Annotated in this window: 51 protein-coding genes, 1 tRNA gene and 1 pseudogene (1 of these 53 cut by a window edge); 23 read left to right on the top strand and 30 right to left on the bottom strand. The window is 65.7% G+C overall.

The features are described from left to right. Window positions 1-921: the 5' portion of a Do family serine endopeptidase gene (locus SB764_RS31290; protein ID WP_065062672.1), read on the bottom strand. 297 nt of this gene lie to the left of the window's left edge; the window shows 921 of its 1,218 coding nt (coding positions 1-921); the start codon lies at window positions 919-921; the stop codon falls past the left edge of the window. 19 nt (window positions 922-940) lie between these two features. On the opposite strand from SB764_RS31290, the gene SB764_RS31285 reads away from it, so the two are divergent. The 7 genes from SB764_RS31285 to SB764_RS31255 all read left to right on the top strand — a co-directional run bounded on the left by SB764_RS31285 (window position 941) and on the right by SB764_RS31255 (window position 6,269). Then, window positions 941-1,687, top strand: coding sequence for a Nif3-like dinuclear metal center hexameric protein (locus SB764_RS31285; protein ID WP_065062670.1), 747 nt, complete (start codon window positions 941-943; stop codon window positions 1,685-1,687). Between the two features lie 269 nt (window positions 1,688-1,956). Continuing rightward, a complete protein-coding gene (gene petA / locus SB764_RS31280; RefSeq protein WP_065062668.1) occupies window positions 1,957-2,577 on the top strand; it encodes a ubiquinol-cytochrome c reductase iron-sulfur subunit in 621 nt (206 codons plus the stop codon). Next, window positions 2,577-3,965 carry a cytochrome b gene (locus tag SB764_RS31275; protein ID WP_065062666.1) on the top strand — a complete coding sequence of 463 codons (1,389 nt, stop codon included), beginning with the start codon at window positions 2,577-2,579 and terminating at the stop codon, window positions 3,963-3,965. The genes petA and SB764_RS31275 overlap by 1 nt, the downstream gene beginning before the upstream one ends. Window positions 3,966-4,091: 126 nt before the next feature. Continuing rightward, window positions 4,092-4,826: a cytochrome c1 gene (locus SB764_RS31270; protein ID WP_074987173.1), complete on the top strand. Its 735-nt coding sequence runs from the start codon at window positions 4,092-4,094 to the stop codon at window positions 4,824-4,826. Window positions 4,827-4,939: 113 nt separating this feature from the next. Further along, complete coding sequence (locus SB764_RS31265; RefSeq protein WP_027797364.1) at window positions 4,940-5,551, top strand: glutathione S-transferase N-terminal domain-containing protein; 612 nt, start codon at window positions 4,940-4,942, stop codon at window positions 5,549-5,551. Between the two features lie 72 nt (window positions 5,552-5,623). Next, the gene (locus SB764_RS31260) at window positions 5,624-6,175 is read left to right on the top strand and encodes a ClpXP protease specificity-enhancing factor (protein WP_110328896.1); all 552 of its coding nucleotides are present in this window, start codon (window positions 5,624-5,626) and stop codon (window positions 6,173-6,175) included. Window positions 6,176-6,193: 18 nt separating this feature from the next. Further along, a tRNA-Thr gene (locus tag SB764_RS31255) sits at window positions 6,194-6,269 on the top strand. Between the two features lie 52 nt (window positions 6,270-6,321). Here SB764_RS31255 and SB764_RS31250 read toward each other — a convergent pair. Continuing rightward, a complete protein-coding gene (locus SB764_RS31250; RefSeq protein WP_410865918.1) occupies window positions 6,322-8,964 on the bottom strand; it encodes an Eco57I restriction-modification methylase domain-containing protein in 2,643 nt (880 codons plus the stop codon). Window positions 8,965-9,229: 265 nt separating this feature from the next. Here SB764_RS31250 and SB764_RS31245 point away from each other — a divergent pair, with 265 nt between their 5' ends. Continuing rightward, window positions 9,230-10,375, top strand: a complete 1,146-nt coding sequence (locus tag SB764_RS31245) for a methyltransferase (RefSeq protein WP_065062662.1) — start codon at window positions 9,230-9,232, stop codon at window positions 10,373-10,375. 250 nt (window positions 10,376-10,625) lie between these two features. On the opposite strand, the gene SB764_RS31240 is transcribed toward SB764_RS31245, so the two are convergent. Continuing rightward, complete coding sequence (locus tag SB764_RS31240) at window positions 10,626-10,946, bottom strand: DNA-binding protein (RefSeq protein WP_065062658.1); 321 nt, start codon at window positions 10,944-10,946, stop codon at window positions 10,626-10,628. Next, window positions 10,943-11,314, bottom strand: coding sequence for a hypothetical protein (locus SB764_RS31235; protein ID WP_322005550.1), 372 nt, complete (start codon window positions 11,312-11,314; stop codon window positions 10,943-10,945). Before SB764_RS31235 ends, SB764_RS31240 begins: the two co-directional genes overlap by 4 nt. Window positions 11,315-11,328: 14 nt before the next feature. Here SB764_RS31235 and SB764_RS31230 point away from each other — a divergent pair, with 14 nt between their 5' ends. After that, window positions 11,329-12,195 (top strand): SAM-dependent methyltransferase, encoded by an 867-nt coding sequence (locus tag SB764_RS31230; RefSeq protein ID WP_321893200.1) that lies wholly within the window; start codon window positions 11,329-11,331, stop codon window positions 12,193-12,195. Window positions 12,196-12,260: 65 nt separating this feature from the next. On the opposite strand, the gene SB764_RS31225 is transcribed toward SB764_RS31230, so the two are convergent. Both SB764_RS31225 and SB764_RS31220 read right to left on the bottom strand, forming a co-directional pair. Continuing rightward, window positions 12,261-12,869, bottom strand: a complete 609-nt coding sequence (locus tag SB764_RS31225) for a DUF1415 domain-containing protein (protein ID WP_110328898.1) — start codon at window positions 12,867-12,869, stop codon at window positions 12,261-12,263. 72 nt (window positions 12,870-12,941) lie between these two features. Then, complete coding sequence (locus SB764_RS31220) at window positions 12,942-13,607, bottom strand: TetR/AcrR family transcriptional regulator (RefSeq protein ID WP_110328899.1); 666 nt, start codon at window positions 13,605-13,607, stop codon at window positions 12,942-12,944. A gap of 153 nt (window positions 13,608-13,760) precedes the next feature. Between SB764_RS31220 and SB764_RS31215 the strand changes: the two genes are divergently transcribed. The 3 genes from SB764_RS31215 (at window position 13,761) to SB764_RS31205 (ending at window position 17,383) form a co-directional block, all read left to right on the top strand. Beyond that, entirely contained in the window at window positions 13,761-15,044 is a 1,284-nt protein-coding gene (locus tag SB764_RS31215) for an MFS transporter (RefSeq protein WP_074987133.1), read from the top strand. 145 nt (window positions 15,045-15,189) lie between these two features. After that, the gene (locus SB764_RS31210; protein ID WP_065062648.1) at window positions 15,190-15,792 is read left to right on the top strand and encodes a nitroreductase family protein; all 603 of its coding nucleotides are present in this window, start codon (window positions 15,190-15,192) and stop codon (window positions 15,790-15,792) included. Between the two features lie 280 nt (window positions 15,793-16,072). Continuing rightward, window positions 16,073-17,383, top strand: a complete 1,311-nt coding sequence (locus SB764_RS31205; protein WP_260183765.1) for an Hsp70 family protein — start codon at window positions 16,073-16,075, stop codon at window positions 17,381-17,383. Between the two features lie 142 nt (window positions 17,384-17,525). Here SB764_RS31205 and SB764_RS31200 read toward each other — a convergent pair whose 3' ends face one another. Further along, complete coding sequence (locus SB764_RS31200) at window positions 17,526-17,729, bottom strand: cold-shock protein (RefSeq protein ID WP_027797379.1); 204 nt, start codon at window positions 17,727-17,729, stop codon at window positions 17,526-17,528. Between the two features lie 433 nt (window positions 17,730-18,162). Between SB764_RS31200 and SB764_RS31195 the strand changes: the two genes are divergently transcribed. Further along, window positions 18,163-19,758, top strand: coding sequence for an APC family permease (locus SB764_RS31195; protein ID WP_065062646.1), 1,596 nt, complete (start codon window positions 18,163-18,165; stop codon window positions 19,756-19,758). A 105-nt stretch (window positions 19,759-19,863) separates the two neighbouring features. Here SB764_RS31195 and SB764_RS31190 read toward each other — a convergent pair whose 3' ends face one another. From SB764_RS31190 to SB764_RS31160, 7 genes and pseudogenes are all read right to left on the bottom strand, one after another. Next, a complete protein-coding gene (locus SB764_RS31190) occupies window positions 19,864-20,661 on the bottom strand; it encodes a DODA-type extradiol aromatic ring-opening family dioxygenase (protein WP_065062645.1) in 798 nt (265 codons plus the stop codon). Between the two features lie 151 nt (window positions 20,662-20,812). Further along, complete coding sequence (locus tag SB764_RS31185; RefSeq protein WP_065062643.1) at window positions 20,813-21,421, bottom strand: UbiX family flavin prenyltransferase; 609 nt, start codon at window positions 21,419-21,421, stop codon at window positions 20,813-20,815. A gap of 135 nt (window positions 21,422-21,556) precedes the next feature. After that, window positions 21,557-21,868, bottom strand: coding sequence for a Grx4 family monothiol glutaredoxin (grxD, locus tag SB764_RS31180; RefSeq protein WP_028214777.1), 312 nt, complete (start codon window positions 21,866-21,868; stop codon window positions 21,557-21,559). 94 nt (window positions 21,869-21,962) lie between these two features. Further along, window positions 21,963-22,817 (bottom strand): peptide chain release factor N(5)-glutamine methyltransferase, encoded by an 855-nt coding sequence (prmC, locus tag SB764_RS31175; protein WP_410865917.1) that lies wholly within the window; start codon window positions 22,815-22,817, stop codon window positions 21,963-21,965. Between the two features lie 43 nt (window positions 22,818-22,860). Next, window positions 22,861-23,943 (bottom strand): peptide chain release factor 1, encoded by a 1,083-nt coding sequence (gene prfA, locus SB764_RS31170; RefSeq protein ID WP_176081463.1) that lies wholly within the window; start codon window positions 23,941-23,943, stop codon window positions 22,861-22,863. A gap of 240 nt (window positions 23,944-24,183) precedes the next feature. Further along, a pseudogene (gene hemA / locus SB764_RS31165) lies at window positions 24,184-25,452 on the bottom strand (glutamyl-tRNA reductase); the annotation flags it as partial. 72 nt (window positions 25,453-25,524) lie between these two features. Next, complete coding sequence (locus SB764_RS31160) at window positions 25,525-26,226, bottom strand: response regulator transcription factor (protein ID WP_065062637.1); 702 nt, start codon at window positions 26,224-26,226, stop codon at window positions 25,525-25,527. 198 nt (window positions 26,227-26,424) lie between these two features. Here SB764_RS31160 and SB764_RS31155 point away from each other — a divergent pair, with 198 nt between their 5' ends. The 3 genes from SB764_RS31155 (at window position 26,425) to SB764_RS31145 (ending at window position 29,335) form a co-directional block, all read left to right on the top strand. Then, a complete protein-coding gene (locus SB764_RS31155; RefSeq protein ID WP_065062636.1) occupies window positions 26,425-26,688 on the top strand; it encodes a hypothetical protein in 264 nt (87 codons plus the stop codon). Window positions 26,689-26,842: 154 nt separating this feature from the next. Beyond that, window positions 26,843-28,657, top strand: a complete 1,815-nt coding sequence (locus tag SB764_RS31150) for an aminopeptidase P family protein (protein ID WP_065062633.1) — start codon at window positions 26,843-26,845, stop codon at window positions 28,655-28,657. A 54-nt stretch (window positions 28,658-28,711) separates the two neighbouring features. Then, the gene (locus tag SB764_RS31145; protein WP_065062631.1) at window positions 28,712-29,335 is read left to right on the top strand and encodes an HAD family hydrolase; all 624 of its coding nucleotides are present in this window, start codon (window positions 28,712-28,714) and stop codon (window positions 29,333-29,335) included. 39 nt (window positions 29,336-29,374) lie between these two features. On the opposite strand, the gene SB764_RS31140 is transcribed toward SB764_RS31145, so the two are convergent. From SB764_RS31140 to ychF, 3 genes are all read right to left on the bottom strand, one after another. Then, complete coding sequence (locus SB764_RS31140) at window positions 29,375-30,565, bottom strand: DUF748 domain-containing protein (RefSeq protein ID WP_183716841.1); 1,191 nt, start codon at window positions 30,563-30,565, stop codon at window positions 29,375-29,377. Window positions 30,566-30,785: 220 nt separating this feature from the next. Next, window positions 30,786-32,450 carry an energy-dependent translational throttle protein EttA gene (gene ettA / locus SB764_RS31135; RefSeq protein ID WP_074987125.1) on the bottom strand — a complete coding sequence of 555 codons (1,665 nt, stop codon included), beginning with the start codon at window positions 32,448-32,450 and terminating at the stop codon, window positions 30,786-30,788. 215 nt (window positions 32,451-32,665) lie between these two features. Next, window positions 32,666-33,760 (bottom strand): redox-regulated ATPase YchF, encoded by a 1,095-nt coding sequence (gene ychF / locus SB764_RS31130; RefSeq protein WP_065062625.1) that lies wholly within the window; start codon window positions 33,758-33,760, stop codon window positions 32,666-32,668. A gap of 340 nt (window positions 33,761-34,100) precedes the next feature. Between ychF and SB764_RS31125 the strand changes: the two genes are divergently transcribed. The 4 genes from SB764_RS31125 (at window position 34,101) to SB764_RS31110 (ending at window position 38,996) form a co-directional block, all read left to right on the top strand. Then, entirely contained in the window at window positions 34,101-35,273 is a 1,173-nt protein-coding gene (locus SB764_RS31125; protein ID WP_065062623.1) for a UbiH/UbiF family hydroxylase, read from the top strand. 257 nt (window positions 35,274-35,530) lie between these two features. Continuing rightward, window positions 35,531-36,262 carry a DsbC family protein gene (locus SB764_RS31120; protein ID WP_065062810.1) on the top strand — a complete coding sequence of 244 codons (732 nt, stop codon included), beginning with the start codon at window positions 35,531-35,533 and terminating at the stop codon, window positions 36,260-36,262. A gap of 125 nt (window positions 36,263-36,387) precedes the next feature. After that, window positions 36,388-38,178, top strand: a complete 1,791-nt coding sequence (locus SB764_RS31115) for a M61 family metallopeptidase (RefSeq protein ID WP_124261828.1) — start codon at window positions 36,388-36,390, stop codon at window positions 38,176-38,178. A 221-nt stretch (window positions 38,179-38,399) separates the two neighbouring features. Further along, window positions 38,400-38,996: an FMN-dependent NADH-azoreductase gene (locus tag SB764_RS31110; protein WP_410865916.1), complete on the top strand. Its 597-nt coding sequence runs from the start codon at window positions 38,400-38,402 to the stop codon at window positions 38,994-38,996. A 142-nt stretch (window positions 38,997-39,138) separates the two neighbouring features. Here the strand turns inward: SB764_RS31110 and SB764_RS31105 are convergent, their stop codons facing one another. The 8 genes from SB764_RS31105 to rpe form a co-directional block, all read right to left on the bottom strand. Further along, the gene (locus tag SB764_RS31105) at window positions 39,139-40,161 is read right to left on the bottom strand and encodes a uracil-DNA glycosylase (protein WP_183716844.1); all 1,023 of its coding nucleotides are present in this window, start codon (window positions 40,159-40,161) and stop codon (window positions 39,139-39,141) included. A 248-nt stretch (window positions 40,162-40,409) separates the two neighbouring features. After that, window positions 40,410-41,045 carry a CYTH domain-containing protein gene (locus SB764_RS31100; RefSeq protein ID WP_176081465.1) on the bottom strand — a complete coding sequence of 212 codons (636 nt, stop codon included), beginning with the start codon at window positions 41,043-41,045 and terminating at the stop codon, window positions 40,410-40,412. Between the two features lie 12 nt (window positions 41,046-41,057). Next, window positions 41,058-41,843 carry an indole-3-glycerol phosphate synthase TrpC gene (gene trpC, locus SB764_RS31095; RefSeq protein ID WP_410865915.1) on the bottom strand — a complete coding sequence of 262 codons (786 nt, stop codon included), beginning with the start codon at window positions 41,841-41,843 and terminating at the stop codon, window positions 41,058-41,060. Window positions 41,844-41,900: 57 nt separating this feature from the next. After that, window positions 41,901-42,935 (bottom strand): anthranilate phosphoribosyltransferase, encoded by a 1,035-nt coding sequence (trpD, locus tag SB764_RS31090; RefSeq protein ID WP_074987707.1) that lies wholly within the window; start codon window positions 42,933-42,935, stop codon window positions 41,901-41,903. Between the two features lie 16 nt (window positions 42,936-42,951). After that, a complete protein-coding gene (locus tag SB764_RS31085; protein WP_321870858.1) occupies window positions 42,952-43,527 on the bottom strand; it encodes an aminodeoxychorismate/anthranilate synthase component II in 576 nt (191 codons plus the stop codon). Window positions 43,528-43,540: 13 nt separating this feature from the next. Next, window positions 43,541-45,034, bottom strand: a complete 1,494-nt coding sequence (gene trpE / locus SB764_RS31080; protein WP_065062607.1) for an anthranilate synthase component I — start codon at window positions 45,032-45,034, stop codon at window positions 43,541-43,543. Window positions 45,035-45,517: 483 nt separating this feature from the next. Next, a complete protein-coding gene (locus SB764_RS31075) occupies window positions 45,518-46,234 on the bottom strand; it encodes a phosphoglycolate phosphatase (protein WP_065062605.1) in 717 nt (238 codons plus the stop codon). Then, window positions 46,231-46,923, bottom strand: a complete 693-nt coding sequence (gene rpe / locus SB764_RS31070; protein ID WP_110328907.1) for a ribulose-phosphate 3-epimerase — start codon at window positions 46,921-46,923, stop codon at window positions 46,231-46,233. Before rpe ends, SB764_RS31075 begins: the two co-directional genes overlap by 4 nt. A 259-nt stretch (window positions 46,924-47,182) precedes the next feature. On the opposite strand from rpe, the gene apaG reads away from it, so the two are divergent. Together apaG and SB764_RS31060 are read left to right on the top strand one after the other, a co-directional pair. Continuing rightward, window positions 47,183-47,557 (top strand): Co2+/Mg2+ efflux protein ApaG, encoded by a 375-nt coding sequence (apaG, locus tag SB764_RS31065; protein WP_065062601.1) that lies wholly within the window; start codon window positions 47,183-47,185, stop codon window positions 47,555-47,557. A 110-nt stretch (window positions 47,558-47,667) separates the two neighbouring features. After that, complete coding sequence (locus SB764_RS31060) at window positions 47,668-48,957, top strand: murein transglycosylase A (RefSeq protein WP_082992117.1); 1,290 nt, start codon at window positions 47,668-47,670, stop codon at window positions 48,955-48,957. A 111-nt stretch (window positions 48,958-49,068) separates the two neighbouring features. Here SB764_RS31060 and paaK read toward each other — a convergent pair whose 3' ends face one another. The 5 genes from paaK to paaN all read right to left on the bottom strand — a co-directional run bounded on the left by paaK (window position 49,069) and on the right by paaN (window position 54,799). Then, window positions 49,069-50,367 (bottom strand): phenylacetate--CoA ligase PaaK, encoded by a 1,299-nt coding sequence (paaK, locus tag SB764_RS31055; RefSeq protein WP_074987703.1) that lies wholly within the window; start codon window positions 50,365-50,367, stop codon window positions 49,069-49,071. Window positions 50,368-50,423: 56 nt separating this feature from the next. After that, the gene (gene paaI / locus SB764_RS31050) at window positions 50,424-50,891 is read right to left on the bottom strand and encodes a hydroxyphenylacetyl-CoA thioesterase PaaI (RefSeq protein ID WP_231957678.1); all 468 of its coding nucleotides are present in this window, start codon (window positions 50,889-50,891) and stop codon (window positions 50,424-50,426) included. 1 nt (window position 50,892) lies between these two features. Continuing rightward, window positions 50,893-51,684: a 2-(1,2-epoxy-1,2-dihydrophenyl)acetyl-CoA isomerase PaaG gene (gene paaG, locus SB764_RS31045; protein ID WP_410865914.1), complete on the bottom strand. Its 792-nt coding sequence runs from the start codon at window positions 51,682-51,684 to the stop codon at window positions 50,893-50,895. A gap of 115 nt (window positions 51,685-51,799) precedes the next feature. Beyond that, the gene (gene pcaF / locus SB764_RS31040) at window positions 51,800-53,002 is read right to left on the bottom strand and encodes a 3-oxoadipyl-CoA thiolase (protein WP_410865913.1); all 1,203 of its coding nucleotides are present in this window, start codon (window positions 53,000-53,002) and stop codon (window positions 51,800-51,802) included. Between the two features lie 96 nt (window positions 53,003-53,098). Next, the gene (paaN, locus tag SB764_RS31035; RefSeq protein ID WP_410865912.1) at window positions 53,099-54,799 is read right to left on the bottom strand and encodes a phenylacetic acid degradation protein PaaN; all 1,701 of its coding nucleotides are present in this window, start codon (window positions 54,797-54,799) and stop codon (window positions 53,099-53,101) included. Between the two features lie 138 nt (window positions 54,800-54,937). Between paaN and SB764_RS31030 the strand changes: the two genes are divergently transcribed. Further along, the gene (locus SB764_RS31030) at window positions 54,938-55,714 is read left to right on the top strand and encodes an enoyl-CoA hydratase (protein WP_065062593.1); all 777 of its coding nucleotides are present in this window, start codon (window positions 54,938-54,940) and stop codon (window positions 55,712-55,714) included. Window positions 55,715-56,005 lie beyond the last annotated feature (291 nt).

The raw sequence follows: 56,005 nt of genomic DNA, 5'->3' as shown, positions 1-56,005 counted from the left end.
TTCGGCGATCTCGGGCGTGAGGTCCTGCGGCTCCACGCCGATCCAGCCGCGCGTGACCGAGCCGGTCGTGATGATGCTCTCCAGCACGCTGCGCGCCGTGGAAACGGGAATCGCGAAGCCGATGCCGAGCGAGCCGCCCGAGCGCGAGTAAATGGCCGTGTTGATGCCGAGCAGATTGCCGCTCACGTCGACGAGCGCGCCGCCCGAGTTGCCGGGATTGATCGGCGCATCGGTCTGAATGAAATTCTCAAACGTGTTGATGCCGAGGTGATTGCGGCCCAACGCGCTGATGATGCCCATCGTGACCGTCTGGCCCACGCCGAACGGATTGCCGATGGCTAGCACGACATCGCCCACGCGGGCCTGATCCATCCGGCCGAGCGTGATCGTGGGCAGGTTCGGCAGATTGATCTTGAGCACGGCCAGATCGGTTTCCGGATCGATGCCGATCACCTTGGCGTTGGTGGTGCGGCCATCGGACAGCGCGATTTCGATCTGATCCGCGCCGTCGATCACGTGCTGGTTCGTTAGAATGTAACCGTCCGGACTGACAATGACGCCCGAACCGAGATTCGCGGCGGGCTGTTCCTGCTGCTTGCGGTTGTGATTGCGATCGCCGAAGAAGTACCGGAATAGCGGGTCGTTCTGGCGCGGATCGGGCGGCAGTGAGCCGTCCTTGCTGGAGAATACGTTGACGACCGCGGGCATGGCCTTCTGGGCGGCGTCCGCGTAGGACCCCTGGGCGCCACCGCCGCCGATGCCCGGCGCCACCTCGCGCAGCGCGACGATGGGTTCGGCCAGCTGTTTTCCGAGTTGCCCCTGGTGCTGAAGCCACTGCGGCTTGAGCGTCGCGATGATGAACATCAACGCCAGCAGGACCGTCACCGCCTGGGCGAAGAACAGCCAAAAGCGTCTAAGCATTTGAAGATTAGAGGATTATATGGATCGGATCGAACTGGAATTGTATCTGAACAATCTTCTGGAAACCGGGCGGTTCAAGGACTACTGCCCGAATGGGCTGCAGGTGGAAGGGCGGCGGCGCGTGCAGAAGATCGCGACCGGCGTGACCGCCTCGCTGGCCTTTCTGGAAGCCGCGCTCGAGTGGGGCGCCGACGCCGTGCTGGTCCATCACGGCTACTTCTGGAAGAACGAGGCGCCGCAGATCACGGGGCGCAAATATCGTCGCCTGAAGACATTGCTCGCGCACGACCTCAACCTGTTTGCCTACCATCTGCCCCTCGACTGCCACCCGGAGTTCGGCAATAACGCGCAGCTCGGCGCCAAGCTCGGCTGGATCGGCGAGCAACGGTTCGGCGAGCAGGATCTCGGCTGGATGGCCACGCTGCCCATGCCGATCACGCTCGCGCACTTCTCCGCGCAGGTCGAGCAGACGCTCGGGCGCACGCCGCTCGTGCTCGGCGATCCCGACTGGCAGTTGCGCCGCGTGGCATGGTGCACGGGCGCGGCGCAGAGCCTCTTCGACGCGGCCATCGACGCGGGCGCCGACGTGTTCCTTACCGGCGAAATCTCCGAGCCCACTTTTCACACGTCGGCGGAGAGCGGCGTGGCGTTTCTCGCGGCCGGCCATCACGCGACCGAGCGCTTCGGCGTGCAGGCAGTCGGCGCGCATCTCGCTGAAACCTTTGATATCGATCATCTCTTTATCGACATCGACAATCCGGTTTGAGTGTTTCTCCGTCTTGCGCGCACCGCGCAAATGGCGCGTTTCACGCGCGCCTGTCCCAGATCGCATGGATTTATTCACCGGGCATTTACAAACCGAAAAGAAATGCATCCCGATTTCTGGGGGAAAACCCCGAGTTATCAAGGACTTCGGGCGCTTTTTCGAGATCGCCCCTTGTAAATGCCAACTCCATTCGCGCAAACTAACGTTCGGCAGCATGCGGGAAAGCAACGGCATGACGGATAAATCCAACTCAGAAGTGGGGCGATGTGATGCGAGACAAAGAAAATGACCGCGTCGATGGCAGCCGCCGTACCTGGCTGATTGCGACGTCCGTAGCAGGTGGCATAGGAGGCGTCGCCACTGTCGTACCCTTCGTAGGCTCGTTTGCACCATCCGAAAAAGCACGCGCTGCCGGCGCGCCCGTCGAAGTCGACATCAGCGGTCTGCAACCCGGTTCGCTCATGACGGTCGCCTGGCGCGGCAAGCCGGTCTGGATTCTCAACCGCACCGACCGCATGCTGGCGGACTGCAAGAAGGCCGATCCCGAACTGGCCGATCCCGATTCCGAGCATCCGTTTTCGATCCCGATGCCGGACTACTGCAAGAACGAATACCGCTCGCGCGCCGAGCATCAGCACATTCTCGTGGCCGTCGCCGTGTGCACGCATCTGGGCTGCACGCCGACGCCGCGCTTCCAGGAAGGTCCGCAGCCGAACCTGCCCGACAGCTGGCCGGGCGGTTTCCTGTGCCCGTGTCACGGCTCCACCTACGATCTCGCCGGCCGCGTGTTCAAGAACAAGCCCGCGCCGCAGAACCTCGACATCCCCCGCTACATGTTCACGTCACCGACGCAGATCGTGATCGGCAAGGACGAAAAAGGAGAAGCGTGATGGCCACGGGACAAGAAAAACAGGTGGTGGAGACGACGGGCCTCGCGGGTTGGATCGACAAGCGTTTTCCGATGACCGCGACGTGGAAAGCGCACGTCTCCGAGTATTACGCGCCGAAAAACTTCAACTTCTGGTACTTCTTCGGCTCGCTCGCGCTGCTCGTGCTGGTGAACCAGATCGTCACGGGCATCTTCCTGACGATGAACTACAAGCCCGACTCGACGCTCGCGTTCGCCTCGGTCGAGTACATCATGCGCGAGGTGCCGTGGGGCTGGCTGATCCGCTACATGCACTCCACGGGCGCGTCGATGTTCTTCGTGGTCGTGTATCTCCACATGTTTCGCGGGCTGTTGTACGGCTCGTACCGCAAGCCGCGCGAACTGGTGTGGATCTTCGGCTGCGCGATCTTCCTGTGCCTGATGGCGGAGGCGTTCTTCGGTTATCTGCTGCCGTGGGGGCAGATGTCGTTCTGGGGCGCGCAGGTGATCGTGAACCTGTTCTCGGCGATTCCGTTCATCGGCCCGGATCTCTCGCTGTGGATTCGCGGCGACTACGTGGTGTCCGACGTCACGCTCAACCGCTTCTTCGCGTTCCATGTGATCGCGATTCCGCTCGTGCTGCTCGGGCTGGTGGTGGCGCATATCGTCGCACTGCATGAGGTGGGCTCGAACAACCCGGACGGCATCGAGATCAAGGAGAAGAAGGACGCGAACGGCATTCCGCTCGACGGCATCCCGTTCCATCCGTACTACTCGGTGCACGACTTCATGGGCGTGTGCATCTTCCTGATGATCTTCGCGGCCATCATCTTCTTCGCGCCGGAAATGGGCGGCTACTTCCTCGAAGCGAACAACTTCGTGCCGGCCAATCCGCTGCAGACGCCGCCCGAAATCGCGCCGGTCTGGTACTTCACGGCGTTTTACGCGATGCTGCGCGCCACGACCGACCCGTTCAAGATCGTGCTGATGATCGTGATCGGGCTGCTCGGCCTGTTCGCGCTGGTGCGCGCGCGCGGCAAATGGCGCGCGGGTCTGCCGGTGCTGGCGGTGCTCGTGATTCTGGCGATGGCCTTCACCGAGTCGAAATTCTGGGGCGTGGTGGTGATGGGCACGGCGGTGATCTCGCTGTTCTTCCTGCCGTGGCTGGACCGCGCGCCGGTGAAGTCGATCCGCTACCGGCCGTTTTTCCACAAGGTGTTCCTCGGCGTGTTCGTGGCCGCCTTCCTTACGTTGGGCTTTCTCGGCACCCGGCCGCCGTCGCCAGCGGCCACGCTGATCGCGCAGGTGTGCGCGCTGATCTACTTCGCGTTCTTCCTCGGCATGCCGTTCTGGACGCCGCTTGGCACGTTCAAGCAGCCGCCCGAGCGCGTGCGGTTCAAGCCCCATTAACTTGCGAGCGAGGAAGACATGACGATGGCATCTCTCTTTTCGACGCTCGCGCGGGCGGGCGGCTTGTCGCGCAACCGGTCGTTCGGCCTGTCGCGCGGGGTTCGGCGGGGCGTCGCGGCGCTCGCGATGGCGTGCGGCGCGATGGTGGGAACGGGTTTGGGGGTCGGAACAGTGTCGGCGCAGGAAAACATTCCGCTCGACCGCGCACCCGATAACGGCGAAAATCTTGCTTCGCTGCAACATGGCGCGCAATTGTTTGTAAACTATTGCCTGAACTGCCACAGTGCGAGTCTGATGCGCTACAGCCGGTTGCAGGATCTCGGCATTCCGCAAAAGCAGATCGAAGATAATCTCTTGTTCACGACGGACAAGGTCGGCAACACGATGTCCATCGCCATGCGTCCGGACGACGCCAAGGCGTGGTTCGGCGTGGCGCCGCCGGACCTCTCCGTCGAAGCGCGCGCGAAGGGGCGCGACTGGCTGTACACGTATCTGCGCAGCTTCTACCGCGACGACACGCGTCCGACCGGCTGGAACAACATGGTGTTCGAGAACGTGAGCATGCCGCACGTGCTCTGGGAATTGCAGGGCGTGCGCACCGCGAAGTTCGAAGACACGGTGGACGAAGAATCCGGGGAAAAAGTCCGCCGCTTTGTGGGGTACCAACAGGTCACGCGGGGTAAGCTCTCGCCGGTGGATTATGATTCTGCCGTGGCCGACCTGGTGGCGTACCTCGGCTGGATGTCCGAACCGGAGCAGAAAACCCGCAAGCAGCTCGGCGTCTGGGTGCTGCTGTTCCTCGGCGTCTTGAGCTTTTTCGCGTGGCGACTGAACGCCGCGTACTGGAAAGATATCAAATAGGCACGTTCTGACCGACGTGGGGCCGGTGTCACGAAACACCGTCTGACGGCTGCGAAGCCTCAGGCGGTGTTTTTGCCCGCCGGCCTTTTGGGTTTATTGAGGAAATGTAAATCATGATGGTTCTGTACTCCGGCACTACCTGCCCGTTCTCCCAGCGTTGCCGGCTGGTGTTGTTCGAAAAGGGCATGGACTTCGAAATCCGCGACGTCGACCTGTTCAACAAACCGGAAGACATCGCCGTGATGAACCCGTATGGTCAGGTGCCGATTCTGGTCGAGCGCGACCTGATTCTGTACGAGTCGAACATCATCAACGAGTACATCGACGAGCGCTTCCCGCATCCGCAGCTGATGCCGGCCGATCCGGTCCAGCGTGCGCGCGCGCGCCTGTTCCTGCTCAATTTCGAGAAGGAACTGTTCGTGCACGTCAGCACGCTCGAAAACGAGAAGGGCAAGGCCGCCGAGAAGAATCACGAGAAGGCGCGCCTCGCGATCCGCGACCGCCTCACGCAGCTCGCGCCGATCTTCCTGAAGAACAAGTACATGCTCGGCGAAGAGTTCTCGATGCTCGACGTCGCGATCGCGCCGCTGCTGTGGCGTCTGGATCACTACGGCATCGAACTCTCGAAGAACGCCGCGCCGCTGATGAAGTACGCCGAGCGTATCTTCAGCCGTCCGGCCTACATCGAAGCGCTGACGCCGTCGGAAAAGGTGATGCGCCGCTAAGCCGGCCGTCGCCGTTGCAAACCGGAGGCGGCGCGCTGCTCGCGGGCGGGCCGCCTCGTCAGAGGACTGTTGATGCAAGAGATTTCCACCAAGCCGTATCTGCTGCGCGCACTGTACGAGTGGTGCACGGACAACGGCTTCACGCCGCATATCGCGGTGCGGGTCGACAACCGCACGCGGGTGCCGCGCCAGTTCGTGCGCGACGGCGAGATCGTGCTGAACATCAGCTTCGAGGCCACGAGCCAGTTGCAGATGGGCAATGAAATGATCGAGTTTCACGCGCGTTTCTCCGGCAAGTCGCACAAGATCGAAGTGCCGGTGTCGAACGTGCTGGCGATCTACGCGCGCGAGAACGGCCAGGGCATGGCGTTCCCGGTCGAAGCGCCGGCAGGCGACGCGAACGACGTGCTGCCTTCCGCACAGGACGAGCACGAGGAAACGGTTGCGCCCGCGACGGCGCCGGCAGCTGGACCGACGGCGGTGCCGAGCGTGGCGCCTGCTGCTGTGCCGGGCGAGACCGACGAGTCGGACGCATCTGCCGCCTCGACGAAGAGCGGCAAGGGTGAAACCGGCGACGACGGTGCCGCGAAAGGCGGTAAGGGTCACCTCAAGATCGTGAAATGAAGTAGAATCACGGGCTACGCCGGCTTAGCTCATCTGGTAGAGCAGTTGATTTGTAATCATCAGGTGGCGGGTTCGAGTCCTGCAGCCGGCACCAAAACAGTTCGAGAAAGGGTTACAGCGCACACGCTGTAACCCTTTTTCTTTTTTCAGGCGCGCTGGCGCATGCCTCGTCTATCGCCTTCGATCAGCGCGATCTCGTTTTTCTCCAGCCCATACGCCGCGTAAAGCGCGCTGTCGATCTCGCGCGCGAGCGCGTCGCTGCGCGGCGCGTCATCGACGGAACCGAGCGATGCCAGCAAGCGATCCACGCGCCTCACCACGTCCGCGCGCGCACTCTCGTCGCGCGGCACCGGAATCGCATCGATCATCGCCTTCGTGAAGGCTACGCCGCCGTTGTAGCTCGATGCGCCGAAACGCGCGCGCGTGACGAAAGCCGCGAGTGGGCAGTTCAGCACGGCCGCCGCGAATTTGAGCAGCGCGTCGTCGTCAGCGCGAAGGATCAGCGTGGTCTTGCCGGGGATCGTGTCGCCCGCGAGGTCGAGCGTCGCATCGAGATGCGTGAGTCCTTTGACGATCACTTTCTTCGCCGCCGCCTTCGCGCGATAGCGATTCGCGAACGCCGCTTCGAAGCGCTCGCGCTCGACGACCGGTTCGGCGTAGCGCTGCCCGAGATAGGTCATTGGCTTCACGCCCCAACGCGACACGTAGCGCCCGAGCGTGCCGGTATTCACGACGCGATAGTGGCGGCGCGCATCGAACGCGCCGCGCGCTTCGTCGATGCAAGGCGCGAGCGCATACGCATCCGAGGTCGCGCAGGCGTTTTCGCACGCGATCAACTCGCCGAGCGTGCCGTGCGCGTGCGCGAGCCGGCGCACGAACGCGTAATGCGGCGAGAGCAGCGCATCGAGCGTCCACGGTGCGTCGAGGTCGCGTTTGGGCGCGTGTGCGAGCGGCGTCAGCAGGTCCTGATCGAGGCGCGCGGTTTCGATGCTGGCGCAACCCGCGGGCCGGAACACCGTGACGATCGCATCGACGAGCGCGTGCTCGAACACGCCACGGCCCAGCGCGACGACGCGCTCGATCGCATCGAGATGGCGCGCGCGAAACGCCGCGCCGAACGGCTTCGCGAGCCACTTGTCGGGCGTGAGAAACGCCATCGTGCCGTGGGGCGCCGTGAGCGCGAGGCCCAACTCCATGAACACGATGTAGAGATCCCAGTTGCCGCGCGCGCTCGGCCAGCGTCGCGCCAGTTGCTCGCGCAGCGCGCGCTGGCCTTCGTTGATCATGCGTTCGGAGTCGACGTAGGGCGGGTTCGCGAGTACGGCGTCGAAGCCCGCGAATGCGCCGTGCGCGTCGCGCAGCGCGGGAAATTCGGCGCGCCAGTCGAAGTCTTGCGCGGGGCTCTGCGCGTCGTCGCTGTCGATCACGCGGCTCAGCACCGCATTGCCTTGACGCAGATTCGCGGCGAGATCCGGCAGCGTCGCGAAGCGGCCCGCGTCGTCGTACGCGGCGTGTGCGAGCAGCTCGAACGCGAGACGCCGGCGCGCCATGCCGAGCGCGTCCGCGTCGATATCCACGCCGAAGAGGTTTTGCTCGACGATCGTACGTTTCTCGCGATACAGCGCGGCGTCGATACGGCGCTGCTGCTCGCGGTCGGGCGCGACGCCGTGCGCGAGCGTCACGCTCAGCCGGTCGTCGGCGACGTCGACACGCAGGCCCGCGAGCGCGTGACCGGGGATGTCGTCGAACAGCCGCAGACGGGCTTTCAGCGCGATCAGTTCGTCGAGCGCCGAGACGAGCAGATGGCCCGTGCCGACCGCCGGATCGCACACGCGCAGCGAGGCGAGCATCGTGCGCGCGGCTTCGTGGCGCGTGTCGTGTTCGATTCGTTCGGATAGCTGATCGAGCGTCGTGCAGCGCCAGCCTTCGATCTGATTGAACCGGCCGAGCGCCGCGCCCGTGACGGCTGCGCGCGCCAGCATCATGGCGATGCGGCCGGGCGTGTACCACGCGCCGTCGCGATAGCCGTTGAGTTTCTCGAAGACGAGCCCGAGCGTGGCGGTGTCGATGCGTTGCCGACGCGGCGCACTCGCGTTCGTCGGCGTGCCGGTATCGAAGCCGAATTCGAACGCGTCGAGGAAATCGAGCAGATAGGTGACGGTGTTGCGCGCAGGCGCGGCGGGCGAGGGCGTGAGCACGGTCGCTTCGAACGGCGCGAGCGGCGCGTCGTCCGGCAACGTGCTGAAGCCGATGGCGAGCGTCGCGAGATCAGCGGACTCGAACATCGCGCCATCGAAACGCGGCAGATGCGTGTGGCCCGCGCCGTCGCCGAACACGTCGCGACAGAGCGCGTCGAGTTGCGCGAAGGTGCCGATGCGCGCGCTGCGCAGAAACGCGTACGCGCTTTCGCCGTCGTGCAGCGCGAGCAGGCGCGCTTCGAGCAGCTTGAGGAACACGAGGCGGCCGAGCCACGCGATGCACAGACGCAGCGCCGTTCTCAGCACGGCCTGTTCGGGCGTCCCGCTTGCCTCGCGCGCTTCGATGGCCGCCATGGCCGCGACCGCCAGTTCGATCAGCGCGCCCGGCTGGCGTTGCGCGCCATCGCGCCGCGCGACCACGGTCTTGCCCGCCGCTGTGCTTTCGCGCAGGCCGGCGATATGCAGCAGTTCGGCGTAGAAGTTCGCATCGAGGCCGGGCTTGGCGTGGCGATTCTTCGTGCGTCGCGCGCGGGATACGCTGGATGCGTCTGGTGCACTATCGGCGCTTCGCGGTGGAGCGGTCTCGGACATGTTCTCGTTGCGGCGCGAGGCACCGTTGCGCGGATCGGCGCTCATTGTACTGGCGGGGCGCGGGGCCGTCCCCTGCCTTTCGGCCTATGCCATTCGGCCGAGTCGACGGATGCGCGGCGCTGCGCGATGATGCATCCATGTTGCGCGGTGCCCACCATGACGCCATGGCCGGTACGCCGCGCGGAACGCGGCCGCTCGCTCTGCTATATGATGGCGCGCGTCTTGCGCCGCCTCGTTGCGGCGCGCCTTTGAGCATTCGAATCCTATGACCGACTTTCCCACCTTGAGCTGGCCCGACACGGACGGCCCGCGCACCGTCCGCTGGCGTTCGGAGGCGGGCGTGCCCGCGCCGAAGCGCGTGGTGATCGCCGACGACACGACCACGGCCGACGCCGCCTACCGCCTCGCCTGCGAAGGCACCGCGCTGCTTTGGCGCGGCGACTTCCAGAACGCGCGGCAACTGCTGCAGGCCATGGCGCGCCGCGCCGAACGCAAGCCGAAGAAGGGCGCGCCCAAGCCGCCAGCCACGCCGCTCGAAGCGTTTCATCAGCATCGTCAGGCGCAGGCGCAGCGCGCGCGCACGCTCGGCATGGTGCTGTTGCCGATCGAAGGCGACTACGAAATCGCCCTGCGCCGCGCGCCTGATGCGAAGCTCGCCTGCGAGGAAGCCTGGGGCCCGTCCACGGGCGAGCCGTCGGCGGTGTCGCTGCGCGAACTGCTCGGCCTGATCGGTGCGCACGAATGGCGCAAGAAGGGCGTGCCGATTCCCGCGCTCGGCGGGGCGCACGTTCATCCGTACTACGGCGTGTTTTCGCCGGTGCGCGGCGAGTATCTCGATCTGATCGCGCGCGTGCCGCTGCCGTCGCAAGAGAAGGCGTTCGACATCGGGACGGGGACCGGCGTAATCGCGGCGGTGCTCGCCGCGCGCGGCGTGAAGCAGGTGGTCGCGACCGATCAGGACGCCCGCGCGCTGGCCTGCGCGCGCGAGAATCTGGATCGTCTGGGCTACGGCGAGCGCGTGGAAGTGGTCGAGGCGGATCTGTTCCCGGCGGGCCGCGCGCCGCTGGTAGTCTGCAATCCGCCCTGGGTGCCCGCGCGCCCCGCGTCGCCCATCGAGTACGCGGTGTTCGATCCGGACAGCCGCATGCTGCGTGGCTTTCTCGGCGGCCTCAAGGACCATCTGGAGCCGGGCGGCGAAGGCTGGCTGATCCTCTCCGATTTCGCCGAACACCTCGGTCTGCGTACGCGCGAGGCGCTTGTGGAAATGATCGTCGAGGCGGGGCTGGAAGTGGCCGGGCGAGAGGATATTCGTCCGCGTCACCCGAAAGCCAGCGATCCGACCGATCCGCTCTATCGGGCGCGTGCGGCTGAGATGACGTCGCTGTGGCGCTTGAAGGTGCGCAAGGACTGACGTGCGGCGCGCGTGTTCGCCGGCTCGTTCGAAGGCGAAAGAGGAGCGAAAGAGTGGATAAGCGCCTGCGCGACGCAAAAAGCGGGTGAAGAGCCGTCGCGTGGCGCGAACGGCTCGATAGGGCAGGCGGGCGCATCGGCGCGGCGTCCGATGCCATGCACGGATCATTCACCGGTCCCGCGTTCAAGGCGGACCGCGGAAAGCAGGCGAATTCGCCCGCTTTCCGTGCCTGCGATGCCGCGTGTCGCACCTAACCTGGATAGGCCTCGTCCACGGCAAGGCCGGCGAGTTTGAAGATCACCCGTAAAGTCTGGGGTTTGATGTCGCGCCGTGCAGCGAGCGCCGACATCACGAAATCGAGCACTTTGGCGTACTTCAGCAGGATCAGGCAATTCTCGAGATCTGCCGCGCCGTCGCGCATCTCCTCGGCCAGACGCAGCATCTCGACCGAGATGTCACGCGCCATTTCGAGCTCCAGTTGCTGCTTTTCCGTCCACTCGGGCACTTCAACGAGTCTGGCAAGCAGTTCCTGGAATTTTTGCTCAGCGTTACCGTCGGGTATCGTGTTCATTGCATGCCCCATGCAAGGTCGCGCAGCGCCGTGCGTTTTCGCGCAGCGGGGATCTGCGTCATACCTGATTTATCGCTGCCGGCGGACCCGGAGCGACCTCCCATGCGCGCATAACCGGTACTTTGCCGGTTGGTCGCGCCCCAAAAATGGTCCTTTCTGGACATCGGCGGCGCGAGGCTCACCGTGTCTTTTTTAATCAACCCCTCCCTGTCATCCGGACGTGGGTCAGCGTGCCGGACGCTACAACCATATGACGAATGGACCGCTATCAGGTTCGCGGCCTCGAGCTGCTTTTTCCGTAAAATGACAGATCTATTTGCATCGCTCTGTCGGTTGCCGCACGTTTCGCGGTAAATGACGCTACTCATCTTTTTTTGTCCCGATGTCCAGCAAGACCTACGAAATCCGTCCGAATCAGTCGATCGAGCTCCTGAAGGAGCTCCATATCCTGACGCGCGACGGCAAGATGAACCAGGACAGCCGCCGCAAGCTGAAGCAGGTCTATCACTTGTTCCAGTTCATCGAGCCGCTGCTCAACGACCTCAAGCAGGATGGCCGCGACGTCACGCTCGTCGATCACGGTGCGGGCAAGTCCTACTTGGGATTCATTCTGTACGACCTGTTCTTCAAGGGTCTGTGCGACAACTCGCGCATCTTTGGTATCGAGACGCGCGACGAGCTCGTGCAGCGCTCGGAGGAACTGGCGGCGCGGCTCGGCTTCAAGGGGATGTCGTTTCTGAATCTCTCGGTGGCCGACTCGATCACGTCGACGCAACTGCCGTCCACGGTCGATATCGTCACGGCGCTGCACGCCTGCGATACCGCCACCGACGACGCGCTGCGCTTCGCGCTCAAGAAGCACGCGCGCCATATCGTCGTGGTGCCGTGCTGTCAGGCCGAAGTGGCGGGCGTGCTGCGTCGCAACAAGGGCAAGTCGCTCGGCCAGGCGCTCACGGAAGTGTGGCGTCACCCGTTGCATACGCGTGAGTTCGGCAGCCAGATCACCAATGTGCTGCGCTGCCTGCAACTGGAGGCGCACGGCTATCAGGTGAGCGTGACGGAACTGGTGGGCTGGGAGCACTCGATGAAGAACGAGCTCATCGTGGCGCAGTACAAGAATCTGCCGCGGCGCCGGCCGGCGGAGCGGCTCAACGAACTGCTCGACACGTTCGGGATTGCCGAGCTGCGCGAGCGTTTCTTCGTCGACGACGGCGAGGCTTCGCCTGCCCAGGCCGGCGAGACAGCGTGAGCGCGGCGCGCTATCTGCGCGATTTCAGGTGATCGTGGGGATCGTCACCTGATCGGCAGGACGACTTACTGGTCGTCGCGCTGGCTCATCCACGCGCGCCAGCCTTCGAGACCGAGGCGGCGCATCGTTTCCTGATTGCGTTCGTAGATGTCGGCGGCGTCCGGGAAGGCGTCGGCGGCGCGCTCGATGCTCGCCTCGCGCAGCAGGTGCAGGATCGGATAGGGCGCGCGGTTCGTGTAGTTCTCGATGTCGTCGGGCTGCGTGCCCTCGAACTGATATTGCGGATGAAAGCTCGCGATCTGCAGCTCGCCGTCGAGACGCAACTGGCCGAGCAGCAGATCGGCGAAATGGAGCGCGTCGTTGTAGTCGAGAAAATCGGTGAGCGCGTGCGGCAGGATCAGCAGCGTCGTGTCGATGTCCTCCGCGCTGCTGTCCGCGAGCGTGCGCAGTTCGGTTTCGAGATCGGTTAGCACACCTTCCAGATCGGTCGCGTCGCTGATCGCGTATCGGATCTGGCCCTTTACATGCACGCTTTTCGCGAACGGGCACAGATTCAGCCCGATCACCGCGCGCGTGAGCCAGTGGCGCGTGGCGTCGAGAATGGCGGCGCGCTCGGGGTGCGCCGGGTCAGGCGTGGTGTTGGCGGTATCGGGTGTATCGGATGTATCGGTCATCGCGGCATTTTACCGGTGCGGTTCGTGCGCCCGCTGCGGCGAAGGGCGCGCGGGTTGAAGGCTGGCGCGAGATCAGGCGACCGGCGCGCACGCCGCCTCGATCAACAGTTTCGCCATGCGCGGCGCCGCCTGAATCGGGCCGCAGCCGGGGCCGTAGGTCTGGCTCGCGGCGTAGACGCCCTCGACCAGCAGCGCCAGTTCGTTCGCGAGCGACGCCGCGTCGGTCGCGCCCGCCGCCTGCGCCAGTTCGGTGAGGCGCGCGATCAGCCGCGTCTTGTTATCGGCCACGCTGTGCCGCGCCGGATGCGCCGGATCGGGAAACTCGGCCGCCACGTTCACGAACGGACAGCCGCGATAGTCGGGCGCCGACGCGCGCGCCGCCAGATCCTCGAACGCCTGCATCAACTGCTTCGCCGGTTCGCCCGGATGCTTCGCGGCGCTCGCCTCGAAGCGCTCGAAAAAGCGCACGTCGCAGCGCTTCAGATACGCGACCACCAGATCGTCCTTCGACGAAAATTGCCGGTACAGACTCATCTTGTTTACGCCCGCGCGCTCGACCACGGCTTCGACGCCCACGGCGCGCACGCCTTCGCGGTAGAACAATTCGTCCGCGGCGGCAAGCAGGTGCTCCTGGGCGCGCGGCCCGGCCGTCTGGGTGCGCGAGCGGCCCGCGCGCGCGGCGGCCTTGGCGGGCGCGGCGATGGCGGGATCGGTCGGGTTGGGGTGGCGCGTGGACATGGCAGGACATCTCGTCGTCAGGGACATGCTTGACATGTTACCGAGCGGTCACTACTATCGCAACACACTTGTGACCGAGCGGTAACAATTCGGTCGATCGGCAAGACGCAGATCAGCGGACGGGTCAAGCCAAACAACGAACGTGGAGCACGGATGAACTGGGCAGCGAGATGGGTCGGCGGGCGTTTCCACTATGGATGGCTCGTGGTGGCGGTGGTGTTTCTGGTGCTGCTGGCGGCGGCCGGCACGCGCGCAACGCCGAGCGTGATGATGGTCCCGCTCGAGCATCAGTTCGGCTGGAGCCGGGCGACGATCTCGCTGGCGATTTCGGTGAACATCGCGCTTTACGGGCTGATGGGGCCGTTTGCGGCGGCGGCGATGCAGCGCTTCGGCGTGCGGCCGACGCTGCTGGCGGCGCTCGCCACGATGGGCGCGGGCGTGGCGCTGTCAGCGCTGATGACGCATCCGTGGCAGATGATTCTGATCTGGGGCGTGATGGTTGGCGGCTCGACCGGCGTGGCGGCGTTGTCGCTGTCGGCGACGGTCGTCACGCGCTGGTTCACGACGCATCGCGGCCTCGCGATGGGCATACTCACCGCGAGTTCGGCCACCGGCCAGCTCGTGTTCCTGCCGTTCCTCGCGGCGATCGCCGAAAAGCACGGCTGGCAGCTCGTCGTGCTGGTCGTCGCGGCGGCCGCCGCCGTGGTGCTGCCGCTGGTCGCGTTCCTGCTGCCCGAGCGCCCGGCCAGCCTGAAGCTGCGTCCGTTCGGCGAAGAGCCCGACGCGCCGCTCGCGCCGCCCGCGCCGCAGCAGAATCCGATCAAGCTGGCGTTCGGCGCACTCGCGTCGGCGAGCCGCACGCGCGACTTCTGGCTGCTGTTCTTCAGCTTCTTCATTTGTGGCGCGAGCACCAACGGCTATGTCGGCACGCACCTGATCGCCATGTGCGGCGACTACGGCATGACGGAAGTGCAGGGCGCGTCGCTGCTCGCGACGATGGGCATTTTCGACCTGTTCGGCACGACGCTCTCGGGTTGGCTCTCGGACCGCTTCAACAGCCGCGTGCTGCTGTTCTGGTACTACGGTCTGCGCGGGCTTTCGCTGATCTATCTACCGCACGCGTTCGGCATCGACTTCTTCGGTCTGCCGATCTTCGCGGTGTTCTACGGACTCGACTGGATTGCGACCGTGCCGCCGACCGTGCGCCTCGCCACCGACGTGTTCGGCAAGGAGCGCGCGCCGATCATCTTCGGCTGGGTGGTCGCGGGCCATCAACTGGGCGCGGCGTTCGCGGCGTTCGGCGCGGGGCTGCTGCGCTCGAGCCTAGGCACCTACACGGTGGCGTCGATGATCTCGGGCGGCTTGTGCCTGATCGCCTCGTTCCTCGTGCTGCGCATCAACCGCGCGCCGCGCACGGCGGGCGCGCAGACGGCCTGAGTCCGCGCAGCGGCGCTTGCGGATAATGCGTCGATCACGCGAAGGCGGCTGCACGTGCGCCGCCTTCGCCGTTTCAGCGCGTTTCACGCGGCGCGGGTATGCTGTGAGCCCCGGGCGAGCGCCCGCCAACAAGGACACATCAGGCATGACGAAGCAAAAACCCGCACCGACAGCCGTGCCCATCCACGAACTGATCGCCGGCCGCTGGAGCCCGCGCGCCTATTCGAACGAGCCGGTTTCGCGCGAGCATCTGCACGCGGTCATCGAGGCCGCGCGCTGGGCGCCGTCGGGCTACAACCTGCAACCGTGGCGCTTCATCGTGTTCGACCGCACGGCCGATGAGCCGGCGTTCAAACGCGCCTTCGCGACGCTCGTGCCCTTCAATCAGCAGTGGAACGCACCGGCGCCCGTGCTGGTGGCGGTGACGGCGCAAACGCTCAACGCCAAGGGCGAAGTGAACCGCACGGCGCAGTACGATGCGGGCGCGGCGGCGATGTCGCTGGTGCTGCAGGCGCACGCGCTCGGCCTCGCCGCGCACCAGATGAGCGGTTTCGACGTGAACGCGTTCCGCAAGGAATTCGGTCTGCCGAACGACGTGGAGCCGCTCGCGATCATCTCGATCGGCCATTACGGCGACGCCGAGAAGCTCGATCCGGTCCTGCGCGACCGCGAGAAGGCCGAGCGCACGCGCGCGAGCGTGGGCGATATCGCTTACGCGAACGCCTGGAAGCAGCCGTTCAAGGGCTGAGCGCGCCTGAGCCATGCTTGAGCACGCTTGAGCGCGGCCAAGCTGGCCGGTTTCCCGGCACTCGCAGGACTTCGGGGCGTTCAGCCGCAGCAGACGCAGGGCGGCCGGAGTGACACGCAGCGCGGCACGGGCCGCGCGTTTTATTTGCGGGGCCGAACCCCGTCCTTGCGGTTGCTCCGCGCCGCGCTTTCGTGATACAAAGCCGGTCCTCCCAGCCTTCCGTAATGCCGCGTGCGACGTGCCGCGCGGCGTTGCCATGACCCCCGCCATGAGCCCCGCCTTGACTGCCTCCCCGCATCCCGCCTCGAATTCAGCGTCGAACGCTGCCGCGCAACCCTTCTGCGCAATCGACTTCGGCACCTCCAACTCGGCCGTGGCGCTGCCGGGCGCGGCACCTGGCGACGCGATGCGCCTCGCGCCGGTCGAAGGCGCGCAGACCACGCTGCCGACCTCGGTGTTCTTCAACACCGACGAGCACACGCGCGAATTCGGCCGCGCGGCGCTGGCAGCCTATATCGACGGCTTCGACGGGCGTCTGATGCGCTCGATGAAGAGCATCCTCGGCTCGCCGCTCGCGGAAAGCACAACCGATCTTGGCGACGGCAGCGCGATCCGCTACACGGAAATCATCGCGATCTTCCTCGATCACCTCAAACGCAGCGCCGAACGCTGCGCGGGCGCGAGTCTCACGCGCGCAGTGCTGGGCCGCCCGGTGTTTTTCGTCGACGAAGATCCGCGCGCCGACAAGCTTGCGCAGGATCAGCTCGAAGCGGCGGCACGCTCGGTGGGCTTCAAGGAAATCGAATTCCAGTACGAGCCGATCGCGGCGGCGTTCGATTACGAGTCGCGCCTGACGGAAGAGGGGCTGGTGCTGGTGGCCGACATCGGCGGCGGTACGTCGGACTTTTCGCTCGTGCGCGTGGGGCCGCAGCGCATGTCGCGCCTCGCCCGCAAGGACGACGTGCTCGCGCATCACGGCGTGCACGTGGCCGGCACGGACTTCGACCGCCGCGTCGAACTGGCGACGATCCTGCGCGAACTCGGCTATCAGTCGCTGGATCCGGAAGGCCGCGAAGTGCCGAACCGCGTCTATTTCGATCTGGCGACCTGGCATCTGATCAACACGGTCTACACGCCCAAGCGCGCGGCCGAACTCAAGCTCATGCGCCATCTATATAGTGACGCCGCGCATCACGATCGACTGATGCGCGTGATCGACTGGCGTCTGGGGCATGCGCTGGCGGCGCATGCCGAGGAAGCGAAGATTGGCGTGTCGGCGGGCGGTCAGACGATGATCGATCTGGAGCAGGTGGAAACCGACCTGCGGCTCGCCTTTGACGACGCCCAACTGGTGGAAGCCGGCCGTGAGGAAACGCGCCGCATCGTGGAAGCCGCGCGCGAAACCGTGCAGGCGGCGGGTGTGGCGCCGGGCGCCGTGAACGCGCTGTATTTCACGGGCGGTTCGACGGGTTTGCTGTTCCTGACCCAGGCGCTCGCCGAGGCATTCCCGCACGCGCAACCGGTGTTCGGCGACCGCCTCGCCAGCGTGGCGACGGGCCTGGGCATTCACGCGCAGCGCCTCTTCGCCTGAAGTCATCCGCACTGCGCAGTCGCCCGAATTCGTCAAAAACGACAGGCGACAAAAAACCCCACCTTCAGGAGGAAGCGTGGGGTTTTTCTGTAAGCTTGCCTGTCAGGACCGAGGTTAGAGTCCTGAAGGTCGAAGACGGTATTTAGACCGGCTTGATGTTGGCAGCTTGCTTGCCCTTCGGGCCCGTGCGCACTTCGAATTGAACCTTTTGATTCTCTTGCAGCGTCTTGAAGCCGTCAACCTTGATTTCCGAGAAGTGCGCGAACAGGTCTTCGCCGCCGCCGTCCGGAGTGATAAAGCCAAAGCCCTTAGCGTCATTGAACCACTTGACGGTACCGGTTTCCATATTACTTTCCTAAAAATGAATAAAGGCCGAAGCCACAGAGAGGTGCACGAAAATCAAGGAAGGGGTATGGGACCAGCCGGAGTACCGTTGATGGGCGAACTACGAAAGACCTATTCACACTCGCCGCTTGAAATCCTGCTCGATCTTTATACGGCTAATTCCCTGCCAGGTCAACCGGGACCCAGGGTAACTCCATAGAATTTTGCGGCAGGGTCGAAACAAACCCTTACAAAGCTTGCTAAGTTGCTGTTTTTTTTGTAGTGCTCGCACTTTTTTTAGCGCCTTTTGGCAGTGCAACCGTTAAACTACGCGCCGCGCAAGAGTTGCGCCTTCGGGTGCAATCGACCGCGCGCAGGTGCGACCGCCGCCGGAACCCCGCCCGCACAACAGACGGGGCACGCGGTGTCGAACTGCTCTTGATACAGGAGAAGACGTGAAAAGTTCTATTCAACGGAACATCGGCCCGTTCGCGCTGATGTTCACCGGCCTCGGGTCGATTATCGGTTCGGGCTGGCTGTTCGGCGCATGGAAGGCCGCGAAGATCGCCGGCCCCGCAGCCATCTGCGCCTGGGTGATCGGTGCCGTGGTCATTCTGGCCATCGCGCTCACCTACGCCGAACTCGGTGCGATGTTCCCCGAATCGGGCGGCATGGTGCGCTACGCGCGCTACTCGCACGGCGCGCTCGTGGGCTTCATCAGCGCCTGGGCGAACTGGATCGCCATCGTCTCGGTGATTCCGATCGAAGCCGAAGCTTCCATTCAATACATGAGCACCTGGCCCTACGACTGGGCCCACGCGCTGTTCGTCGACGGATCATTAACCCACTCGGGGTTGTTCCTGTCGGCGCTGCTCGTGATCGTGTACTTCATGCTCAACTACTGGGGCGTGAAGCTGTTCGCGCGCGCCAATAGCGCCATTACGATCTTCAAGTTCATCATCCCGGGCCTGACGATCATCGGCCTGATGACGACGGGCTTCCACCACGAAAACTTCGGCGAAGCGAGCACGTTCGCGCCGTACGGCTGGTCGGCGGTGTTCACGGCGGTCGCGACGAGCGGCATCGTGTTCGCGTTCAACGGCTTCCAGAGCCCGATCAACCTCGCGGGCGAAGCGCGCAATCCGTCGAAGAGCATCCCGTTCGCGGTGATCGGCTCGATCGTCTGCGCACTGGTGATCTACGTGCTGCTGCAGGTGGCGTACATCGGCGCGGTGAATCCGGCTGACGTGGCCAAGGGCTGGAACACGTTCAACTTCAAGTCGCCGTTCGCCGAACTCGCGATCGCGCTGAACCTGAACTGGCTGGCGATCCTGCTGTACGTCGACGCATTCGTGAGCCCGAGCGGCACCGGCACGACCTACATGGCGACGACCTCGCGCATGATCTACGCGATGGAGCGCAACAACACGATGCCGTCGATCTTCGGCAACGTGCACCCGTTCTACGGCGTGCCGCGCCCCGCGATGTGGTTCAACCTGGCCGTGTCGTTCATCTTCATGTTCTTCTTCCGCGGCTGGAGCTCGCTCGCGGCGGTGATCTCGGTCGCGACCGTCATCTCGTACCTCACGGGCCCGATCAGCCTGATGGCGCTCAAGCGTGCCGCCGCCGACATCGAGCGCCCGCTGTCGGTGCCGTTCATGAAGGTGATCGCGCCGTTCGCGTTCGTCTGCGCATCGATGATCCTGTACTGGGCGAAGTGGCCGCTGACGGGCGAAATCATCCTGCTGATGGTTGTCGCGCTGCCGGTGTACTTCTACTTCCAGGCGAAGCAGGGCTTCGGCGGCTGGGGCCAGGATCTGAAGGCCGCATGGTGGCTGTGCGCCTACCTGCCGACGATGGCCGTGCTCTCGCTGATCGGCTCGAAGCAGTTCGGCGGTCACGACCTGATTCCCTACGGCTGGGACATGCTGGTCGTCGCAGTGATCTCGCTCGGCTTCTACATCTGGGGTGTGAATTCGGGTTACCGCACGCCGTATCTGGAAGAGCGCAAGGAACACGACGAAGTGCTCGAAGGCATTGGCGCGCACTAAGTGACGCACCGGCCGCTGTTCGCAGCGGCAGCCTGAACCGGGAATAAACGCAGCAAAAAAAGCCCGCCTGAAGCGATTCAGGCGGGCTTTTTCACGTCCGGAGGTTTACTGCGCCGTGGCGGAGCCGAACACGTAGTTCGTCATCGCCAGCGCGCGCTGGTAGGTGCCGAGCGACTGCACGCCGAGCGTGTAGTCGTCGTCGGCGGCGCCGAGCGCGGAGAACACCGGCAGCAGATGCTCGTCGGTCGGGTGCATGAGCACCGCATGCGGCGCCTTCGTCCGATAGTCGAGCAGCGCGTCGATGTCGCGCGCCGCGAGATGCGCTTCGAACCAGTCGGTGAACTCGGCCACGCGCGGATCGGCGTCCTCGGGACGCGCCGAGAAGTCGGCCTGACGCAGGTTGTGCGTGATCTGGCCCGAACCGACCACCATCACGCCTTCGTCGCGCAGTTCGCGCAGCGCGCGGCCGAGCGCGAAGTGATACGCGGCGTCGGCGCGTGGCTGGATCGAGAGCTGGGCGACGGGCACGTCGGCGTCCGGGAACATCAGCAGCATCGGCACCCAGGCGCCGTGGTCGAGGCCGTGCGCTTCTTCGTCGACTTCGACGCCCTGCGCGCGCAGCAGCGCCGCCGCGCGCTGCGCGGTCTCGGGCGCGCCGGGTGCCGGATACTGGATCTCGTAGAGCGCGCGCGGAAAGCCGTAGAAGTCGTGGATGGTCTCGGGCTGCGTCGCGATGCTCACCGCCGGACGCTGCGTGTACCAGTGCGCCGAGAGCATCAGGATCGATTCGGGGCGCGGCAGATGTTCGGCCAGCTTGACGAAGCCTTCGCGCGGCATCGACGGGTCGATCGGCAAGGTGGGCGCGCCATGCGACAGGAAAAGCGTGGGGGTACGGGTGGTCATGATCGTGAGCCGCGCGAGGCGGTCGGAAAAGTTCGCGTTGCGATCAATATAAGACCCAACTCTCGCGAATTAAATGTGCGGCAAGTGAATTGATTGTATCGCCGATGTTGATAATCGACGGAGCGCGAACCGGGTGCGGATCGTGGGGGAGTCAGTCGGCGTTGCTGCCGCGCAGTCCCGGCCAGGCGGGCGCGAGCGCCGGTCCGAGCGCGAACAGGTCGAGCACGCGCGCGACCGTGTGATCGACCATCTCGTCGATCGACGCGGGCTGGTTGTAGAAGGCCGGCAGCGGCGGGAAGATCACGCCGCCCATTTCGGTCACGGCCGTCATGTTGCGCAGATGCGCGAGGTTGAACGGCGTTTCGCGCACCAGCAGCACGAGGCGGCGGCGCTCCTTGAGCGTGACGTCGGCGGCGCGCGCGATCAGGTTGTCCGAGAGGCCGTGGGCGACGCTCGCGAGCGTCTTCATCGAGCAGGGCGCGACGATCATGCCGTCGGTCGCGAACGAGCCGGAGGCAATCGTGGCGCCCACGTCGCGCACCGAATGCACGACATCCGCGCGCGCGTGCAGGTCCTCTTTGCTGAGCTGCAGCTCGTGCTGGATATTGAGCCAGCCCGCGGCGGAAATCAGCAGGTGCGATTCCACGCCGCCCAGACGGCGCAGCGTCTCCAGAATGCGCACGCCGTAAATCGCGCCCGTGGCGCCTGTGATCGCGACGATCAGACGGCGGCGTGGAGCGTGGGGTGAGGTGGCGTTCACGTGGGAGAGGGGGGCGCGAGAGCAATGCGGGAGGGCGCGCCGGCTCGAAACGCTGAAAAACCAGGCTTCAAACCGGCGCGGAACGACGGGCGCTGGGCGCGCCGCCGTTCCGGAGCAAAACGGCAGAACGGCGGCTTAAGCCGCCGCGAACAGCTGCTGCAGTTCGCCGTTCTGATACATCTCCATCATGATGTCCGAACCGCCGATGAATTCGCCCTTCACGTAGAGCTGCGGAATCGTGGGCCAGTTCGAGAATTCCTTGATGCCCTGGCGGACTTCGTCGTCCTCGAGCACGTTGACGGTCTTGAACTGATCGACGCCGCAGGCTTTCAGGATCTGCACCGCGCGGCCCGAGAAGCCGCACATCGGAAACTGCGCGTTGCCCTTCATGAAAAGGACGACGGCGTTTTCGTCGACGATCTGCTTGATGCGCTGTTGGGTGTCCATGTCTGACCTTGGGATTGAGTGATGCGGAATACGTTGATTGCAGAGTGAAATGATAGCGGATTTCGCCCGCGCGAGCCGGGCGCGCTCGGCGCGGCTAGCCGGGGCGCCGGGTGCCGAAGCGCCCGCCGCTGATGCGTTCGATGCCCGCGAGATCCTGTTCCGAGCGCACCTCGGCGAAGCCGCGCGCGTCGAGCAGCGCACGCACCGCGGCGGCCTGATCGTAGCCGTGCTCCATCCAGAGCACGCCGCCCGCGACGAGCCGCGCGGGCGCGCCGTCGACGATCGCGCGCAGGCACGAGAGACCGTCGGCCTCGTCGGTGAGCGCGCCGCGCGGTTCGAAGCGCAGGTCGCCCTGGTCCAGATGCGGGTCGCCGTTCGCAATATAGGGCGGATTGCTCACGATGACCTCGAAGCGCAGCGCGGCGTCGAGCGTGTCGTACCAGCTGCCCGCGACGAAGCTGAGCGCGCCGCCGGGACGATGCGCGTCGAGCAGCTTTGCGGCGTTGCGCGCGGCCACGGCGAGCGCGGCCTCCGAGCGGTCGACCGCCCACACGCGCGCATCGGGCCGCGCCGAGGCGATCGCCACGGCAATCGCGCCGCTGCCGGTGCCGAGATCGAGCACACGCGGCTGCGCGATGCCTTCGAGCGCGGCCAGCGCGGTTTCGACCAGCAGTTCGGTTTCAGGGCGCGGGATCAGCACGTCGGGCGTGACGTCGAAATCGAGGCCGAAGAACTCGCGCGCGCCGACGAGTTGTGCGGTCGGCTCTCCCGCCACGCGGCGCGCTTCGAGCGCACGGAAAGCCGCGACCGGCGCGGCGTCGAGCGCTTCGTCGCCGCGCGTGATGAGCTGGGTGCGACGCCAGCCGAGCACGTGCATCAGCAGAATGCGCGCTTCGAGCGCGGGCAGCGGCGAGGCGCGCAGCAGGGCGTCGGCGGTGAGTTCGCTCATGATGCGTTCAGATGCGAGGTCGATGAATGATGTTCGGCGAGGTTTAGTCCGAGTCGCCGAGCGAAGCCAGCTGTTCGGCCTGATGCTCGGACAACAGTGCGCCGATCAGTTCTTCGAGATCGCCGTCCATGATCGCTTCCAGCCGATACAGCGTTAGATTGATCCGGTGATCCGTCAGACGTCCCTGCGGGAAGTTGTAGGTGCGAATTCGTTCCGAGCGGTCGCCGGAACCGACGAGACTCTTGCGCGTGGCCGCTTCCTTCGCGTGCTGCTCCTGATACTGCTTGTCCTTGATGCGCGCGGCCAGCACCTTGAGCGCGCGATCCTTGTTCTTGTGCTGCGAGCGGTCGTCCTGACATTCCACGACGATGCCGGTCGGAAGGTGCGTCACGCGCACGGCCGAATCGGTCTTGTTGATGTGCTGACCGCCCGCGCCCGACGCGCGGAACGTGTCGATGCGCAGATCGGCGGGATTGATCTCCACTTCGCCGATTTCGTCGGCTTCCGGCATCACGGCGACCGTGCACGCGGAGGTGTGGATGCGCCCCTGCGTTTCGGTGGCGGGCACGCGCTGTACGCGATGGCCGCCCGACTCGAATTTGAGCTTCGAATACGCCGCCTCGCCCGCGATGCGCACGATCACTTCCTTGTAGCCGCCCAGATCCGACTCGCTCGCCGACATCATTTCGATCTGCCAGCGATTGCGTTCCGCGTAGCGCAGATACATGCGCAGCAGGTCGCCCGCGAACAGCGCCGACTCGTCGCCGCCCGTGCCCGCGCGGATTTCGAGGAACACGTTGCGGTCGTCGTTGGGGTCCTTCGGCAGCAGCATCATCTGCAATTCCTGCTGGAGCTGCGACATGCGTTCGCGCGAGGCTTTCACCTCTTCTTCGGCGAAATCGCGCATCGACGCGTCGCTGAGCAGGTCCTTCGCGGCCGTTTCGTCGTCCTTCGCCTGACGCCACAGCGCATAGTGCTCGACCACCGGCCCGATTTCCGCGTGCTCGCGTGTGAGTTTGCGGTACTGGTCGCGGTTGGACGTCACGTCGGGACGGCTCAACAGGTCGTTCAGCTCGGCCAGACGCGTAGTCAGCTGGTCGAGCTTCGATTGCATGCTCGTTTTCATCGGGGCGGTACGGAGCGGGCTCCGGGTAGGACTGCGGGAAAGGGCGGTGGGCGGAACGCCCGGAAATGCGTGCGCACGTAGCGTGCGCGCGGGTCATGGCAGAGTCTGCGCCATGGGCTGCGGCGAATGCCGCTAACGGTCCGAAGAGCCGGACGCGTTGGACGCCGCGTCGAGATTCGACGCCTGCGTGGAGGTTTCGGGCGCGGCTTCGTCGGTCTTGCCGACCCTGGCCGGCTGACCGTGACGGTAGAAACCGCTCATCATTTCGATGAGCGAGTCGCGCTGGTCGCCGCTCGACGAGTTGAGCGCCTGCGTCGGGCCGTGGATCAGCTTGTTGGTCAGCGACTGCGAAAGCGCTTCGAGCACGGCGGACGGATCGTCGCCGCGCGCGAGCATCTTGCGCGCGCGTTCGAGTTCGGTGCGGCGCAGCGTGTCGGCCTGCGTGTGCATGTGGCGGATGACCGGCACGATGCTGCGCGTGTCGAGCCACTGCATGAAGTTCGCGACGCGCGTTTCGATGATGGTTTCGGCCTGCGCGACCGCCGCCTGGCGCGAGGCGTTGCCTTCGCGCACGATCGTGCCGAGGTCGTCGACGGTGTAGAGGAACACGTCTTCGAGCTGGCCGACTTCGGCTTCGATGTCGCGCGGCACCGCGAGGTCGACCATGAAAATCGGGCGGTGACGGCGCGCCTTCACCGCGCGCTCGACCGCGCCGAGACCGATGATCGGCAGCGTGGACGCCGTGCACGACACGATGATGTCGAACTCGTGCATGCGCGTGGGCAGTTCGGACAGCGGAATCGACTTGCCGCCGAAACGCTCGGCCACATAGCGGCCGCGCTCGGCGGTGCGGTTCGCGACCACCAGTTCGCGCGGCTGCTGGGCGGCGAAGTGCGCGGCGCACAGCTCGATCATTTCGCCCGCGCCGATGAACAGCACGCGCTGGTTGGCGATCTTGTCGAAGATGCGCTGCGCGAGACGCACGGCGGCGGCAGCCATCGACACCGATTGCGCCCCGATTTCCGTGGTGCTGCGCACTTCCTTCGCGACCGCGAAGGTGCGCTGGAACAACTGGTTCAGATAGGTGCCGAGCGCGCCGGCCTCGGTGGCCGTGCGCACCGCGGTCTTCATCTGACCGACGATCTGGGTTTCGCCGAGCACCATCGAGTCGAGCCCCGAGGCCACGCGGAACGCGTGACGCACGGCTTCGGACTGCGGCAGCGTGTAGACGTGCGGCGCGAGTTCTTCGGCGCGGATGCCATGGTAGTGCGAGAGCCATTCCACGGCGGAATCGCGCGAGCTTTGCGCGTCGGTGGCGCAATAGAGCTCGGTGCGGTTGCAGGTGGAGAGGATGGCGGCTTCGGGCGCGCTGAGGCTGCGGCGCCCGCCGGACCACGCTTCCTTGAAGAGCGCGAGGGCCGGCTTGATCTGTTCGAGCGGAAACGCCACGCGTTCGCGCAAGGCGACGGGCGCGGTGTGGTGATTGATTCCGATCGTTAGAAGCTGCATACCATGGGGCGAAGATTTAGGCGGATATTATAACTTTTCCGCGCATCTGACATTGTCGCCCGCAATGTCGGGCTATTCCGCTGGGCTTATAGGCAGCCGCTCAAGCTGATAACCAAAGCCGTACAGCGTCGTCAGACGCCAGCCATGCTCGGGCCCGAGCTGCAATTTGCTGCGCAGCCGCGAGGCGTGCGTGTCGAGCGTACGCGACCTTACGTCGCGGTTCAGATTCCACACCGTTTCGAGAATGCGCGCGCGCGAAACGGGGCGCGAGGCGTTCGTAAACAGCAGCAGCGCGAAGCGGAATTCCTTCGGTGTCAGCGTGACAGTCTGACCCCTAAACGACACCTGGTAGCGTGCCGAATCGAATAGATAGTCGCCGAAACCATGGCGCGCGCGGTTGCGCGGGCGGCGTACGCCGGCGCGGCGCAGCAGCGCGTCGATGCGGGCGAGCATTTCGGGGCCGCGCACGGGCTTGCTGATGCAGTCGTCGGCGCCCGCCTGGAGACTGCCGACGATCTCGCTTTCGTGCGGCGAGGCCATCAGCACGATGGCGGGCAGGCCGGGCAGCAGGCGGCGCGCGTGCGGGATGAGGTCGTCGCCGCTCTGATCGCCGCACCAGTGCGCCGCGATCAACAGGTCGAAGGTATCGTCTTCGAGCGCCGCCATGAGCGGAGCAGCGTGCGCAAAATGCCGGCACGCGTGACCGCCCGCGATGAGCAGGCGTTCGACGAGTTCAGCATGACGCGCGTCAGGTTCGACAAGGGCGATTCGCATAGCAGTTTACAGCCGCGGCGGGCCGGGCGCGCTTGCCTTGCGCCATCCCGCCCCCTACACTCAACCGCTACGCGGAAAGCGCCGAGCCGACCGTTTTTCAGTGAAAGCACTGTTGTTAATGAGACAAAAAGAAATGCTATTCGCCGCGCAGCGACGGTCCTATCGGACTTTTCTGAAAATCCCTAGGACAAGTCGCTAATGGGCTGGCTCGGCATCGTCGTGCTGGGAGTCGCGGTGGGTCTGGCGGGCTGGCTGTTCCATCCGCGTCGCCGTGCTTCGGGCGCCGCTTCGGGCGGCCTCGCGCTCGCCGTCGTGGCGGCGCTGGCCGGCGCGGCGCTCGCCAAGGCCGCCGGGCGCGCCACGGGCCTCTTCTACGACGGCGAACTGCTCGAATGGCCGGTCTGCACGGCTGCCGCATTCGTGTGTGTCGCGGTGGCAGTCGCGCTGCGCGCGCGACGCTGACCTCTCCCGCTTTCCGGCACGCTGACTTGCGCCTTCCTACGTCCGCCTCCGCTTTCTCTTACGCCCGCTGCGCGGTCCGGCCACACGCCGGCGCACCCGATCTCGCATCTTTCGGCACACTTGAGGTGCCGGTCCCACATCCGCAGGTGAAACCATGAACGCCCGACTTCCCGAAACGTCCACGATCCCCCAACGCATCGCCGCGCTGCGCGCCGCGATGGCGAGCGCGCACGTCGATGCGGCTCTCGTGCCGTCCGCCGATCCGCATCTGTCCGAATATCTGCCGGGCCGCTGGCAGGGGCGCGAGTGGCTATCGGGCTTCACGGGGTCGGTCGGCACGCTGGTCGTGACGCAGGATTTCGCGGGCGTGTGGGTCGACAGCCGCTACTGGGTGCAGGCCGAGCAGCAACTGGCCGGCACCGGCATCCAGCTGATGAAGATGATGGGCGGCCAGCAGACCGCGCCGCACGTCGACTGGCTCGCGCAGAACGTGCGCACGGGCGGCACGGTGGCCGTCGACGGCGCGGTGCTCGGCGTGGCCTCGGCGCGCGCGCTGGCCGACGCGCTGGCGGCGCGCGGCGTGACGCTGCGCACCGACCTCGATCTGCTCGACGACGTCTGGAGCGGCCGCCCGACGCTGCCGCTCGCGGCCGTCTACGAGCACGCCGCACCGCACGCCGACCTGCCGCGCGCGGGCAAGTTGGAGCAGGTGCGCCGCGCGATGGCGGAGAAGGGCGCGCAGTGGCATTTCGTGTCGACGCTCGACGATCTCGCGTGGCTTTTCAACCTGCGCGGCGCCGATGTGAGCTACAACCCGGTGTTCGTCGCGCACGCGCTGATCGGCCCGGACGACGCCACGCTGTTCGTCGCCGACGGCAAGGTGAACGCCGACCTCGCGCAATCGCTCGCGCGTGACAACGTGCGCGTCGCGCCCTACGCCGATGCCGCGACGGCGCTCGCTGCGCTGCCCGCCGACGCGTCGCTGCTGGTCGATCCGCGCCGCGTGACATACGGGCTGCTGCAAGCCGTCGCGAAGGCGGTGAAGCTCGTCGAATCGGTCAATCCGAGCACCTTCTTCAAGTCGCGAAAGACGGCGGCGGAAGCCGACCACGTGCGCGCGACCATGGAGCAGGACGGCGCGGCGCTCGCCGAATTCTTCGCGTGGTTCGAGGCTGCGCAGGGCCGCGAAACCATCACCGAACTCACCATCGACGAAAAGCTCACGGCCGCGCGCAAGCGCCGTCCGGGTTTCGTGTCGCTCTCGTTCGGCACGATCGCCGGTTTCAACGCGAACGGCGCGATGCCGCACTACCGCGCGAGCGCCGAGTCGCATGCGGTGATCGAAGGCGACGGCCTGCTGCTGATCGATTCGGGCGGCCAGTACCTCGACGGCACGACCGACATCACGCGCGTCGTGCCGGTGGGCACGCCGAGCGCCGAACAGAAGCGCGATTTCACGCTCGTGCTCAAGGGCATGATGGCGCTCTCGCGCGCGCAGTTTCCGCGCGGCATCCGCTCGCCGATGCTCGACGCGCTCGCGCGTGCGCCGATCTGGGAAGCGGGCGCCGATTACGGCCACGGCACCGGTCACGGCGTGGGCTACTTCCTGAACGTGCACGAAGGCCCGCAGGTCATCTCGCACTACGCGCCCGCCGAGGCGTGGACGGCGATGGAAGAAGGCATGATCACGTCGGTCGAGCCGGGCATCTATCGTCCGGGCAAGTGGGGCGTGCGCATCGAAAATCTGGTGCTGAACCAGGCCGCGGAAAAGACCGAATTCGGCGATTTCCTCAAGTTCGAGACGCTGACGCTGTGCCCGATCGACACGCGCTGCATCGACCTGACGCTGTTGCGCGAGGACGAGCGCGCGTGGCTCAATGCGTATCACCAGACGGTGCGCGTGCGCGTCGCGCCGCACGTGAGCGGCGACGCGCTCGCCTGGCTGGAAAAGCGCACGCAGCCGATCTGATTGTTCTGATTGTTCGCTCGCTGAACGGCGAGGCCATTCACGGAGTAGAGGCGCATGACGATCAAGGCAGTCGTGTTCGACTTCGGCGGCGTGCTGGTCGACTGGAGTCCCGAGTATCTCTATCGCGAGCTGATTCCCGACGACGAGGAACGCCGCTGGTTCCTCACGCACGTCTGCGCGATGGATTGGGTGATCCGCCAGGACGGCGGCGAGCCCATCGCCGTCGGCACCGAGGAGCTGGTCGCGAAGTTTCCGGAGCACGAAGCGCTGATCCGCGCGTTCTACGAGCGCTGGCACGAGATGATCGGCGGCCTGCTAGAAGGCGGCGTGGCGACGTTCGAGCGGCTGGAGGCGGCCAACGTGCCGATCTTCGGCCTCACGAACTGGTCCGCCGAAACCTTTCCGTGGGCGTGGGAGCGCTTCGGCATCCTGCGCCGCTGCCGCGACGTGGTGGTGTCGGGGCGCGTGAAGCTCGTGAAGCCCGATCCGGCGATTTTCCACGAGATGTTTCGCCGCATCGAAGCGCAGTTGCCGGGCGTGCGTCCAGGCGAACTCGTGTTCATCGACGACAACGCACACAACGCGCAAGCCGCCACCGCGCTCGGCTGGCACGGCGTGCATCACACGAGCAACGCGCAGACCGACGCGCAGTTGCGCGCGCTCGGCCTGCCGGTCTGACGCGCGTTTTTTTACGCGGATTTCACGCTTTATCCGCGTTCATTTCGATGTCGACGACGCGGGCGCGACCGGTTGCAGCAGGCTGCGCAGCGCGTCGGCGATACCCTTCGCGGTTTGCCCCGCGCCCTGCGCCACGCCTTGCGCGCTTACGCCGAGCGCCTGCGCGAAGCCCGCGCGCAGCTCGGTCATCAGGCTTTCGTCGAGACGGAATTTCGGATCGTGCAGATTGCCATCGAGCACGAAACGCAGCCGGATATTGCCCTTGTGCGTCTTGAGCGCGGCCACCGCCGCGCGCGTGGGAATCGACAGAAACGTGTCGAGCGGGTCGCTGCTTTCGGCGAGTTGCAGTTGATGCAGCGTGATCGTGCCGGGCGCGTGGATGCGGTAGGCGCTCACCGTCGCGTTCAGGTCGAGGTCGAGCGTGCCGCCCGTGATGTTCGCCTTCGGCCCGGCCTTTTTCAGCAGATACGGATCGAGCATCGTGATGTCGACGCCACGCAGCGTCGTGCGCGTCTGCGAATCTTTGGTCGCGATGCGGATCCAGCCGCCGAAATTCACATGCCCCGTGTGCTGCGGCCCCTTGAGCGCGCCGCTCACCGCGACTTGCGTGGGCTCGTCGAGCGCGGGCAGATGCACGTGATCGACACTCGCCTGCGCCTCGCTGACCGTCACGCGCCACGGCGGAGTGCCCACCGAACGGTCGTAAAAGTCGAACGTGCCGTTGTCGAAGCCGATGTGATCGATCAGCTTGTCCGAAGACAGCTCGGTTTTGTCCGATGATGCCGTGCCCGCCGCACTACCTGATTCAGTCGGCGAGGCGGCGGCCATTTCCTCGCGCAGGTTCGGCAGGATCTGGATCGAGCCGTTCTGGCGGCGCAGGACCGTCATCGTGAAATGGCTGACCGTGATGTCGCGGATGTGCACGCGATGCGCGAGCAGCGCGCGCAGATCGGGCGCGATCGTGATGCGCTGCGCGTGCAGCGTGTCGGCGGTCGGCCAGTCGGGCGGCGGCTTGAGGCGCACGTCGTCGAGCTCGATCGAATCGAGCGTGAGCGAGACATGGATGCGCGAGGCCGTGCCGATCGGCGCGAGCAGCGCCTCGATGCGCGACTTCGCGTCGCGCTGCAACGCGTAAAGACCGATGAGCGCGCCGAGCACGAGCACCGCAACGACGATCGCCGCGATCAGGACGATGCGGGAAACAGGGCGCGGACGGTTCGGCGACGACATGCGGGGCACCTTGCGTGAAAGAAAGGATCGACGGCGTGGCGACTGCGCGGCGTGTGACAAAGGCCGTAGCGTAGCGCGTTCCCAGCAACCGCCATGCCGTGCGTGACGCCGCGCGCTGGATGTCGAGGCAAAAATCCGGCGCAAAAAAACGGCGGCCCGCAGGCCGCCGTCGTTCGCCGCGCCGCTCGGTGGCGGTGCGCGATGGGGGAGTTCGACGCGATCAGCGCGAGATCGGCTTGTAGCGCAGACGCTTCGGACGCGCGGCTTCTTCGCCCAGACGTTTGATCTTGTCGGCCTCGTATTCCTGATAGTTGCCGTCGAAGAACGTGACTTGCGAGTCGCCTTCGAACGCCAGGATGTGCGTGGCGATACGGTCGAGGAACCAGCGATCGTGCGAGATCACCATCACCGAGCCCGCGAATTCGAGCAGGGCGTCTTCGAGCGCGCGCAGCGTTTCCACGTCGAGGTCGTTCGACGGTTCGTCCAGCAGCAGGACGTTGCCGCCCGAAATCAGCGTCTTGGCCAGATGCAGACGGCCGCGTTCACCGCCCGACAGGTTGCCGACGACCTTCTGCTGGTCGCCGCCCTTGAAGTTGAAGCGGCCGATGTACGCGCGCGACGGCGTTTCGTACTTGCCCACCGTCAGCACGTCCGCGCCGCCCGAGATTTCCTCGAACACGGTCTTGTTGGCGGCCAGCGCGTCGCGGCTTTGATCGACGTAAGCGAGCTTGACCGTCGGGCCTTGCACGATTTCGCCCGAATCCGGCTGCTCCTTGCCCGTGAGCATGCGGAACAGCGTCGACTTGCCGGCGCCGTTCGGCCCGATGATGCCGACGATCGCGCCCGCCGGAATCTTGAAGCTGAGGTTGTCGATCAGCAAACGGTCGCCGTACGATTTGCTGACGTTCTTGAACTCGATGACTTCGTTGCCCAGACGCTCGCCCGCCGGAATGAAGATTTCCTGCGTTTCGTTGCGCTTCTGGTAATCCGTGCTCGACAGTTCCTCGAAGCGCGCGATACGCGCCTTCGACTTCGCCTGACGGCCCTTCGGGTTCTGGCGCACCCACTCCAGTTCCTTCTTGATCGCTTTCTGGCGCGCCGATTCCGTGGCTTCTTCCTGCTTCAGGCGCTCTTCCTTCTGGTCGAGCCAGCTGGAGTAGTTGCCCTTCCAGGGAATGCCGTGGCCGCGGTCGAGTTCGAGAATCCACTCGGCGGCGTTGTCGAGGAAGTAGCGATCGTGGGTCACGGCGACGACGGTGCCCGGGAAGCGCGTGAGGAACTGTTCGAGCCACTCGACCGATTCGGCGTCGAGGTGGTTGGTCGGTTCGTCGAGCAGCAGCATGTCGGGCTTTTCGAGCAGCAGCTTGCACAGCGCGACGCGGCGCTTTTCACCGCCCGAGAGATTGCCGATCTTTGCGTCCCACGCCGGCAGACGCAGGGCGTCGGCGGCGATTTCGATCTGCTGTTCGGCGCTGCCGTCGGTCGTGGCGAGGATCGCTTCGTACTTGGCCTGTTCGGCGGCCAGCGCGTCGAAGTCGGCGTCCGGCTCGGCGTAGGCGGCGTAGATTTCGTCGAGCTTCTTCTGTGCGTTGAACACGTCGCCCAGACCTTCCTCGACGGCTTCGCGCACGGTCTTTTCCGGATCGAGCTGCGGCTCCTGCGGCAGATAGCCGATGTTCAGGTTGGGCATCGGCGTGGCTTCGCCTTCGATGTCCTTGTCGACGCCGGCCATGATCTTGATGAGCGTGGACTTGCCCGAGCCGTTCAGGCCGAGCAGACCGATCTTCGCGCCCGGGAAGAACGACAGCGAAATGTCCTTCAGGATCTGGCGCTTGGGCGGCACGATCTTGCCGACCCGGTTCATGGTGAAGACGTATTGGGCCATGAGAGTGTCTTTGGAGTCTGAAAAACGGGAGAAAAAAGGGCGGAATTCTGTCTTGCACCGCGCGATGTTCGCCATCGGGCGGGATGCGCAAACCGCTATTGTACGGGGCGCGGGCGGCGGGGGAGCGATGCGGGGCCGCGAGCGGCGCGGCGCATCGTCATCCGTAAAAAAGCCCGCTCACGAGCGGGCTTTTTCGGCGCTTGCGAAGACGTCGCTTAAACGTTGAACAGGAAGTTCATCACGTCGCCGTCGTGCACGACGTATTCCTTGCCTTCGGCGCGCATCTTGCCGGCTTCCTTCGCGCCGGTTTCGCCCTTGTACTGGATGTAGTCGTCGAAGGCGATGGTCTGCGCGCGGATGAAGCCGCGCTCGAAGTCCGTGTGGATCGCGCCGGCAGCCTGCGGAGCCGTATCGCCCACGTGGATCGTCCACGCGCGCACTTCCTTCACGCCGGCCGTGAAGTACGTTTGCAGACCGAGCAGACGGAAGCCCGCGCGGATCACGCGGTCGAGGCCCGGCTCTTCCATGCCCATGTCGGCGAGGAACGCGGCCTTGTCTTCGTCGTCGAGATCGGCGATTTCGGCTTCGATCGCAGCGCACACGGCCACGACCGGCGCACCTTCGGCTTCGGCGTGCTTGCGCACGGCGTCGAGGTACGGGTTGTTTTCGAAGCCGTCGTCCTTCACGTTCGCGACGTACATCGTCTTCTTCGCGGTGATCAGGCAGAACGGCTTGAGGAGCGCCTGTTCGTCTTCGTTCAGGTCGAGCGCGCGAACCGGCTTGGCCTGGTCGAGCTGGGCGCGCACGCGCTCCAGCACGGCGACCAGCTTTGCCGCTTCCTTGTCGTTGCCCGACTTGGCGGCCTTCGAGTAGCGCGTGAGCGACTTTTCGACGGTGGCGAGGTCGGCGAGCGCGAGTTCGGTGTTGATGACTTCGATGTCGGCGAGCGGATCGACCTTGCCCGCGACGTGAATCACGTTTTCGTCTTCGAAGCAGCGCACGACGTGCGTGATCGCATCGGTTTCGCGGATGTTGGCGAGGAACTGGTTGCCCAGACCTTCACCCTTGCTCGCGCCCGCGACCAGACCCGCAATGTCGACGAACTCGACCACGGCCGGCACGACGCGCTCGGGCTTGACGATCTCCGAGAGCGCCTTCAGGCGCGGATCCGGCACTTCGACCACGCCGACGTTCGGCTCGATCGTGCAGAACGGATAGTTTTCGGCGGCGATGCCCGCTTTGGTCAGCGCGTTGAAGAGGGTGGACTTGCCGACGTTAGGCAAGCCGACGATGCCGCATTTGAGGCTCATGGAAATCTCTGCATGTCAGGGTGGCGACGTGCGGCGCGCCGGGCTCGGGCGTCCGCTGCCTGGCAGTGCCGGCGCTCGCCGGGAGGCGAGCCGGGGACGGCCCGGAATGCACGTCGGGGGCGTGACGCGACGTCACGAAAACCGTAATTGTAACCTTGTCCGCGCATGGCTTTGGTGAGCGGTGCGCCGCAAAGCCGGGGCGCGGAAAAGGGCGCTATCGGGCGACGCGTGGATGAACCGCAGGCACACGCCGCCCGCCCCCGGCCGCACGCGCTTGCCGCACCGCAACATCGCGCCCATCCGGCCCTGTCAGACAAGGGCCCACGGCTATAATGCGCGGATGACTGCAAGCAACCAGACCTTTGATGTCGCCGTGATCGGCGGCGGGCTCGTCGGCAAGGCGGCGGCGCTGGCGCTGACCCAGAACGGCCTGCGCGTGGCGCTGCTCGCGCAGCCTTGCGCGCCGCTGCCGCCGGGCGCCGTGTTCGACGCGCGCGTCTACGCCTTTTCGCGCAGCTCGCAGGCGCTGTTCGAGCGGCTGCGGGTCTGGCAGGCGGCGGATCCCGCGCGGCTCACGCCCGTCTACGACATGCGCGTGTTCGGCGACGCCGCCGCGGAACTGCACTTCTCGGCGTATCAGGCGTCGGTTTCGCAGCTCGCGTGGATCGCCGAATCGTCGCTGATCGAGCGCGCGATGGACTCCGCGCTGCATTTCCAGCCCAACCTCACGTGGATCGACTCGCGCGCGCAAACGCTCGACGTGAATCCCTCCGCCGCCGTGATCGGACTCGCGAACGGCCGCACGATCGAAGCCGATCTGGCCGTGGGCGCGGACGGCGCGCACTCGTGGGTGCGCGCGCAGATCGGCGCGACGGTCGAACGCCGCGACTATCGGCAGACCGGCGTGGTCGCCAATTTCCGCGCGGAAAAGCCGCACGGCGAATGCGCGTATCAATGGTTCCGCGACGGCGAGATCATCGCGCTGCTGCCGCTGCCCGATCAGCACGTTTCGCTCGTGTGGTCGGCGCAAACGGCGCACGCGGACGAACTGCTCAAGCTCGAACCCGAGCAGCTGGCCGCCGAAGTCGAGCGCGTCACGCAGCGTCAGCACGGCGCGCTCGAATGCGTCACGCCCGCGCGCGGTTTCCCGCTCTCGCTGCAAACCGTCGACAAGCTGATCGCGCCGCGCGTCGCGCTGGTCGGCGACGCCGCGCATCTGATCCACCCGCTCGCGGGGCAGGGCGTCAATCTCGGTCTGCGCGACGTGGCGGCGCTCGTCGACGTCGTCACGCAGAAGGAAGCCTTCCGCGATCTCGGCGACACCGTTCTGCTGCGCCGCTACGAACGCGGCCGCCGCGAAGACATTCAAAAGCTCGTCGTGGCCACCGACGGTCTGCAGCGGCTGTTCTCGGTGCCCGGCACGCTCGCGCGCGCCGTGCGCAACACGGGCATGGCCTTCGTGGGCGCGCAGCCGCTCGTCAAGCGCTGGCTCGTGGCGTCGGCGCTTGGCTGAGGGCGCGCCGGGCCCAAGCGGCACAGACCGCGCACAGCCCGCGCACAAACCGCGCTCGCGGTGACATTTCCGGTACCGCGCCGCTCGGCAGCTTAGAATGGATGGTTGAGTCAGCGGCGCACGACGGCAATGTCCCGTGACGTCGCCGCGCCGCCGGGTTCAGCGCAGGGTCCGCAGCACAGTTCGCAGACCGAACCCATCCGCAACGTTTCGCGCGCATCGCATCGCGCCGCGCGCCCGAATCAGGAATGCTTCACATGCAAAAGCGTATTCGCATTGCCGCGCTCGTCCTCGCGGCGGTCGCCTCGGTGCTCGGCTGCTCGGCCCAGGCCGACCAGACCACGGACAAGATCAAGACCGCGCTGCAGTCGCGCCTCGGCATCGACAGCGGCGACATCAAGGGCATCACCAAGGCGCCGGTCGCGGGTCTCTACGAAGTGAACCTCGGCTCGCAGATCGTCTATAGCGACGCCAACGGCGACTACGTGCTGACCGGCGACCTCATCGACGCCAAGGCGCACCGCAATCTCACCGAGTCGCGTCTGGCCGAGATCAACAAGGTCGACTTCTCGAAGCTGCCGCTCGAAAACGCCGTGAAGGTCGTGAAGGGAGACGGCAAGCGCAAGATCGCCGTGTTCTCCGACCCGAACTGCCCGTACTGCCATCAGCTCGAAAGCACGCTGAAGTCGGTCGACAACGTCACGGTCTACACCTTCCTGTATCCGGTGCTCTCGCCGGATTCCACGCAGAAGGCCAAGCAGATCTGGTGCTCGTCGGACCGCGCGAAGGCGTGGGAATCGTGGATGGTGGACCGCAAGGCGCCCACGGCCGCCGGCACCTGCAACACCGCTGCGATCGACAGCAACCTCCAGCTCGGCGCGAAGATGAACGTGACCGGCACGCCCACCGTGATCCTCGCCGACGGCACCCGTCTGCCGGGCGCGGTCAGCGCGGACCGGCTCGAAAGCGCCTTGAGCGCCGCTCGCTGACGCGACACCCGACACGCCGGCCGCCTTTGCGGCCGGTGCTTTTTTTGTCCGCCGTTTTTTTGCGGCATGGTGTCGGCTGACACACCCGCCGCCGTCCGCCGAACCGAACATCACCGATCCCGCCGATGAAGCCGATCCGATACACCATCGTCCCGAAAAATCCCGCCGCGCATCTGTTCGAAGTGACGCTCACCGTCGACGATCCCGCGCCGGACGGCCAGCGCTTCATGCTGCCCGTGTGGATTCCGGGCAGTTACATGGTGCGCGAGTTCGCGCGCAACATCGTCACGTTGCGCGCCTTCAACGACGCGGGCCGCAAGGTGCGCGTGAGCAAGACCGACAAGCACACCTGGCAGGCCGCGCCCGTGAAGGGCGCACTCACGCTGCGCTACGAGGTCTACGCGTGGGATCTCTCGGTGCGCGCCGCGCATCTGGACGACACGGCCGGCTTCTTCAACGGCACGAGCGTGTTTCTCGCGGCGCTCGGTCATGAAGAGGCGCAGCACGTTGTCGATATCCAGCGTCCGGACGGGCACGCGTTCCGTCACTGGCGCGTCGCCACGGCGCTGTCGGAGGCGCGCGGCACCAAGCGCTACGGCTTCGGCGAGTACGCAGCCATGAACTACGACGAGCTGATCGACCATCCGGTCACGCTCGGCGACTTCACGCTCGCGAGCTTCAAGGCGCACGGCGTGCCGCACGACATCGTGATCGCCGGGCGCGTGGTGGGGCTCGACATGGAGCGCCTCGCCGCCGACCTGCAAAAGATCTGCGAGGCGCAGATCGCGCTGTTCGAGCCGCGCACGAAACGCGCGCCGATGGAGCGCTACGTGTTCATGACGCAGGCGGTCAGCGACGGCTACGGCGGCCTCGAACACCGCGCCTCGACGGCGCTGATCTGCAATCGCACCGACCTGCCCGTGAAGGGCAAGCCGGAGATGTCGGACGGTTACCGCACCTATCTCGGCCTGTGCAGCCACGAGTATTTCCACACCTGGAACGTGAAGCGCATCAAGCCCGCCGCGTTCGTGCCGTACGACCTCACGCGCGAGGACTACACGTCGCTGCTGTGGCTGTTCGAAGGCTTCACCTCGTATTACGACGACCTGATCCTCGTGCGCAGCGGCCTGATTTCCGTCGACGATTACTTCGGCCTCGTCGGCAAGACGGTCGCCGGCGTGCTGCGCGGCGCGGGGCGTCTGAAGCAGAGCGTCGCGGAAAGCTCGTTCGACGCGTGGGTGAAGTACTACCGCCAGGACGAAAACGCGTCCAACGCGATCGTCAGCTACTACACGAAGGGCTCGCTCGTGGCGCTCGCGTTCGATCTGACGATCCGCGCCGAAACCAGCGGGCGCAAGTCGCTCGACGACGTGATGCGTCTGCTGTGGCAGCGCTACGGCCGCGACTTCTACCGCGGCAAGCCGGTGGGCGTGGGCGAGGACGACGTCGAAGCGCTGATCGCCGAGGCAACCGGCGTGGAACTCGGCGCGCTCTTTAGCGACGCGGTGCGCGGTACGCGCGATCTGCCGCTCGCCACGCTGCTCGAACCGTTCGGCGTGAAGCTCGAAGGCGAGCCGGAGCGCGGCGCGAAGCCGTCGCTGGGCGCGCGTCTGCGCGGCGGCGCGGAGGCCACGCTGGCGGTCGTGTACGAAGGCGGCGCGGCGCAGAAAGCCGGTCTCTCGGCCGGCGACGCGCTGGTGGCGCTCGACGGCCTGCGCGTGACCGGCTCAAATCTCGACAGCCTGCTTTCGCGTTATCAGCCCGGCGCGAAGGTCGAACTTCACGCGTTCCGTCGCGATGAATTGCGCGTCGCGCGCCTGACGCTCGATCAGCCGGAGATCGCGCGCTACAAGCTTAGCGTCACCGACAAGCGGCCCGCGCCGCGTGCCTTGCGCGAGCGCTGGCTGGCGGTTTAACGGCGGTCTGACAGCGGAAGGACAGGCACCGCCAAAGCCCGGTCGGCAGCGTGGGCGGCCCAAAACGGCTGGATCGATCTGATCCGGCCGTTTTTTTATGCCGGGGATTGTTCTACCGTTGCAACAATCCGTCATCGGCGGGGGCCTTTTTCGCGGCGCGGCAAAAAAACACAATGCCTTCACTCGCGCAACACTGCGCAAACCGACCCGAAGGAGCCACCATGACCACGATCCTGCAAATCAATTCCGCCGCCCGCTCGCAAGGCGCCCAGTCGACGCTGCTCGTCAACGAATTGACGGAGAAGCTGCAACAATCGAACGCCGGCGCGAAGGTCGTCACGCGCAACCTGCAAGCCGATCCGCAGCCGCACCTCGACGACGCCGTGCTCGGCGCGTTCTTCACGCCCGCCGACCAGCGCACGCCGGAACAGCAAGCGATCGCCGCGCGCAGCGAAGCGCTGATCGCCGAACTCCAGGCCGCGGACATCGTCGTGATCGGCGCACCGCTTTACAACTTCGGCATCTCTTCGCAACTGAAGACGTACTTCGACTGGATCGCCCGCGCCGGCATCACGTTCCAGTACACGGCGAACGGCCCCGAAGGTCTCGTCAAGGGCAAGAAGGTGTTCGTGGTCTCGGCACGCGGCGGCAAGTATCAAGGCACCCCGCACGACAGCCAGACGCCGTACCTGAAGTCGTTCCTCGGCTTCCTCGGCATGACCGACGTGAGCTTCATCTACGCCGAAGGCCTGAACATGGGCGCGGACGCAGCCAGTGCCGCTCTGGCGAGCGCACGCGAAGCCATCGCGGCTGCGTAAGGGACGCGCGGTCACGCGCTTGCGCTGCAAAGTAAAACGCCACGAAAGCGATTTCGTGGCGTTTTTTATTGCCTGCGCGCGATGTGTGCGCGATGTGTGCGCGATGTTCGCGTGATGTTCGCGCGTCTTGCGGATCCGGCGCTCAGGCGAGCACTTCGCCGACCTCGGGCAAGCGCCAGTCGATCGGCGCGCGGCCGTGGGCCTGCAAATACGCGTTGGCCTGCACGAAATGGCCGCAGCCCAGAAAGCCGCGATGCGCCGACAGCGGCGACGGATGCGGCGCTTCCAGCACGCAATGCTCGCCGTTGCCGAGCAGCGCGCGCTTGTTCTGCGCGTGGGCGCCCCACAGCATGAAGACGAGATGCTGATGGCGCGTGGCGAGTTCGTGGATCAGCGTGTCGGTGCAGCGCTCCCAGCCGCGCTTGGCGTGGCTCGCGGCGTTCGCGCGCTCGACCGTCAGCACGGTGTTGAGCAGCAGCACGCCCTGACGCGCCCAGGCATCGAGACAGCCGTGCGCGGGCGCGTCGATGCCGAGGCTCGCCGCGATCTCCTTGAACATGTTGCGCAGCGACGGCGGCGGACGCACGCCCGGCGGCACCGAAAACGCGAGGCCGTGCGCCTGCGGCGTGCCGCGGTCGTCGCCGTGATACGGATCCTGACCGAGGATCACCACTTTCACGTCGTCGGGCGAGGTGAGGCGCAGCGCGCGGAACACATCGGCGGGATAGACGGTCTTGCCGGCGGCGCGCTCGTCGTCGACGAAGCGGCACAGCGGCGCGTAGGTGTCGCTCGCGGTGAACGGCGTGAGCAGATCACGCCAGGCAGCGGGCAGGGCGGCGAACTGATCTTCGAGGCGCGGGGTGTCGGAAACCATGGACATGGCGATAGCGAGCTGGGTGTCGGATGCGTGGCGCTCAGGCGCGGCGGCGGGCGCGGCGACAGACGCGTGCGCGGGTTGCGCCGCGTGCGGCGGCGTCGGATTCGCGAAGGCGGGCGCCGGGAATTCGTCGGCGTCGAACAGCGAGAAAATCGTAATCTGACGCGGATCGACCTCGGGCTGCGCCGGTTCGTCGAGCGTGGCCTGCGCGGCGTCGGGCGCTTCGTCGTCGAACAGCGAAGTCTGCACCGGCTGCGCGAGGCGCGTCGTGCGTTTTGTGGGAGTCATGGGCGGCAAGTGTCGCAGCAATCGCGCGGGGATTCAATGCAGTGCGGCGCGCGGCGCGGCGGACAGGGACATCGCGGCGAGTCTTGCAACTAACAGCGTCGTTGCGGGGCCTGCGCAGTCAGCGCGAGCGAGAAGGCGAATGAGAAAGTGAAGGCGAAGGCGAAGGCGACGTGCGCATGCGCGCCGCTCTCGCGTTCGGGTTTTCGTGTTCAGCCTTCGCGTTTAGCCTTTGTGCCCGGTCTTCGCGTTCAGCCTTCGCGCAGCGCGTAGCCGCGTTGCGCCTTGCTGATGTCGTCGGGCGCGAGGCCCGGCAGCGCTTGCGCGAGTTCGGCCGCGAGTGCGTGCAGCGCGGCTTCGCCGTCGTCCTTCGCGGCTTTCAGTTCGAGTTCGATTTCGCAGATCGGCGTGCTGCGCGCCTCGCCGTTCACGTCCGCCGTGATCTCGCCTTGATCGACCGCCGCTTCCACCTGCGCGCCGTCGACGTCCAGCGTCCACAACGTGCGCGTGAAATCGGTGCGAAAGAGCGGAATCAGCGTCGCGGCCGCGCCGGACAGCGCCGTCGACACGCCCGCTTCGTCGCACTCGTGCAGCAGCCGGTCGATTTCGAGCGCCTCGCCCGCGACCGGTATTTCCCACTCGTGGCGCGCGTGCAGACCGTTCACCGACACACCCACCGTCTTGAACGTCTGCAACCAGCCTTCGGGCGCGCGGCGCAGGCGCAGCGCGCTTTTCGCACGCGCGAGCGCGAGCTGCGGCGTGTCGAAATAGATGTTTTCGAGCCGGATCGGATGACCCGGCGCGCCCGCGCGCGTCTCGAAGAAACGCAGCGCCGCCGCGACCTGGTCCTGCGGCAGCGCGAGCTTGATTTCGCGTTCGATACCCATGTCGCTACGCGCTCAGAAGAACATGCGCGCGAGTTCCACGCCGGGTTGTTCCGCGCGCATGAACGCCTCGCCGACGAGGAACGTATGCACGGACAGCGCGCGCATCTTCTCGACATCGGCGCGCGACAGAATGCCTGATTCCGTCACCACGATGCGGTCCTCGGGCACGTCGTCGAGCATGCCGATGGTGGTTTGCAGCGTGGTTTCGAAGGTGCGCAGATTGCGGTTGTTGATACCGATGAGCGGCGTCTTCAGCGTGAGCGCGTGATCGAGTTCCGCGCGGTCGTGCACTTCGACGAGCACCGCGAGACCGAGCGAATGCGCGAGCGCTTCGAGGTCGCGCATCTGAGCCGGTTCGAGCGCGGCGGCGATCAGCAGGATCGCGTCGGCGCCCATCGCGCGCGCTTCGACGATCTGGTACGGATCGACGATGAAGTCCTTGCGCAGCACCGGCAGGTCGCACGCGGCGCGCGCGGCTTGCAGATAGGCGACGCTGCCCTGGAAGAACTGCACGTCGGTGAGCACGGAGAGGCACGCTGCGCCGTGACCGGCGTACGAGCGCGCGATTTCGGCGGGGTCGAAGTGTTCGCGCAGCACGCCTTTCGACGGGCTGGCCTTCTTCACTTCGGCGATCACGGCCGCCTGGCCGTTCTCGTGTTTCGCGCGCAGCGCGCCGACGAAGTCGCGCAGATCGCGCGTGCTCGCCGCGAGACGCAGCTCTTCGAGCGGGGCGCTCTGTTCCGCCGCGCGCACTTCTTCGCGCTTCACGGCGATGATTTTTTCGAGGATGTCGCTCATGGTTTCAACACAAATCGGGCTAAAAACGGTGCAGGATCAGCGCCTTATCGACGCGAATCACGCACGCTTGAACTGTTGCGTGAAGCGTACCAGTTCGTCGACTTTGGCGCGCGCGCGGCCGCTGGCGAGCGTTTCGCGCGCGAGCGCGATGCCGTCGGCGATCGAGTTCGCGACGTTGGCCGAGTAGAGCGCGGTGCCCGCGTTCAACGTGACGATCTCGCGCGCCGTGCCGGGCTCGTTCGCGAGCGCGCCGAGCAGCATCGCCTTCGATTCGTCGGCGTTCTCGACCTTCAGTGAACGGTTCGACACCATCTGCAGACCGAAGTCTTCCGGATGGATTTCATACTCGCGAATCGCGCCGTCCTTCAACTCGCCGACCAGCGTGGCCGCGCCGAGCGAGACCTCGTCCATGCCGTCCTTGCCGTACACCACGAGCACGTGCTTTGCGCCGAGGCGCTGCATCACGCGCACCTGAATGCCGACGAGATCCGGATGGAACACGCCCATCAGCTGATTGGGCGCGCCGGCCGGATTCGTGAGCGGGCCGAGGATGTTGAAGATGGTGCGCACGCCCAGTTCGCGGCGCACGGCGGCGATGTTCTTCATCGCCGGATGATGGTTGGGCGCGAACATGAAGCCCATGCCCGTTTCGGCGATCGACGCGGCCACCTGATCCGGCTGCAGGTCGATGTTCACGCCGAGCGCTTCGAGCACGTCCGCGCTGCCCGACTTGCTCGACACGCCGCGATTGCCGTGCTTCGCGACCTTCGCGCCCGCCGCCGCGACGACGAACATCGACGCCGTGGAGATATTGAAGGTGTGCGAGCCGTCGCCGCCGGTGCCGACGATGTCGATGAAATTCGAGTTGTCTTTCACCTCGACGTGATTCGCGAATTCGCGCATCACGGTCGCGGCCGCCGCGATCTCGCCGATGGTTTCCTTCTTCACGCGCAGACCGGTGATGATGGCCGCCGAGAGCACGGGCGAGAGCTCGCCGCGCATGATCATGCGCATCAGATGCAGCATCTCGTCGTGAAAAATCTCGCGGTGCTCGATCGTGCGTTGCAGCGCTTCCTGCGGGGTAATGGACATGATGCTCGCCTCCGTATCAAGCGCTTTGAGTCTGCTTCAGGAAATTCTCGAACAGCGCGTGGCCGTGTTCCGAGAGGATCGATTCCGGATGGAACTGCACGCCTTCGACCGCGAGTTCGCGGTGGCGCACGCCCATGATTTCGCCGTCCTCGGTCCATGCGGACACTTCGAGACAATCGGGCAGCGACTCGCGCTCGATCGCGAGCGAGTGATAGCGCGTGACGTTGAAGTGCTTCGGCAGATCGGCGAACACGCCCTTGCAGTCGGTTTCGATCTGGCTGACCTTGCCGTGCATGATGGTTTTCGCGCGCACGACGCGGCCGCCGAACGCCTCGCCGATCGCCTGATGGCCGAGGCACACGCCGAGAATCGGCGTCTTGCCGGCGAATTCGCGCAGCACGTCGAGCGTGATGCCCGCGTGCTGCGGATTGCTCGGTCCCGGCGAGAGGCAGATGCGCTTCGGCTTGAGCGCCTTGATCTCGTCGATGCTGATTTCGTCGTTCCGATACGTGCGGACGTCTTCGCCGAGTTCGCCGAAGTACTGGACGATGTTGTAGGTAAACGAATCGTAGTTGTCGATCATGAGCAACATGGTCTATCTCCGCTCAGAAGTCGCTGTCGAGGCCGTCCTGCACCTGCTCGGCGGCGCGCAGCACGGCGCGCGCCTTGTTTTCCGTTTCTTGCCATTCGGACTCGGGCACCGAATCGGCAACCACGCCGGCCGCGGCCTGCACGTACAGATTGCCGTTGTGGATCACGCCCGTGCGGATCGTGATCGCCAGATCCATCTCGCCGTTGAACGAGAGGTAGCCGACCGCGCCGCCGTAGAGGCCGCGCTTCACCGGTTCGAGTTCGTCGATGAGTTCCATCGCGCGCACCTTCGGCGCACCCGAGAGCGTGCCGGCCGGGAAGGTCGCGCGCAGCACGTCGAAGTTGCTCACGCCGGGCTTGAGCTTGCCTTCCACCGAACTCACGATGTGCTGCACGTGCGAGTATTTTTCGATGATCATCTGATCGGTCACGACCACCGAGCCAATTTCCGCGATGCGGCCCACGTCGTTGCGCGCGAGGTCGATCAGCATGACGTGCTCGGCGATTTCCTTCGGGTCGTTGAGCAGTTCGGTCGCGAGTTCGGCGTCGCGCTCGGGCGTGTTGCCGCGCGGTCGCGTGCCCGCGAGCGGACGGATCGTCACGATGCGGTCTTCGCCGCGCTGCTCCTGACGCACCAGGATTTCCGGCGACGCGCCCACCACGTGGAATTCGCCGAAGTTGTAGTAGTACATGTACGGCGACGGGTTCAGCGAACGCAGCGCGCGATAGAGCGACAGCGGATTGTCGCGATACGGCTTGGTCAGACGCTGGCCCACCTGCACCTGCATCAGCTCGCCCGCGGCGATATATTCCTTGGCCTTGCGCACGGCCGCGAGGTAATCGTCCTTCTTGAACTCGCGGAACGTTTCGGTGCGCACGCTCGCGCTCGTGACCGGCGGCTGCACCGTCGCGCGCAGACGCTGCTTGAGTTCGCGCAGGCGCAGTTTCGCCTTCGTGTACGCCTCGGGCGTTTGCGGATCGGCGTAGACGATCAGGTAGAGCTTGCCCGCGAGATTGTCGATCACCGCGACTTCCTCGGCGAGCAGCAGCTGGATGTCGGGCAGGCCGAGATCGTCGGGCGGGCAGGTGTCGGCGAGCTTCTTCTCGATGTAGCGCACCGCGTCGTAGCCGAAGTAGCCGGCGAGGCCGCCGCAGAAGCGCGGCAGGCCGGGACGCTGCGCGACCTTGAAGCGCGACTGGTATTGCGCGATGAATTCGAGCGGATCGCCGTCGTGCGTTTCGATCACCTGGCCGTCGCGCACGACTTCCGAGATGCCGTTCTTCACCCGCAGCAGCGAGCGCGCCGGCAGGCCGATGAACGAGTAGCGCCCGAACCGCTCGCCGCCGACGACGGATTCGAGCAGAAAGGAGTTGGCGCCGCCGCGCTCGGGCTGCGCGAGCTTCAGATACAGCGAAAGCGGCGTTTCCAGATCGGCGAGTGCTTCGGCGATCAGCGGGATGCGGTTGTAGCCCTCGTTGGCGAGAGACTGGAATTCGAGTTCGGTCATGTTCCGATCCTGTTCGTGCTGCCGGTCGCGGCGTGTGTGCGGGCCCAGTGCGGCTCAAATAGGGGCGCGCGGTGAACGCGAAGGCGTCTGTTTTGAGTGCGGGTTGGCCGCTGGCGCTCGCTCGTGCGGCCCGCGGACGCACAAGGCGCTTGCCGGGCCGGCGTGCGGACGATCGGGGCGGTGCGTGACGTAGGCGCTGGCGGCCCGGCATGCGACGAATCGACATGCAAGGATCGCGACAGCCCACGGCAAGACCCGCCGACGGTTGACCGCAACAGTTTAGAGACGAGACACGCGCGAGAGCGCAGCGAAGTAAAAAACGGAGCTGAAGGGAGAGCGAACTTGAGACAAGCGCGCCGCTTCAGCGAACCTCGAGTGAGGTTAGCGCGACCAGCGACGCCAGGGCCAGGCTCCCCGGTCGATGCTGCTCAGACTCCGTTTTTTATTCAGAAACATGAGGATAGTTGACGTTCAGTAGAGAACTTAAGTCAGATCATTGTGCGCTGCGACCGCCTTGGCGGCGTCGAGCAGCGTGGCAACTATACCATCCGACTCAATTTTTTGTACAGGTTGGCCGTGGTTGTAGCCATAAGGCACCGTGAGCGTGGCCATGCCGGCCGCGCGGCCCGCGATCGCATCGTTCTCCGAATCGCCGATCGCCACGGCCGACGCCGGATTCACGCCGAGACGCTCGCACGCCGTGAGCATGGGCAGCGGGTCGGGCTTTTTCTTCGGCAGGCTGTCGCCGCCCAGCACGACCTCGAAATAGGGCGAGAGGCCGTATTGCTGGAGCAACTCGACGGCGAAGCGGTGCGGCTTGTTCGTCACGCACGCGAGCTTGATGCCCTGGGCGCGCAGCGCGGCGAGGCCCACTTCCACGTCCGGGTACAGATGCGTGTGGCGGCCGTTGATCTTCGCGTACTCGTCCTGGTAGAGGGCAAGCGCTTCGTCGAAACGCGCCTGGGCGTCGTCCGCGGCAAAGCGCGGAGCGAGCACGCTCTTGATCAGATGCTCCGAGCCTTTGCCCACGTAGCCCATGACTTCTTCGCGCGTGGTTTCCTCGGCGTCGAACTGGGCGAGCATGCCGTTCAGGCCTGCCGCGAAGTCGTCGGCGGTGTCGACCATGGTGCCGTCGAGGTCGATCAGCGCCGCCTCGATGCGCGGCGCGGTGAATTTGACGGCCTTGAACGGGGCGCTCATTGCGCGCCGGCCTTCGCGCTGGCGAGCTGCGCGCGCATCTGGTCGATCACGGCCTTGTAGTCGGGCTTGCCGAAGATGGCCGAGCCGGCCACGAAGGCGTCCGCGCCCGCTGCCGCGATTTCGGCGATGTTGTCGATCTTCACGCCGCCGTCCACTTCGAGGTGGATCTCGCGGCCGGTGCGTTCGTTGTAGGCGTCGATCTTCGCGCGCGCCTCGCGCAGCTTGTTGAGCGCCTCGGGAATGAACGACTGGCCGCCGAAGCCCGGATTCACCGACATGATCAGCACGAGGTCGACCTTGTCCATCACGTGGTCGAGATAGTTCAGCGGCGTGGCCGGGTTGAAGACGAGGCCGGCCTTGCAGCCGTGGTCGCGGATGAGCGACAGGGTGCGGTCGATGTGGTCCGAGCCTTCCGGGTGGAAGCTGATGAGGTTCGCGCCGGCCTTGGCGAAGTCGGGCACGATGCGGTCGACCGGGCGCACCATCAGATGCACGTCGATGGGCACGTCCACGTGCGGGCGGATCGCCTCGCACACCAGCGGGCCGATGGTGAGGTTCGGCACGTAATGGTTGTCCATCACGTCGAAGTGGATCCAGTCGGCGCCGGCGGCGACGACGTTGCGGACTTCTTCGCCAAGACGCGAGAAGTCGGCGGACAGAATACTGGGGGCAATTCGGAATTGCGTCATGGCGGTAAGCGGAAATTAGACGGAAAAACCGTATTTTAGCGTTAGCGCGCGCTGGCGGACGTCGGCCGGACGCACGTTGGCCATCCGGCCAGGACCCGCTGGCATCGGCTTGCGGCGGTTGCGGGGGTCTGCCGCATCAAGCAGAATGCAATTTCATGCGGCCCGCCGCGCCGGCGGCGCTTGAACACCTTGCGCCGCGTAAGTATTTGTGACCCCGGGCGTGCGACAACAGCGGGCCTGAACAGGGATTGGAAAGAGGATGAGTCAGTACGAATTTAGCGTGACGTCGCAGGTGCGCTACCTGCCCGAAGAGTCGGATCCCGAGCGCCGGCAATATGCGTTTGCGTACACGTTGACCATCCGCAACACCGGCCAGGTGAGCGCGCAGCTGATCGCGCGCCACTGGATCATTACCGACAGCGACGAGAAGGTTCAGGAAGTGAAGGGGCTGGGCGTGGTCGGCCATCAGCCGCTGCTCAAGCCGGGCGAGCAATTCGAATATACGAGCTGGGCGATGATCGCCACGCCCGTCGGTACCATGCGCGGCGCGTACTTCTGCGTGGCGGAAGACGCCGAGCGCTTCGAAGCGCCGGTTGCCGAGTTCGTGCTGCGCATGCCGCGCACGCTGCACTGACTTCCGTTGAACCGTTCCCCGATTTCGCGGTCTGCTAGTCCTGACGTTCGTCGTGAGACACGTGCGGGGCGCGCTTCTGCTTTTTCCTGCCCGACGCGGTCCACACGACGATGAAAATCAGCAGGAACAGCGCGAGCAGCGCTTCCAGACCAAACATGAGCATCGGGTATTCGTCGAGCAGATCAGACATGGCGGCATCCATCGAGAGCAAATATTGTATGCGTGTTTCCGCGCGCTTTTCCGCGCTGATGCCGGGATTAACGGCGCTGCGCGACGGTGTGCGACGCGGTTTCGGGCGCATCGGCGGCCTGATCGGCGCCGCATCGCTGGCGGCGCTGCTGGCCGCGTGCGGCGGGCCGAGCTACGTGCGCACCACGCCGCCCAAGGGTTCGCCCACGCTGCCTTCGCAGCTCGCGGCGCAGCGGCTCACTCCGGTTGCGTGGCAGCAGGTGCCCGGCTGGCAGGACGATTCGCTGATCGGAGCGACGGCCGCACTGCGCGCGAACTGCACGCGCCTTGCCCGCGAACCGCGCTGGCAGCGCGCCTGCGCGGCGGCTTCGCAACTCGACGACCTCGACGCATCCGGCGCGCGCGCGTTCTTCGAGTCGTACTTCACGCCCTACCAGTTCGCCAATAACGACGGCACGCTCGACGGCCTCGTCACCGGCTACTACGAGCCGCTGCTGCGTGGCTCGCGCACGCGTCACGGCATCTATCAGACTGCGTTGTACCGCTGGCCATCCGGCTATCGCGCGGGCGCCGCGCTGCCGCCGCGCGCGCAACTCGAACGCGCGGGTGTGCTGAACGGCAACGAACTCGTCTGGGTCGACGACCCGATCGAGGCGTTCTTCCTGCAGGTGCAGGGCTCGGGCCGCATCGTCATGGAAGACGGCAGCGTGATGCGCGTGGGCTTCGGCGGCACCAACAATCAACCGTACAAGTCGATCGGCCGCTGGTTGCTCGATCGCGGCGAACTCACGCCCGCGCAGGCCACGATGCAGGGCATCAAGGCATGGGCTCGCGCGAATCCGACGCGCGTCGACGCGCTGCTCGACACCAATCCGCGCTTCGTGTTCTTCCGCGAGATGCCGTCGGGGGAAAGCTCGCCGCAGGGCGGCGCCGACGGCCCGATCGGTGCGCTCGGCGTGCCGCTCACGCCGGAGCGCTCGATCGCGGTCGATCCGTCGTCGATCCCGCTCGGGACGCCGGTGTTCCTGACGACCACGCGTCCGCTCACCAATACGCCGCTGAACCGGCTTGTGTTCGCGCAGGACACCGGGTCGGCGATCAAGGGCGGCGTGCGCGCCGACTATTTCTGGGGTCTCGGCGACGATGCCGGCGATCTCGCGGGCAAGATGAAACAGGGCGGCCGCATGTGGCTGCTGTTCCCGAACTCGTAAGCGTCGCGGTGCTTGAGTGCATGAAAAAAGCCGGCTGAATCAGCCGGCTTTTTTATTGGCTAAGCGTATCGTTTTGCGCACTCACCTGTGCTCATTCGCGCTAATTTGCGCTCACTTGGGCCGCTTGTCGATCACGCGCTTCGCTTTGCCGACCGAACGCTCGATGCCGTTCACGTCGAGCACGTTGATCTTCGCCGTCACGCCGATCAGCGATTTGATGTCGTACGCGAGTGCCTTGGCGGCGGCATCCAGCGCGCCGTAGTCGGGCGCGGTTTCGGGACACGGCTCGCAGTTCAGCGTCATGACATCCATCGGACCTTCCTTTGTGAGGACAATCTGATAGTGCGGGGCGAGCGCGGGCTGCTTGAGCAGCAGTTCCTCGATCTGCGTGGGGAACACGTTCACGCCGCGGATGATCAGCATGTCGTCGGAGCGACCGGTGATCTTTTCCATGCGGCGCATCGTGCGCGCCGTGCCGGGCAGAAGCCGCGTGAGGTCGCGCGTGCGATAACGCACGATCGGCAGCGCTTCCTTGGTGAGCGAGGTGAAGACAAGTTCGCCGAATTCGCCGTCGGGCAGCACTTCGCCGGTTTCCGGGTCGATGATCTCGGGGTAGAAATGGTCTTCCCAGATGGTCGGGCCATCTTGCGTTTCGGCGCACTCGGAGGCGACGCCCGGCCCCATCACTTCGGACAGACCGTAGATGTCGACGGCTTTGATGCCCATGCGCTTTTCGATGGCCGCACGCATGTCGTTGGTCCACGGCTCCGCGCCGAAGATGCCGATGCGCAGCGACGAGCTTGCCGGGTCCATGCCCTGGCGCTCCATTTCGTCGGCGATCGCGAGCATGTAGCTCGGCGTGACCATGATGATGTCGGGCCGGAAGTCCTGAATCAGTTGCACCTGCTTTTCGGTCTGGCCGCCGCCGAACGGAATGACCGTGAGGCCCGCGCGCTCCGCGCCGTAATGCGCGCCGAGACCGCCCGTGAACAGGCCATAGCCGTAACTCACGTGCACCTTGTCGCCGCGCCGCGCGCCCGCCGCGCGCACCGAACGCGCGACCAGATTCGCCCAGGTGTCGATGTCCTTGGCGGTGTAACCGACCACGGTCGGCTTGCCGGTTGTCCCCGACGACGCATGAATGCGCGAGACCTGCTCCTGCGGCACCGCGAACATCCCGAACGGGTAGCTGTCGCGCAGATCCTTCTTGGTCGTGAACGGAAAGCGCGCGAGATCGGCGAGCGACTTGAGTTCGGAGGGGTGAACACCCGCATCGTCGAACTTGCGGCGATAGACCGGCGAGTTCTCATACGCGTGGTTCAGCGACCATTTCAGCCGTTCGAGCTGAAGCGCCGCGAGTTCGTCGCGGCTGGCCGTTTCGATAGGCTCGAGCGGCAGCGGGTTAGTCATCGATGTCTCCAGTTGCTTTAGATATGAATGCGGTGCGGGCGAGTTGGCGAGATGCGTCACGCCTCGACAGGAATCACGTTGCCGCGAATCTGCGCGGATTTGCCTCTGAACATGGCGACGGTTTCGCCGGCGCGATTCGTCACGCGGATGTCGTAGATGCCGTTGCGGCCGGACATCACCTGTTCGACGGCTTCGGCGGTGAGCTGGTCGTCGGGCTGCACGGGGCGCAGGAATTCGATCGAACAGCCGGAGGCGACCGTGTTGATGTTGTACGAGTTGCAGGCGAACGCGAAGGTCGAATCGGCCAGCGTGAAGATCAGGCCGCCGTGGCAGATCTGATGGCCGTTGAGGAATTCGGGCCGCACGGACATGCGCAGACGCGCGTAGCCGGCGCGCACCTCGAGCAATTCCATGCCGAGGGCGCGGCTGCAACCGTCAGCCTCGTACATGGCCTGCGCGGTGGCGCGGGCCAGTTCGTCGGGCGTCATGTCGCCGGGCGTGTGCGTGGAGATCGACGCGGTCATATCAACGGCCCTCGAAGCGCGGTGCGCGTTTCTCGATGAAGGCCTGCACGCCTTCCGCGTAGTCGTGGGACGCGCCCAGTTCGCGTTGCAGATCGCGTTCGAGATCGAGTTGCTGATCGAGCGTGTTGGTGACCGACGCACGCAGCGCCTCGCGCGTGGCGACGATGGCGCGCGTGGGCTGCTTCGCGAGTTGCGCGGCGAGCGCGGCAGCGGTGGCGGCGAGTTCGGCGTCGTCGGTGACTTGCCAGACGAGGCCCCAGCTTTCCGCCTTGTCGGCGCTCAGTTTGTCGCCGGTCATGGCGAGACCGAGTGCGCGCGCCATGCCCACGCGCTGCGGCAGGAACCACGTGCCGCCCGAATCGGGCACGAGGCCGATCTTCACGAAGGCCTGAATGAAGCTCGCGGAGTGCCCGGCCAGTACGAGGTCGCATGCGAGCGCGAGATTCGCGCCTGCGCCCGCCGCGGTGCCGTTGACGGCGGCGATCACGGGCATCGGCAGCGCCTGGAGACGTTTGATCAGCGGATTGAAGTACTCGTCGATGAGCGCGCCGAGGTCGGTCATCGCGCCGGGCGTGAAGTCGAGGTCGGCGAGATCCTGGCCCGCGCAGAAGCCGCGGCCCGCGCCGGTGAGCACGAGCGCGCGCGCGCCGGCGCTTTCGACTTCGTCGAGTGCCGCTGCGAGCTCGCGGTGCATGGCGCGCGTGAAGCTGTTGAGCTTGTCCGGGCGGCTCAGCGTGACGGTGGCCACGCGCGTGGTTGCGTCGATCTCGACGCGGATCGCTTCAAAGGGCATCAGTCGTCTCCTCCATGCCTGCTTTTCGGGGCTTCTGGGCCCCGCCGCGCGGTGCCGCCCGGCGGGTTGCTGTGCCGCTACTGCTGTGCTGTTGCTGTGGCGATGACGAGCGCTGTCAGACGCGCTCGATGGCCAGCGCGATACCCTGGCCGACGCCGATACACATTGTGCACAGCGCGTAGCGGCCCTGCGTACGTTTGAGTTGATGCAGCGCCGTGGTCACGAGCCGCGCGCCCGATGCGCCGAGCGGGTGACCGAGCGCGATCGCGCCGCCGTTCGGGTTCACGCGCGGATCGTCGTCGGCGATGCCGAGTGCGCGCAGCACGGCGAGGCCTTGCGACGCGAACGCTTCGTTGAGCTCGATCACATCGAACTGGTCGATCGTCATGCCGAGCTGCGCCAGCAGTTTCTGCGTGGCGGGCGCGGGGCCGATGCCCATGATGCGCGGCGCGACGCCGGCGGTTGCCATGCCGAGCACGCGCGCGCGGCGGCGCAGACCATACTGGTTGGCCGCTTCCTCATTGGCCAGCAGCAGCGCGCAGGCGCCGTCGTTGACGCCCGAAGCGTTGCCCGCGGTGACCGTGCCGTCCGGCTTCACCACGCCCTTGAGCTTGCCGAGCGATTCGAGCGAGGTCTCGCGCGGATGCTCGTCGAGCGCGACGCGCACCGGATCGCCTTTCTTCTGCGCAATTTCGACCGCGACGATTTCCTGCGCGAGCGTGCCGTCCTTCTGCGCGCGCGCGGCCTTTTGCTGGCTGCGTAGCGCGAAAGCGTCCTGATCGGCGCGGCTGATGCTGAATTCCTCGGCGACGTTTTCCGCCGTCTCGGGCATCGAATCGACACCATATTGCTGCTTCATCAGCTTGTTGACGAAACGCCAGCCGATGGTGGTGTCGTAAATGTTCGCCTCGCGCGCGAACGCGGACGCGGCTTTGCCCATGACGAAGGGGGCGCGCGTCATGCTTTCCACGCCGCCCGCGATCATGAGGCGCGCTTCGCCGGCCTTGATCGCGCGCGCGGCGCTGCCGACGGCGTCGAGGCCCGAGCCGCACAGGCGGTTGAGCGTGCCGCCGGGTGCTTCGGTGGGCAGACCCGCGAGCAGCGCGGCCATGCGCGCGACGTTGCGGTTGTCTTCGCCGGCCTGGTTGGCGCAGCCGTACAGGATGTCGTCGAGCGCGCGCCAGTCCACGCCGGGATTGCGCTCGACGAGCGCGCGGATGGGCACGGCGGCGAGGTCGTCGGCGCGCACGTCCTTCAAGGCGCCGCCGTAGCGGCCAAACGGGGTGCGAATCGCGTCGCAGATATAGGCTTCGGTCATCTCAGGTTCCGGCGGCACGGGCGCGGAATGCGCCCATGCCTTGCATGCTAGAGGGTCGGACAGTTGTGCGCTATTCGGCCAGATGGCCTAGGCCGTTCAGCCGACTGCAACGGGCGCCGCTTTCGGTTCAACATGAACGCGGCTCTGAACCACGCGGAAGCGGTTCGCCACGAACGCGGCGTCGGCCAGCGCGGCATTCGCGGCAGGATTCGCGCCGGTGCCGTGGAAGTCCGAGAACGCCGCCGACTGATTGACGAACACGCCGCCGGTCAGATTGATCGACAGCGCCACGCCTCCGGTGATCGCCGCTTCGTGGGCGGCTTCGATCACTGCGTCGCTCGTGCTGTAGACGGAGAGCGTCAGCGCGCCGTGATCGCGCGCGGTCATACCGGCGAGTTCGAGCGACTGGGCGGTGGAGTCGGTCGCAATCACGAACGAGATCGGGCCGAACCATTCGCGCGTGATCGTGGCGGCGTCGCGGCCCGCATCGAGTGCGAGCACGAGCGGCGTGCGCACGCGTGCGCCGGGGAATTGCGGGTGATCGAGCGTCTGGCTGTCGGCGAGCACGGTGCCCAGCTTGCGGGCTTCGTCGACGCGAGCGGTCACGCTGTCGTTCTGGATCGCGCCGAGCACTTCGACGGCACGCGCCGGATCGGCCACGAATTTCGTGACCGCGCCCGCGATCGCCTGCGCGACCTGATCGAAGCTCATGTGGCCTTCGGCGGTCTCGATGCCGTCGCGCGGCACGTAGATGTTCTGCGGGGCCGTGCACATCTGGCCCGAGTAGAGCGAGAGCGAGAAGGCGATGTTGCGCGCGGCGGCCTTCAGATCGCTCACCGAGTCGATCACGATCTGGTTCACGCCGGCCTTCTCGGTGTAGACCTGGGCCTGATGCGCGTGCTGTTCGAGCCAGTCGCCGTTCTGCGTGCTGCCGGTGAAGTCAATCAGCTTGATTTCGGGGCGCACGGCGAGTTGCTGGACGAGTGCGCCGTCGTTGGGATCGGTGGCGAGCAGCGTGACGACGTTCGGATCGAAGCCGGCTTCACGCAGGACTTCGCGCGCAATGCGCACCGTGATCGCGAGCGGCAGGATCGCACCCGGATGCGGCTTGACGATCACCGTGTTGCCCGTAGCCAGATCGGCGAACAGGCCCGGATAGCCGTTCCAGGTCGGGAACGTGCAGCAGCCGAGCACGAGGCCCGTGCCGCGCGGCACCACCGTGAAGCGCTTTTGCATCGCGAGCGGCGGGTTCTTGCCCTGCGGCTTTTCCCAGTGCGCATCGGCGGGAATGCGGCGCAGCTGGTCCCACGCGTAAGTCACCGCTTCGAGTGCGCGGTCCTGCGCATGCGGGCCGCCCGCCTGGAACGCCATCATGAACGCCTGACCCGTCGTGTGCATCACGCTGTAGGCAATCTCGAAGCTCGCGCGATTCAGGCGTTCGAGAATTTCGAGGCTCACGCCCACCCACGCTTTCGGGCCGGCGGCGCGCCAGTCGCGCTGGGCGTGCTGTGCAGCGTCGATCAACTGGTCGGGCGTCGACTTCGGATAGCGCGCGCCCAAGGCGAAACCGAACGGCGAAGCCTCGTTGCCGACGGTTTCGGCGCTGGCGGGCTGGTCGAGTTCGAACGTCTGATTCAGGTGCGCCTTGAACGCGGCTTCGCCATCTGCGCTGGCGGTTTCCCCGTACACTTTGGGGCTCGGCATTTCGGCGAACGGGCTCCAGTAGCCGCGCGTCTCGATGGCGGCCAACGCCTTCTGCAGCAGGCCTTCGTGCTTGTCGAAAAACGGATGTGTCATGGCTCGACTTGAATTGAGGGGTTGGATAAGGCCCGCGCCAATTAATTGACCGACCGGTTGGTTGGCAAATGTTAGCATTAGTCAAACTTCGGCGTAAAAGAAATTTTTGAGGACTTTTCTATGACAGAAGGAGGCGGTATGGGGTACGAAAACATCCTGGTCGAGACGCGCGGCAAAGTCGGTCTCGTCACGTTGAACCGGCCGAAAGCGCTGAACGCGCTCAACGACGCCTTGATGGACGAACTGGGCACGGCGCTCAAAGCGTTCGACGCGGACGAGAACATCGGCGCGATCGTTATTACGGGGAGCGAGAAGGCGTTCGCGGCGGGCGCGGACATCGGCATGATGGCGACCTATAGCTTCATGGATGTCTATAAGGGTGACTACATCACGCGCAACTGGGAGACGATCCGCTCGATCCGCAAGCCGATCATTGCGGCGGTGGCGGGTTTCGCGCTGGGCGGCGGCTGCGAGCTGGCGATGATGTGCGACATGATTTTCGCCGCCGATACGGCGAAGTTCGGTCAGCCGGAGATCAAGCTAGGCGTGATTCCGGGTGCGGGCGGGACGCAGCGTCTGCCGCGCGCGGTATCGAAGGCGAAAGCGATGGATCTATGTTTGACGGCGCGCATGATGGATGCGGCGGAAGCGGAGCGTGCGGGACTCGTGTCGCGCGTGATTGCGGCGGCCGATCTGCTCAACGAAGCGATTGCGGCTGCGACCACGATCTGCGAATACTCGCTACCCGCGGTGATGATGGCCAAGGAGGCGGTGAACCGCGCTTACGAGACGACGTTGGCCGAAGGCGTGCACTTCGAGCGTCGGCTCTTCCATTCGCTGTTTGCGACGGAAGATCAGAAGGAGGGGATGGCGGCGTTCGTGGAGAAGCGCAAACCCGCGTTCAAGAACAAGTAAGGGTGGGTGGCAAGCAGTTTGGCGCCCCAGTTTGGCGCCCGATTGGGTCCGGTGGCGGAATTATTTTCCGCCACCCCTTGCGCCTTACCTCAGTGGGCGCTAAGATTCGCCCCCTTCGCTGCACGCAACAAGCAACACGCCACAGCGAAGCCCGCGACGAAACGAGCGGGTTCGCAGGATCAACAAGCTTTTAAACGGTAACGTAAAAAAAGAAGTTGACGAAACGAAAAAGAGACTTCATAATCTCGTTTCTGTGCTGCTGACGCAGCAACGCAGCAAACGCCGGGTAGT

Source organism: Paraburkholderia sp. SIMBA_027, from assembly GCF_046535315.1.
Lineage (GTDB): Bacteria > Pseudomonadota > Gammaproteobacteria > Burkholderiales > Burkholderiaceae > Paraburkholderia > Paraburkholderia tropica.
This window is presented reverse-complemented; position numbering and strand designations above follow the sequence as displayed.

Excerpts from the sequence above, each read along its gene's own strand:
- SB764_RS31285 (WP_065062670.1), top strand. The coding sequence starts at position 941 with ATGGATCGGATCGAACTGGAATTGTATCTGAACAATCTTCTGGAAACC.
- petA (WP_065062668.1), top strand. The coding sequence starts at position 1,957 with ATGCGAGACAAAGAAAATGACCGCGTCGATGGCAGCCGCCGTACCTGG.
- SB764_RS31275 (WP_065062666.1), top strand. The coding sequence starts at position 2,577 with ATGGCCACGGGACAAGAAAAACAGGTGGTGGAGACGACGGGCCTCGCG.
- SB764_RS31270 (WP_074987173.1), top strand. The coding sequence starts at position 4,092 with ATGGCGTGCGGCGCGATGGTGGGAACGGGTTTGGGGGTCGGAACAGTG.
- SB764_RS31265 (WP_027797364.1), top strand. The coding sequence starts at position 4,940 with ATGATGGTTCTGTACTCCGGCACTACCTGCCCGTTCTCCCAGCGTTGC.
- SB764_RS31260 (WP_110328896.1), top strand. The coding sequence starts at position 5,624 with ATGCAAGAGATTTCCACCAAGCCGTATCTGCTGCGCGCACTGTACGAG.
- SB764_RS31250 (WP_410865918.1), bottom strand. The coding sequence starts at position 8,964 with ATGTCCGAGACCGCTCCACCGCGAAGCGCCGATAGTGCACCAGACGCA.
- SB764_RS31245 (WP_065062662.1), top strand. The coding sequence starts at position 9,230 with ATGACCGACTTTCCCACCTTGAGCTGGCCCGACACGGACGGCCCGCGC.
- SB764_RS31240 (WP_065062658.1), bottom strand. The coding sequence starts at position 10,946 with ATGAACACGATACCCGACGGTAACGCTGAGCAAAAATTCCAGGAACTG.
- SB764_RS31235 (WP_322005550.1), bottom strand. The coding sequence starts at position 11,314 with ATGAGTAGCGTCATTTACCGCGAAACGTGCGGCAACCGACAGAGCGAT.
- SB764_RS31230 (WP_321893200.1), top strand. The coding sequence starts at position 11,329 with ATGTCCAGCAAGACCTACGAAATCCGTCCGAATCAGTCGATCGAGCTC.
- SB764_RS31225 (WP_110328898.1), bottom strand. The coding sequence starts at position 12,869 with ATGACCGATACATCCGATACACCCGATACCGCCAACACCACGCCTGAC.
- SB764_RS31220 (WP_110328899.1), bottom strand. The coding sequence starts at position 13,607 with ATGTCCACGCGCCACCCCAACCCGACCGATCCCGCCATCGCCGCGCCC.
- SB764_RS31215 (WP_074987133.1), top strand. The coding sequence starts at position 13,761 with ATGAACTGGGCAGCGAGATGGGTCGGCGGGCGTTTCCACTATGGATGG.
- SB764_RS31210 (WP_065062648.1), top strand. The coding sequence starts at position 15,190 with ATGACGAAGCAAAAACCCGCACCGACAGCCGTGCCCATCCACGAACTG.
- SB764_RS31200 (WP_027797379.1), bottom strand. The coding sequence starts at position 17,729 with ATGGAAACCGGTACCGTCAAGTGGTTCAATGACGCTAAGGGCTTTGGC.
- SB764_RS31190 (WP_065062645.1), bottom strand. The coding sequence starts at position 20,661 with ATGACCACCCGTACCCCCACGCTTTTCCTGTCGCATGGCGCGCCCACC.
- grxD (WP_028214777.1), bottom strand. The coding sequence starts at position 21,868 with ATGGACACCCAACAGCGCATCAAGCAGATCGTCGACGAAAACGCCGTC.
- prmC (WP_410865917.1), bottom strand. The coding sequence starts at position 22,817 with ATGAGCGAACTCACCGCCGACGCCCTGCTGCGCGCCTCGCCGCTGCCC.
- prfA (WP_176081463.1), bottom strand. The coding sequence starts at position 23,943 with ATGAAAACGAGCATGCAATCGAAGCTCGACCAGCTGACTACGCGTCTG.
- SB764_RS31160 (WP_065062637.1), bottom strand. The coding sequence starts at position 26,226 with ATGCGAATCGCCCTTGTCGAACCTGACGCGCGTCATGCTGAACTCGTC.
- SB764_RS31155 (WP_065062636.1), top strand. The coding sequence starts at position 26,425 with ATGGGCTGGCTCGGCATCGTCGTGCTGGGAGTCGCGGTGGGTCTGGCG.
- SB764_RS31150 (WP_065062633.1), top strand. The coding sequence starts at position 26,843 with ATGAACGCCCGACTTCCCGAAACGTCCACGATCCCCCAACGCATCGCC.
- SB764_RS31145 (WP_065062631.1), top strand. The coding sequence starts at position 28,712 with ATGACGATCAAGGCAGTCGTGTTCGACTTCGGCGGCGTGCTGGTCGAC.
- SB764_RS31140 (WP_183716841.1), bottom strand. The coding sequence starts at position 30,565 with ATGTCGTCGCCGAACCGTCCGCGCCCTGTTTCCCGCATCGTCCTGATC.
- ettA (WP_074987125.1), bottom strand. The coding sequence starts at position 32,450 with ATGGCCCAATACGTCTTCACCATGAACCGGGTCGGCAAGATCGTGCCG.
- ychF (WP_065062625.1), bottom strand. The coding sequence starts at position 33,760 with ATGAGCCTCAAATGCGGCATCGTCGGCTTGCCTAACGTCGGCAAGTCC.
- SB764_RS31125 (WP_065062623.1), top strand. The coding sequence starts at position 34,101 with ATGACTGCAAGCAACCAGACCTTTGATGTCGCCGTGATCGGCGGCGGG.
- SB764_RS31120 (WP_065062810.1), top strand. The coding sequence starts at position 35,531 with ATGCAAAAGCGTATTCGCATTGCCGCGCTCGTCCTCGCGGCGGTCGCC.
- SB764_RS31115 (WP_124261828.1), top strand. The coding sequence starts at position 36,388 with ATGAAGCCGATCCGATACACCATCGTCCCGAAAAATCCCGCCGCGCAT.
- SB764_RS31110 (WP_410865916.1), top strand. The coding sequence starts at position 38,400 with ATGACCACGATCCTGCAAATCAATTCCGCCGCCCGCTCGCAAGGCGCC.
- SB764_RS31105 (WP_183716844.1), bottom strand. The coding sequence starts at position 40,161 with ATGACTCCCACAAAACGCACGACGCGCCTCGCGCAGCCGGTGCAGACT.
- SB764_RS31100 (WP_176081465.1), bottom strand. The coding sequence starts at position 41,045 with ATGGGTATCGAACGCGAAATCAAGCTCGCGCTGCCGCAGGACCAGGTC.
- trpC (WP_410865915.1), bottom strand. The coding sequence starts at position 41,843 with ATGAGCGACATCCTCGAAAAAATCATCGCCGTGAAGCGCGAAGAAGTG.
- trpD (WP_074987707.1), bottom strand. The coding sequence starts at position 42,935 with ATGTCCATTACCCCGCAGGAAGCGCTGCAACGCACGATCGAGCACCGC.
- SB764_RS31085 (WP_321870858.1), bottom strand. The coding sequence starts at position 43,527 with ATGTTGCTCATGATCGACAACTACGATTCGTTTACCTACAACATCGTC.
- trpE (WP_065062607.1), bottom strand. The coding sequence starts at position 45,034 with ATGACCGAACTCGAATTCCAGTCTCTCGCCAACGAGGGCTACAACCGC.
- SB764_RS31075 (WP_065062605.1), bottom strand. The coding sequence starts at position 46,234 with ATGAGCGCCCCGTTCAAGGCCGTCAAATTCACCGCGCCGCGCATCGAG.
- rpe (WP_110328907.1), bottom strand. The coding sequence starts at position 46,923 with ATGACGCAATTCCGAATTGCCCCCAGTATTCTGTCCGCCGACTTCTCG.
- apaG (WP_065062601.1), top strand. The coding sequence starts at position 47,183 with ATGAGTCAGTACGAATTTAGCGTGACGTCGCAGGTGCGCTACCTGCCC.
- SB764_RS31060 (WP_082992117.1), top strand. The coding sequence starts at position 47,668 with ATGAAAATCAGCAGGAACAGCGCGAGCAGCGCTTCCAGACCAAACATG.
- paaK (WP_074987703.1), bottom strand. The coding sequence starts at position 50,367 with ATGACTAACCCGCTGCCGCTCGAGCCTATCGAAACGGCCAGCCGCGAC.
- paaI (WP_231957678.1), bottom strand. The coding sequence starts at position 50,891 with ATGACCGCGTCGATCTCCACGCACACGCCCGGCGACATGACGCCCGAC.
- paaG (WP_410865914.1), bottom strand. The coding sequence starts at position 51,684 with ATGCCCTTTGAAGCGATCCGCGTCGAGATCGACGCAACCACGCGCGTG.
- pcaF (WP_410865913.1), bottom strand. The coding sequence starts at position 53,002 with ATGACCGAAGCCTATATCTGCGACGCGATTCGCACCCCGTTTGGCCGC.
- paaN (WP_410865912.1), bottom strand. The coding sequence starts at position 54,799 with ATGACACATCCGTTTTTCGACAAGCACGAAGGCCTGCTGCAGAAGGCG.
- SB764_RS31030 (WP_065062593.1), top strand. The coding sequence starts at position 54,938 with ATGGGGTACGAAAACATCCTGGTCGAGACGCGCGGCAAAGTCGGTCTC.